Origin of the sequence: Lysinibacillus sp. NPDC056185 (genome assembly GCF_047737915.1) — a bacterium.
Lineage (GTDB): Bacteria > Bacillota > Bacilli > Bacillales_A > Planococcaceae > Lysinibacillus.
The window spans coordinates 1-47,305 of the sequence record NZ_JBLLLQ010000010.1; the positions used below are offsets into that span (position 1 = coordinate 1).

At 37.2% G+C, this 47,305-nt stretch carries 42 protein-coding genes; 32 read left to right on the top strand and 10 right to left on the bottom strand.

Annotated elements, in window-relative coordinates:
• Positions 1-577: 577 nt before the first annotated feature.
• The 7 genes from ACMZ42_RS11875 to dnaA form a co-directional block, all read right to left on the bottom strand.
• Complete coding sequence (locus ACMZ42_RS11875; protein WP_402869868.1) at positions 578-1,660, bottom strand: HD-GYP domain-containing protein; 1,083 nt, start codon at positions 1,658-1,660, stop codon at positions 578-580.
• Positions 1,661-1,806: 146 nt separating this feature from the next.
• On the bottom strand, positions 1,807-4,284 hold the full coding sequence (gene gyrA / locus ACMZ42_RS11880) for a DNA gyrase subunit A (protein WP_370077961.1): 2,478 nt from the start codon (positions 4,282-4,284) through the stop codon (positions 1,807-1,809).
• Between the two features lie 25 nt (positions 4,285-4,309).
• Positions 4,310-6,244, bottom strand: coding sequence for a DNA topoisomerase (ATP-hydrolyzing) subunit B (gene gyrB, locus ACMZ42_RS11885; protein ID WP_370077959.1), 1,935 nt, complete (start codon positions 6,242-6,244; stop codon positions 4,310-4,312).
• Positions 6,245-6,335: 91 nt separating this feature from the next.
• Positions 6,336-7,451, bottom strand: coding sequence for a DNA replication/repair protein RecF (recF, locus tag ACMZ42_RS11890; protein ID WP_402869872.1), 1,116 nt, complete (start codon positions 7,449-7,451; stop codon positions 6,336-6,338).
• 3 nt (positions 7,452-7,454) lie between these two features.
• Positions 7,455-7,679: a S4 domain-containing protein YaaA gene (gene yaaA, locus ACMZ42_RS11895; protein ID WP_370077955.1), complete on the bottom strand. Its 225-nt coding sequence runs from the start codon at positions 7,677-7,679 to the stop codon at positions 7,455-7,457.
• Between the two features lie 212 nt (positions 7,680-7,891).
• Positions 7,892-9,028 carry a DNA polymerase III subunit beta gene (dnaN, locus tag ACMZ42_RS11900; protein ID WP_370077953.1) on the bottom strand — a complete coding sequence of 379 codons (1,137 nt, stop codon included), beginning with the start codon at positions 9,026-9,028 and terminating at the stop codon, positions 7,892-7,894.
• Positions 9,029-9,197: 169 nt separating this feature from the next.
• Positions 9,198-10,547 (bottom strand): chromosomal replication initiator protein DnaA, encoded by a 1,350-nt coding sequence (gene dnaA / locus ACMZ42_RS11905; RefSeq protein WP_142510017.1) that lies wholly within the window; start codon positions 10,545-10,547, stop codon positions 9,198-9,200.
• Positions 10,548-11,102: 555 nt separating this feature from the next.
• On the opposite strand from dnaA, the gene rpmH reads away from it, so the two are divergent.
• From rpmH to ACMZ42_RS11965, 12 genes are all read left to right on the top strand, one after another.
• Positions 11,103-11,237: a 50S ribosomal protein L34 gene (gene rpmH, locus ACMZ42_RS11910; protein WP_004233310.1), complete on the top strand. Its 135-nt coding sequence runs from the start codon at positions 11,103-11,105 to the stop codon at positions 11,235-11,237.
• Between the two features lie 101 nt (positions 11,238-11,338).
• The gene (rnpA, locus tag ACMZ42_RS11915) at positions 11,339-11,683 is read left to right on the top strand and encodes a ribonuclease P protein component (protein WP_370077951.1); all 345 of its coding nucleotides are present in this window, start codon (positions 11,339-11,341) and stop codon (positions 11,681-11,683) included.
• A gap of 295 nt (positions 11,684-11,978) precedes the next feature.
• Positions 11,979-12,749, top strand: coding sequence for a membrane protein insertase YidC (yidC, locus tag ACMZ42_RS11920; protein ID WP_402869875.1), 771 nt, complete (start codon positions 11,979-11,981; stop codon positions 12,747-12,749).
• A complete protein-coding gene (gene jag / locus ACMZ42_RS11925; RefSeq protein WP_402869877.1) occupies positions 12,746-13,555 on the top strand; it encodes an RNA-binding cell elongation regulator Jag/EloR in 810 nt (269 codons plus the stop codon). Before yidC ends, jag begins: the two co-directional genes overlap by 4 nt.
• An 844-nt stretch (positions 13,556-14,399) precedes the next feature.
• A complete protein-coding gene (gene mnmE / locus ACMZ42_RS11930; protein WP_370077945.1) occupies positions 14,400-15,785 on the top strand; it encodes a tRNA uridine-5-carboxymethylaminomethyl(34) synthesis GTPase MnmE in 1,386 nt (461 codons plus the stop codon).
• 28 nt (positions 15,786-15,813) lie between these two features.
• A complete protein-coding gene (gene mnmG, locus ACMZ42_RS11935) occupies positions 15,814-17,709 on the top strand; it encodes a tRNA uridine-5-carboxymethylaminomethyl(34) synthesis enzyme MnmG (protein WP_370077943.1) in 1,896 nt (631 codons plus the stop codon).
• Positions 17,710-17,875: 166 nt separating this feature from the next.
• Positions 17,876-18,592: a 16S rRNA (guanine(527)-N(7))-methyltransferase RsmG gene (gene rsmG / locus ACMZ42_RS11940; RefSeq protein ID WP_402869879.1), complete on the top strand. Its 717-nt coding sequence runs from the start codon at positions 17,876-17,878 to the stop codon at positions 18,590-18,592.
• 179 nt (positions 18,593-18,771) lie between these two features.
• On the top strand, positions 18,772-19,671 hold the full coding sequence (noc, locus tag ACMZ42_RS11945) for a nucleoid occlusion protein (protein ID WP_415731617.1): 900 nt from the start codon (positions 18,772-18,774) through the stop codon (positions 19,669-19,671).
• Between the two features lie 114 nt (positions 19,672-19,785).
• On the top strand, positions 19,786-19,929 hold the full coding sequence (locus tag ACMZ42_RS11950; RefSeq protein WP_415731618.1) for a hypothetical protein: 144 nt from the start codon (positions 19,786-19,788) through the stop codon (positions 19,927-19,929).
• 660 nt (positions 19,930-20,589) lie between these two features.
• Entirely contained in the window at positions 20,590-21,351 is a 762-nt protein-coding gene (locus ACMZ42_RS11955) for a ParA family protein (protein ID WP_142510024.1), read from the top strand.
• Positions 21,344-22,198 (top strand): ParB/RepB/Spo0J family partition protein, encoded by an 855-nt coding sequence (locus tag ACMZ42_RS11960; RefSeq protein ID WP_402869883.1) that lies wholly within the window; start codon positions 21,344-21,346, stop codon positions 22,196-22,198. The genes ACMZ42_RS11955 and ACMZ42_RS11960 overlap by 8 nt, the downstream gene beginning before the upstream one ends.
• 78 nt (positions 22,199-22,276) lie before the next feature.
• A complete protein-coding gene (locus ACMZ42_RS11965) occupies positions 22,277-22,993 on the top strand; it encodes a DUF554 domain-containing protein (RefSeq protein WP_415731619.1) in 717 nt (238 codons plus the stop codon).
• On the opposite strand, the gene yyaC is transcribed toward ACMZ42_RS11965, so the two are convergent.
• A complete protein-coding gene (gene yyaC, locus ACMZ42_RS11970; protein WP_370077931.1) occupies positions 22,910-23,542 on the bottom strand; it encodes a spore protease YyaC in 633 nt (210 codons plus the stop codon). The genes ACMZ42_RS11965 and yyaC overlap by 84 nt on opposite strands.
• Before the next feature lie 93 nt (positions 23,543-23,635).
• Here yyaC and ACMZ42_RS11975 point away from each other — a divergent pair, with 93 nt between their 5' ends.
• The 4 genes from ACMZ42_RS11975 to ACMZ42_RS11990 all read left to right on the top strand — a co-directional run bounded on the left by ACMZ42_RS11975 (position 23,636) and on the right by ACMZ42_RS11990 (position 27,176).
• On the top strand, positions 23,636-24,520 hold the full coding sequence (locus ACMZ42_RS11975; protein WP_370077929.1) for a mechanosensitive ion channel family protein: 885 nt from the start codon (positions 23,636-23,638) through the stop codon (positions 24,518-24,520).
• A 1-nt stretch (position 24,521) separates the two neighbouring features.
• A complete protein-coding gene (locus ACMZ42_RS11980) occupies positions 24,522-24,722 on the top strand; it encodes a DUF951 domain-containing protein (RefSeq protein WP_370077973.1) in 201 nt (66 codons plus the stop codon).
• A gap of 228 nt (positions 24,723-24,950) precedes the next feature.
• Positions 24,951-26,051: a redox-regulated ATPase YchF gene (gene ychF, locus ACMZ42_RS11985; protein ID WP_402869887.1), complete on the top strand. Its 1,101-nt coding sequence runs from the start codon at positions 24,951-24,953 to the stop codon at positions 26,049-26,051.
• Between the two features lie 84 nt (positions 26,052-26,135).
• Entirely contained in the window at positions 26,136-27,176 is a 1,041-nt protein-coding gene (locus ACMZ42_RS11990; RefSeq protein ID WP_415731620.1) for an acyl-CoA dehydrogenase, read from the top strand.
• 65 nt (positions 27,177-27,241) lie between these two features.
• Here ACMZ42_RS11990 and ACMZ42_RS11995 read toward each other — a convergent pair whose 3' ends face one another.
• The gene (locus tag ACMZ42_RS11995) at positions 27,242-27,802 is read right to left on the bottom strand and encodes a DUF3267 domain-containing protein (RefSeq protein WP_402869890.1); all 561 of its coding nucleotides are present in this window, start codon (positions 27,800-27,802) and stop codon (positions 27,242-27,244) included.
• 172 nt (positions 27,803-27,974) lie between these two features.
• On the opposite strand from ACMZ42_RS11995, the gene rpsF reads away from it, so the two are divergent.
• From rpsF to ACMZ42_RS12035, 8 genes are all read left to right on the top strand, one after another.
• A complete protein-coding gene (gene rpsF, locus ACMZ42_RS12000) occupies positions 27,975-28,262 on the top strand; it encodes a 30S ribosomal protein S6 (RefSeq protein WP_053482932.1) in 288 nt (95 codons plus the stop codon).
• Between the two features lie 40 nt (positions 28,263-28,302).
• Positions 28,303-28,875 carry a single-stranded DNA-binding protein gene (ssb, locus tag ACMZ42_RS12005; RefSeq protein WP_079563368.1) on the top strand — a complete coding sequence of 191 codons (573 nt, stop codon included), beginning with the start codon at positions 28,303-28,305 and terminating at the stop codon, positions 28,873-28,875.
• Between the two features lie 38 nt (positions 28,876-28,913).
• Entirely contained in the window at positions 28,914-29,150 is a 237-nt protein-coding gene (gene rpsR / locus ACMZ42_RS12010) for a 30S ribosomal protein S18 (RefSeq protein ID WP_004233359.1), read from the top strand.
• Between the two features lie 937 nt (positions 29,151-30,087).
• A complete protein-coding gene (locus ACMZ42_RS12015; RefSeq protein ID WP_370077920.1) occupies positions 30,088-31,029 on the top strand; it encodes a YybS family protein in 942 nt (313 codons plus the stop codon).
• Positions 31,030-31,041: 12 nt separating this feature from the next.
• The gene (locus tag ACMZ42_RS12020) at positions 31,042-33,015 is read left to right on the top strand and encodes a DHH family phosphoesterase (protein WP_402869893.1); all 1,974 of its coding nucleotides are present in this window, start codon (positions 31,042-31,044) and stop codon (positions 33,013-33,015) included.
• Positions 33,012-33,458: a 50S ribosomal protein L9 gene (rplI, locus tag ACMZ42_RS12025; RefSeq protein WP_053482928.1), complete on the top strand. Its 447-nt coding sequence runs from the start codon at positions 33,012-33,014 to the stop codon at positions 33,456-33,458. The genes ACMZ42_RS12020 and rplI overlap by 4 nt, the downstream gene beginning before the upstream one ends.
• A gap of 13 nt (positions 33,459-33,471) precedes the next feature.
• A complete protein-coding gene (gene dnaB / locus ACMZ42_RS12030; protein WP_370077916.1) occupies positions 33,472-34,833 on the top strand; it encodes a replicative DNA helicase in 1,362 nt (453 codons plus the stop codon).
• A gap of 251 nt (positions 34,834-35,084) precedes the next feature.
• A complete protein-coding gene (locus tag ACMZ42_RS12035) occupies positions 35,085-36,377 on the top strand; it encodes an adenylosuccinate synthase (RefSeq protein WP_370077914.1) in 1,293 nt (430 codons plus the stop codon).
• 537 nt (positions 36,378-36,914) lie between these two features.
• On the opposite strand, the gene ACMZ42_RS12040 is transcribed toward ACMZ42_RS12035, so the two are convergent.
• Positions 36,915-37,835, bottom strand: coding sequence for a YitT family protein (locus ACMZ42_RS12040; RefSeq protein ID WP_370077912.1), 921 nt, complete (start codon positions 37,833-37,835; stop codon positions 36,915-36,917).
• Between the two features lie 965 nt (positions 37,836-38,800).
• Between ACMZ42_RS12040 and yycF the strand changes: the two genes are divergently transcribed.
• From yycF to rlmH, 8 genes are all read left to right on the top strand, one after another.
• Complete coding sequence (yycF, locus tag ACMZ42_RS12045) at positions 38,801-39,514, top strand: response regulator YycF (protein WP_049662630.1); 714 nt, start codon at positions 38,801-38,803, stop codon at positions 39,512-39,514.
• Positions 39,515-39,520: 6 nt separating this feature from the next.
• Entirely contained in the window at positions 39,521-41,386 is a 1,866-nt protein-coding gene (gene walK, locus ACMZ42_RS12050) for a cell wall metabolism sensor histidine kinase WalK (protein WP_370077909.1), read from the top strand.
• Positions 41,383-42,702 (top strand): YycH family regulatory protein, encoded by a 1,320-nt coding sequence (locus ACMZ42_RS12055; RefSeq protein WP_415731621.1) that lies wholly within the window; start codon positions 41,383-41,385, stop codon positions 42,700-42,702. The genes walK and ACMZ42_RS12055 overlap by 4 nt, the downstream gene beginning before the upstream one ends.
• Positions 42,689-43,516, top strand: a complete 828-nt coding sequence (locus tag ACMZ42_RS12060; protein ID WP_370077905.1) for a two-component system regulatory protein YycI — start codon at positions 42,689-42,691, stop codon at positions 43,514-43,516. The genes ACMZ42_RS12055 and ACMZ42_RS12060 overlap by 14 nt, the downstream gene beginning before the upstream one ends.
• The gene (locus ACMZ42_RS12065) at positions 43,516-44,304 is read left to right on the top strand and encodes an MBL fold metallo-hydrolase (RefSeq protein ID WP_100542654.1); all 789 of its coding nucleotides are present in this window, start codon (positions 43,516-43,518) and stop codon (positions 44,302-44,304) included. The genes ACMZ42_RS12060 and ACMZ42_RS12065 overlap by 1 nt, the downstream gene beginning before the upstream one ends.
• 178 nt (positions 44,305-44,482) lie before the next feature.
• Positions 44,483-45,790, top strand: coding sequence for a S1C family serine protease (locus ACMZ42_RS12070; RefSeq protein ID WP_370077903.1), 1,308 nt, complete (start codon positions 44,483-44,485; stop codon positions 45,788-45,790).
• Positions 45,791-46,381: 591 nt separating this feature from the next.
• Positions 46,382-46,546, top strand: coding sequence for a CxxH/CxxC protein (locus ACMZ42_RS12075; protein ID WP_415731622.1), 165 nt, complete (start codon positions 46,382-46,384; stop codon positions 46,544-46,546).
• Positions 46,547-46,636: 90 nt separating this feature from the next.
• The gene (rlmH, locus tag ACMZ42_RS12080; RefSeq protein ID WP_370077901.1) at positions 46,637-47,116 is read left to right on the top strand and encodes a 23S rRNA (pseudouridine(1915)-N(3))-methyltransferase RlmH; all 480 of its coding nucleotides are present in this window, start codon (positions 46,637-46,639) and stop codon (positions 47,114-47,116) included.
• The last annotated feature ends 189 nt before the right edge of the window (positions 47,117-47,305 follow it).

Consider the following 47,305-nt stretch of genomic DNA (forward strand, 5'->3'; position numbering starts at 1 on the left):
TCAAACTCTCCATAAAAAGAAATTTGATTAGCTCAAATTGTTTTGCTGGCATCATGTTTGATGTCCAAAATTTTGTTTCGTTCACCAACTCAAGGTTAGCTACTAAAAACTTTATTGATTACGTTTTGCTTGTTCAGTTTTCAAGGTTCATTAATCTTTGTTTTAAGTGTCACCTCTTGGCGACTCACTAATAATATCAAGAATCTAAAACTATGTCAACACTTTCTCGAAAAAAATTAAAAGTCTTTTAAAATCTATTATTCTTCTTCTAAACCACTTTGTTCAGAAGATTAGTTAGCCTTAAATCAGCATTCATCTCACCACCTATAGAGGTAGGAGACTTCTGTAGCTGACGCTTTGCTTTCGCTACAAAAGACACTTGTAGCTGCCGTTTCACTTACCTTACATAAAACATTTGCTGAAAGAAGTGAAATCATTTCAAAGATATCAATTTTCTCGTACTTAGCTAGAGGTTGAAATCTTTGTTGATACTTTGGTTTTATCACCTAAATAATTTATCAATCGAATTAAAAATAAAAAAGGCGAACACCAATGTTAATGGGTTGCCTTTCAACTATTATAAATTTGTTATAATACGTGAAATATAGAAGGTACGATTTTTTCCTAAATCAAATATCTCCCCTGTGTGGCTTAATTTGATAAGTGGTCGAGTTGGTGCAAATTTATTTACAAACATCACTTCGCCTTGTTCCAGATTAGATAGTTCAACTATTGTTCCTAGAGGAAGGTCGGCAACAATATCTATTAGTGCACGAACTACTTTAATATCAAACTTCCCAAATTCAGATTCATTAATCATCTCTATGACTTTAAAGGAAGATTGCTTAGCTCTATACACTCGCTCACAAGTCATTGCATGGAATACATCTGCAACCGCGATAATTTGAGCAAAAGTAGAAATATTAGCGATTTTTTCCCCTTTCGGATAGCCACTACCGTTTAAACGCTCATGGTGCTGGAAAATAGCCTCTTTCATTGTATCCTTTAAGATTGTTAAATCTTTGACCATATCGTAGCTATAAGTTGGATGCTTATAAATTTCATCAAACTCCTGCTCTGTTAAGGTTGTTTTTTTATCACGGATACGTGGATGAATTTTTGCCATTCCACAATCAGCTAATAACCCTCCAATTGCAACTTGAATTGTAATTCCTTTGTCATAGCCTAATTTTTGTGCAATCACCGAAGAAATCAATGCTGTTGCTACACAATGATGGTACAAATAGTCTTTTGGATTTGAATACTCATTTAATTCAAAAATGATGGTACGATCTTCTAAAACCATTTCTAATAATGGCAAAATAATTTTACGTGCTTTCGTAATATCTACCTTTGCACCAGCTTCCCAATTTTTAAATTCCTTTTTGAATTGCTCAATAGAATTGTCATAAATCTTTTTAAATGTTGGAATAGCCTCTATCGGAACAACTAATTCTGTTTCTTTTATCTCCGATCGAGCCTCTATACCATCTTTATAAACTGGGACTCTCGAAATATTAAAAGCGAAAAAAACCGGTAAATGTTCATGGGAAATTATCGTGTTTTTAAAAATTATTGGATATTGTGTATTAGCAAAAATATCTTCAGAAATTACTTTTCCAACGCGTAACTCTGAAATAGGGATATGTATAGTTTCCACGCAATTAACTCCTCTTCACTATTTCACTTGCTTAAATATAAGGTTAATTTTATTTTATCATGGAATTCAAAATAATTACTTATTTTTCATGATTTATACTAAAAAACCGATGAACGGCAACATTAGCTGTCGTCATCGGTCTTTTATTATTCTTCTACTTGATCATTTTCTTCATTAGATTCTTCGTTAGATTCTTCTTCTTTTTCAACCTTCGCTACAGTTGCAACAAGCTCTTCATCGCTTAAACGAATTAAACGAACTCCCTGTGTACTACGACCAATTAATGAGATATCATTCACATCCATACGGATTAGCATACCGTTAATTGTGATCAGCATTAAATCTTCCGAGCCATCAACAGTTTTTACAGCTACCATTGGACCGTTTTTATCAGTGATTTGAATTGTTTTTAATCCAACACCACCACGGCTCTGTAAACGATATTCCTCTTCAGAAGTACGTTTACCGTAACCTTTTGCTGTAACAACTAAAATTTCCTGCCCTGGTTCAACGATTTCCATACCAACTACTTCGTCACCATCACGTAGTTTAATACCTCGTACACCACCTGCAGTACGGCCCATTGAACGAATATCATCCTCTTGGAAACGTACAAGCATTCCATCACGAGTACCGATAATCACTTGTTTCTCGCCATCTGTTAAACGAACAGAAATAAGATCATCATCTTCTCGTAAACTTATAGCTATTAAGCCGTTTGTTCGGATATTAGCAAATTGAGATACTGGTGTACGCTTTGTAATACCTGTTTTAGTTGTGAAGATAAAGTATGCATCTTCATCAAATGAACCAACACGGATCATTGCTGTTACTTTCTCACCTTTATCAATATTGAGTAAGTTAACAATCGGTAATCCTTTCGCTGTACGGCCAAATTCCGGAATCTCATAACCTTTTGCTCTAAATACTTTCCCTTTAGAAGTGAAGAACAAAATTGTATCGTGTGTAGATGTATTCATAAGATGCTCTACAAAATCATCTTCATTTGTGCCCATACCTTGTACACCACGACCGCCACGTTTTTGACTGCGATATGTATTCGCAGCTAAACGTTTGACATAACCATTGTGCGTTAAAGTTACAACTGAATTTTCGACTGGGATTAAATCCTCGTCCTCAATCATTTCTAAACCGCCAGAAGTAATTTCAGTACGACGTTTATCGTTAAAGCGTTCTTTTAGTTCTACTATTTCAGTACGAATAATATCAACAATTTTAGCCTCATCCGCTAAAATTGCTTTTAATTCAGCAATTAAAATTTGAAGTTCTTGATATTCTGCTTCAATTTTTTCACGCTCTAATCCACTTAAACGAACTAAACGCATATCTAAAATTGCCTGCGCTTGACGTTCAGATAAATCAAATCGTTCCATTAATTGAGGTTTCGCTTCATCACCACTACGTGAACCACGAATAATAGCAATAATTTCATCGATATGATCAAGGGCAATACGTAAGCCCTCTAAAATATGTGCACGATCTTCCGCTTTTCTTAATTCAAATTCCGTACGACGACGAATAATAACCTTTTGGTGCTCTAAATAATGATACAGCATTTCTTTTAAGCCCATTACTTTAGGTTGACCATTTACTAATGACAGCATATTAATACCGAAGCTCGACTGCATGGCTGTTTGTTTATATAAATTATTTAAAACTACATTAGCATTTGCATCTTTACGAACTTCAATGACTACTCGCATACCACGTCGGTCAGATTCATCACGTAGGTTTGTAATACCATCAATTTTTTTATCGCGTACAAGCTCTGCTATTTTTTCAATAAGCTTAGCTTTATTTACTTGGTATGGTAATTCATGAATAAGAATTGTTTCTCTACCATTTGATTTTTGTTCAATCTCTACCTTTGCGCGAATAATGATCGAGCCACGACCTGTTTCGTAAGCACGGCGAATACCGCTACGACCTAAAATTAATCCACCAGTTGGGAAATCAGGTCCTGGGATGATTTCCATCAATTCTTCTGTTGTGATAGCTGGATTTTCTGAAAGTGCGATCACAGCATCTATCGTTTCACCAAGTTGATGTGGCGGAATATTTGTCGCCATACCAACCGCAATTCCTGCCGCTCCATTTACTAATAAGTTTGGATAGCGACTCGGAAGGACAATAGGTTCCTTTTCTGAACCATCATAGTTATCTGTATAGTCAATTGTGTCTTTATTAATATCACGAAGCATTTCCATCGCTATACGAGACATACGTGATTCCGTATAACGCATCGCTGCCGCTCCGTCGCCATCGACAGATCCGAAGTTACCATGACCATCGACTAGCATGTAACGATAGCTGAAATCTTGCGCCATACGTACCATTGCATCATAGATGGATGAGTCACCATGTGGGTGGTATTTACCCATTACGTCCCCAACGATACGTGCTGATTTTTTGTACGCTTTATCTGCTGTATTCCCTAGCTCTTGCATGCCATATAAAATACGGCGATGTACAGGCTTTAATCCATCTCGTACGTCTGGTAATGCACGAGAAACGATTACACTCATCGCATAATCGAGGAAGGATGTTTCAATTTCTTTTGTTATATTAACTCCTTTAACACCGGAGCGTTCTTGTTCTGACAAAGTGTAGACCTCCTCTCAAGAAAAATTAAATATCTAAATTAGCGTATACTGCATTTTCTTCGATAAATTGACGACGAGGTTCAACTTCATCGCCCATCAAACGCTCAAATGCTTGGTTTGCTTTAATTGCATCATCTAATTCTACTTGTAACAATGTGCGGTGCTCAGGATCCATTGTAGTTTCCCAAAGCTGCTCTGCATTCATTTCCCCAAGACCTTTGTAGCGTTGCACATTTGGTTTTGGCATTTTTGGTAATCGTTCTAAAATTTCTTTTAATGTTTCTTCATCATAGCAATATTCAACATGCTTACCTTGCTTTACTTGATAAAGAGGTGGCTGTGCAATATAAATATAACCTGCCTCTACGAGTGGTCGAAGGAAACGGAAGAAGAATGTTAGTAGTAATGTGCGAATGTGGGCACCATCGACATCGGCATCTGTCATAATAACAATTTTATGATAACGAGCCTTTTCTAAAGTAAACTCTTCACCAATACCTGTGCCGAATGCTGTAATCATCGCACGAATTTCTGCGTTCGATAAAATTTTATCTAAACGCGCTTTTTCGACGTTTAGTATTTTACCACGTAATGGTAAAATCGCTTGGAAGTGTCGATCACGTCCAGATTTCGCAGATCCTCCGGCAGAGTCACCCTCAACGATATAAATTTCACATTCAGCTGGATTTGTTGATGAACAGTCAGCTAATTTACCTGGTAAACTTGATACTTCAAGTGCACTTTTACGACGTGTAAATTCACGTGCTTTTTTAGCAGCGACACGTGCACGAGCAGCCATTAAACCTTTTTCAACAACTTTACGAGCGACAGTTGGATTTTCTAACATAAATCGTTCAAAACCATCTGAGAATAAGGAGTTAGTAATTTGGCTAACTTCAGAGTTACCAAGCTTTGTTTTTGTTTGTCCTTCAAATTGTGGATCAGGGTGCTTAACTGAAACAATAGCTGTTAACCCTTCACGAACATCCTCACCAGTAAGGTTTGTATCTGATTCTTTTAATAGGCCATTTTTTCGTGCGTAATCATTAATAACACGTGTCAGAGCTGTTTTAAAACCAGACTCATGTGTACCGCCTTCATACGTATTAATGTTATTAGCAAATGAAAAGATATTTGAAGAGAATCCAGCATTATATTGCATAGCAATTTCAACTGAAATACCATCTTTTTCTCCAAGAACATCTATTGGATCATGGATTGGTTCTTTAGATTGATTCAAATGCTCAACATAAGAACGAATACCACCTTCATAATGATACGTAGTAGAACGTTCCTCGCCTTCGCGTTCATCAGCAATTGTAATCTTGATACCACGATTTAAATAAGCTAATTCACGAATACGATGTGCTAAAATATCATATTCATAAACAGTCGTTTCTTTAAATATTTCAGGGTCTGCTTTAAAACGTGTAGTTGTTCCATTATGATCTGAATCACCGATAACCGTTAGCTCTTGCGCAGTTCTCCCACGTTCAAATTTAATTTCATGAATATGACCCTCACGATGAACTTGAACGATCGTCTCAACTGATAGAGCATTTACAACAGATGCACCTACACCATGAAGACCGCCTGATACTTTGTATCCTCCACCGCCGAACTTACCGCCAGCATGGAGCACTGTCATAATAACCTCAACAGCAGGCTTACCCATTTTCTCTTGAATACTTACCGGAATACCACGACCATTGTCTTCTACACGAATCCAATTGTCTTTTTCTATTGTTACTTTTATATCTGTACAAAATCCTGCAAGAGCTTCATCAATACTATTATCAACAATTTCCCATACTAAATGGTGAAGCCCTTTAGAGCTTGTTGAACCGATATACATCCCTGGTCTTTTACGTACAGCTTCTAAACCTTCTAATACCTGTATCTGATCGGCTTCATAAGCTTGATTTTGTAAACCTTCATTCTCTATAGCCACGGCTTTCATCTACTCCTTCATAACATCATTGTGTGTAAATGAATGAACAGTCAACCGAGCTGACTATTACCATTCTTTTGTAATCTAAAAAACTCCCGGGCTAACTTTCTTCAATCGCTCCTTGTTTCACGTGAAACAGCTGTGCATGCTCCATCGTTTCATGGTGAATTCCATCAACACTTGTAGTCGTAACAAAGGTTTGAACTTCACCTTGAATGGTATTTAATAAATGCGATTGGCGATAATCGTCGAGTTCCGACAATACATCATCTAAAAGTAGTATGGGTGTTTCATTTGTTTCTTGTTTAATTAATTCGATTTCAGCAAGTTTTAATGAAAGAGCGGTTGTACGTTGCTGTCCTTGTGAACCATATGTCTGAACATCATAGTCATTTACTAAAAACTGCAAATCATCTCGATGTGGACCAACTAGTGTTACACCTCGATCAAATTCACGCGGCTTAGCTTCTATTAGCTTTTTATGCAAGAAGTTTTCAATTTCACTGGAAGTATGCTCTTTTTCAATACCAGCTACTGTGCGGTATTTAATAGCTAACGTTTCCTTCCCTTGTGAAATACCTGCGTGAATTGGCTCTGCCCACTCCTGCAATAAATCCATAAATTGAAATCTTTTTCGAATAATTTGGGTAGCTGCGTGAATATATTGTTCATTATAAACCTCGTACATCACGTCATCTGGCATAGCTTTACCTTGATTCATCTTTAAAAAGTGGTTACGTTGCTTTAAAACTTTTTGAAAGGTTAATAAATCATGTAAATAGACAGGCGAAATCTGCCCAATCTCCATATCAATAAAACGTCGTCGTATTTGCGGACTTCCCTTTACGACATTTAAATCTTCGGGTGCAAACATCACGACATTCATTTGGCCAATATAATGACTTAGGCGACTTTGTTCTATGTGATTTATCTTACCTTTTTTGCCTTTTTTCGTAATCGTAAGTTCAATTGGTAAAATACCATGCCTTTTTTGAATGGCCCCTTCTATTTTACCATAGTCTGAATCCCAACGTATTAATTCTTTATCGTTCGTTGTGCGGTGGGATTTAGCCATCGCCAATACGTAAATAGATTCCATAACATTAGTTTTCCCTTGAGCATTTTCACCAATGAAAACATTAATTTTTGGAGAGAAGTTTAAAGCTAAGGCATCATAGTTACGATAATTTGTAAGTTTTAATTGCTCTATATGCATAATCTACTGTCCAGCGGCACCAACGATACGAAATCGACCACATCCAGGAATATTTACAATGTCACCGTCACGTAATTTACGACCGCGGCGATCATCTATTTCTCCATTTACATATACATCATTTTCGTGTAAAAACCACTTGGCCATGCCACCAGAGCTAATGGCATCGGTTATTTTTAAAAGTTGCCCTAATGTGACAAACTCTACATCAATTTCAATGTCCTTCATAGCTGAGTTCCCCTCCAAATACAGATCGTCTATCTCTCTATCATACCTAAAAATTCGCCATAAGTAAAAAAAGATAGCCGCGATTAGCGACTATCAGTACATTTTTCAAAGTCCTTTGAGTTTGAAATTATGGAGTTTATTCTCTCCAACAAAAATTGTTTACTTCTTTCAACTGATTCCGGGCACAATTTGCCTTCGGTTTAATTGATTTTTTAATACGTACGTACAGGTAAAATCAATTGTAAAATAGCATCGTCATGAACAGAACGTAAAATAAATGGTCTCATTGCCCCTGTGAATTGAACGACTACCTCTTGACCATCAATTGCTTTTAATGCTTCCATCATGTATTTCGCACTGAAAGAAATTTTTAAGTTCTCCCCTTCTAATGACTCAACAGGAATTTCCTCTTGTACTTTACCGATTTCCGGAGAATTGGAAGAAACTTCAACAGCTTGATTATCTAAAATCTCAAAACGTACAACATTGTTACGATCGCCACGAGCAACAAGAGATGCACGATCGATTGCTTGTAATAATGATTTACCATTAATCGTTAGATTTGTTTGGTACTCTTCTGGAATTAAACGTGATGTATCTGGGTAGTTACCTTCAAGTAAACGAGAGAAGAATAAAACCTCTCCAGTTTTAAACAACACTTGCTGACTTGTTATAACAATTTGTACAAGATTTGTAGAATCCTCTAAAACTTTATTTAACTCATTTAAGCTTTTACCAGGAATTACAACACTATGTTCAACCTCAGGTAAATTTTCCAGTTGAACTTTACGTCTTGCCAAACGGTGGCTATCTGTTGCAACACAGATTAATGTTTCATTTTTTATCTGCCAGTTTACACCTGTCAACACTGGTCTACTTTCTGAAGTGGCAACAGCGAATACTGTTTCACGGATAATTGACTTTAATAGATCTGCAGGAATAGTAAATTTTTGATCCTCTGTTAATTCGGGTAGTAAAGGATATTCAGCAGCATCTGAGCCAATTAAGTGGAATTCAGATTTACCTGAACGAATATGAGTTTGGAAACCAATTGTTACTTGAATTTCAACCTCATTTGTTGGTAACTTACGTACAATTTCATTGAACATACGTGCTTGTACAACTATTGATCCTGTTTCTGTAATATGAATTATTTGTTGGCCATCTTCTTCAACTGGAATAAATGTTTGAATTGTAATATCAGCATCACTACCTGTTAAGCGAATACCCTCATCTGTTACATCAATTTTTATCCCCGTTAAAATTGGAATAGTCGTTTTTGAACTTACGGCTTTCATGACATCATTTAAACCCTCTAATAAACGGTCACGTAAAATATCAAATTTCATTCGTTTTCCCTCACATATTTATATTATTTATTTATATAAAATAAAAAAGATATAGTAATAGGCCCTGTGGATTTGTGGATAAGTACTTTCAAGTGAATAAAATCAGTCTATCCACATGTAGATAGACTGTGTATAAGTTTGTGTTTAAATGTTTGTGTTGTCCACAGTATTATTTTCCTAGCATGCTTCGAATTTGTTTAATATCTTGCTGTAGCTGAACGTCATTTTTCAACATAGAAGATATTTTTTCGTGCGCATGGATAACAGTAGTATGGTCACGTCCACCAAATTCTTCGCCAATTTTCGGCAGCGAAAAATCTGTTAATTCGCGAGATAAAAACATGGCGACTTGACGTGGGAAGGCAATTAACTTTGTACGTTTTTTAGCGACAAAATCCTCTAAACGAATGTTAAAATGCTCTCCTACTGCATTTTGAATGTCTAATATCGTGACAGTCCGTGGCTTTGAATTAGGGATAATATCCTTTAATGCTTCAGCAGCCAAAGTTGCATTAATATCCTTGTTAACAAGTGATGAATAGGCAACGACGCGAATAAGCGCACCTTCAAGCTCCCGAATATTGGAGTCAATCTGGTTCGCAATATAGAGCATGACTTCATTTGGCACTTCTAGGCCATCAGCCTTTGCTTTTTTTCGAAGAATGGCGATACGAGTTTCCAAATCAGGGGGCGCAATATCTGTAATTAGTCCCCATTCGAATCGAGAACGTAAACGATCTTCCAATGTCGGTATTTCCTTAGGAGGACGGTCACTGGAAATAACAATTTGTTTCGATTCTTCATGCAATGTATTAAAAGTATGGAAAAATTCTTCTTGAGTTGATTCTTTTCCAGCTAGAAATTGAATATCATCAATTAGCAGTACATCTACATTGCGATATTTATTGCGGAAATCAAGTGCCTTATTATCTCGAATTGAGTTAATAAATTCATTTGTAAATTTTTCAGATGATAAATATACCACCTTTGCATTTGGATTATGTTCAAGTACATAATGACCAATCGCATGCATTAAGTGTGTTTTGCCAAGCCCTACTCCCCCATAGATAAAAAATGGGTTATAAGCCTTCGCAGGCGCTTCTGCGACAGCTAGCGAGGCAGCATGTGCAAAGCGGTTACCAGAGCCAATAACAAACGTATCAAAAGTATATTTCGGGTTTAACATACCTGGTGAAATATCATGATGATCGTCATTTTTTGCTTGGATAATCGGCGCTGGTAAATCGAAATCGTCCGAATCCTGGTTTTTTTGAACAACAAACTTAATAAGCAAGTCTTCGCCTGTAAGCTCCGTTAATATACCTGTAATCAAATGAATATAATGATTTTCAAGCCAGTCTCGAGCAAACGAATTTGGCGCAGCAATTGTCACAGTAGAACCACTACCATTGTAGGAAAGTAGTTTAGTAGACTTTAGCCACGTTTCGAAGCTTGGTTTAGAAATTTTTTGTTCAACTTGAGCCAGGACATTATTCCATAGTTCTTCTAAATGTTCCAAGCTGCTAATCTCCTTTTCAGTTCAATACAATTAAAAGCGCATTTATAGAAACGGTAAATACGTTCATTTTACAACTAATCCACAAACTCACAAGTTGTGGATAAAAGTTAACCAAAGGCTGTGATAAAAATTATCCACAGCATATCAACAGTTGTGGATAAAATAAAAGTTCATTTCAGTTTTCAACAAAGTGAAGCACAGATATCGTATCAGAAAAACAAAGCTATTTCAATAGTTTGCGAAACTTATCCACATACCTTCTATTTATGCACTACCTAGTTGTCCACAAGGTCTGCTTATGTGAAAAAGCTGTAGATAAATGTTGTGGATAAAAAAATATGCAAAAAATACTATACACAACTCTGTGTAAAAAAAACAAGTATTCTGTGGATAATTTATTTTTATTCAGTAGAAGATGATCGAAGTGAAATATAGACATAGATTTGCGTAAATATAGAAATTTATAAAATTCATTGACAAAATAACTAGTTACTTTATATAATATTCAAGTCTGTATGTTGAAAAATTCAACTCATCCAGGAGGTGTCTATATAAATGAAACGTACTTACCAACCAAAAAAACGTAAGCACAGCAAAGTTCACGGTTTCCGCGCACGTATGAGCACGAAAAACGGTCGCAAAGTTCTTGCTGCTCGCCGTCGTAAAGGAAGAAAAGTATTATCAGCATAAAATAAGTCCACTGAGACACATCAGTGGTCTTTTTTTTCTTTATTTTTGGTAAACCTAAAAATGAGGATCAAAGGATAATTATCGAGTAGCAGGTGAAAGTAATGAAAAAACGCCAACGAGTGAAGAAAAACGATGATTTTCAAAAGGTGTTTAAAAAGGGTAAATCTTTCGCTAATCGTCAGTTTGTCGTATATTTTTTAGAAAAAGAGGGACAAACGGAATTTCGTATAGGATTATCGGTTAGTAAAAAGCTTGGGAATGCAGTAACACGCAACCAGATCAAACGCTATATTCGACAAAGTATTCATGAATTAAAGGATGAACTAAAGCCGAATATGGACTATGTTATTATCGCCAGACAGCCGGCGGCCACAATGGATTTTCATGAAGTAAAACAAAGTTTGCAGCATGTACTACGAATCGCAAAAGTATTGAAGAAAGCCTAATATGGATGGCAACCAAAGTGGTGAAATAGAATAGTTTAGTTTCTGCGCGAAAGTGAATTCATTGAAAATACGCTTAGGGGTATTTTAGAAATGGATTTTCACTGCAATATATGAATTATTAGTAACATTACTTAGCAAATATGTGCCCATTGTTAGAATATTTAGTAGAGTGAAACGATATATGCATGATAAAATAACTGATAACTTTATTCAGTTGCAGGAAACTGTAAATGTATAAAGAAGAGAATGCATATAGTTTTAGAAAAAGTGAATAGTATTTGTAGGGGGAAAAAGGTTGAAGAAACAACTTTGGGTAATTTTGTCGCTAGCATCAGTAGCATTACTACTATCTGGTTGTACAGAATTTAAAGAACCAATCTCCAAAGAAAGCACAGGCTTCTGGAATGAATTCATTGTTTGGCCTTTAGTGTCAGCGATAAAATACTTTGCTGATTTGCTCGGTTCATATGCATGGGGGATCATTGTTGTAACGATTATTATTCGTTTAGCCGTTCTTCCATTGATGATTAAACAAACAAAGAGCTCTAAAAAAATGCAAGAAATTCAGCCGAAATTGAAGGAATTGCAAAAGAAGTATGCTTCTAAGGATGCACAGACACAGCAACAGTATCAAAAAGAGATGATGCAGCTTATGAGTGAGTCTGGTGTCAATCCAGTTGCTGGATGTTTACCTGTATTCATTCAAATGCCAATTTTAATTGGTTTCTACCATGCGATTAGTCGTATGAATGCTACACCTGCTTTTGATTTAGGGAATTTCTTTATTTTCCCATTAGCAGAAACAGCACCGGCATTAGCAATTACTGCTGGTTTAATGCAATTCCTAGTTTTACGTACGGGCCCAGCGATGGATAACCCTCAAATGAAAATAATGATGTACATTATGCCATTTATGATTATTGCTTTCGGTATGGCATTACCAGCAGCATTATCATTATACTGGGTAGTCGGTAACATTATTTCGATTGCTCAAAACCTGTTTATTTACAAACCTTGGGAGAAAAATAAAACACAACCTGCTCAAAATGGAGGGGCTAAAAAGTGAAACAACTTACGCAAATAGGCGCAACAACACAAAAAGCGATCTCATTGGCGTTACAGAAACTTGGCAAAACCCGTGAACAAGTAGATGTTGAAGTTTTACAAGAAGGTAGAAAAGGATTTTTAGGTTTTGGGGCACGATCTGCAGAAGTTCGTGTAACAGTAAAGGAAGTACAGGTTCGACCGATAATTGAAGATGAAAAAGCTGAACAGCAAAATACGACTCAATTTGTCGAACCAACAGTAATAGATGATGTTGAAACAATAAGTTCACAAGTTTCTGAACAACTAAGTGATATCGAAGCTGTTCAACAAGTCGTAGAGGTACAAAAAGAGGAAGAAGAATCCTCGGTAAACCCAATTGAAGATGCAAAGACTTATTTAGTAAATATTGCTGAACAATTGGATATTCATGATCTTGAAATTGAAACGACACGTGAAGGGAAATATGTCATATTTCAACTGAAAAGCGAGAAAGCTGCACTGCTTATAGGAAAACGTGGTCAAACATTAAATTCTTTGCAGCAATTAATACAACTTGTATTAAATAAAAGTGCCAAGCAGTTCTTAATGGTGAAATTAGACGTAGAAAACTATCGTGAACGTCGTCAAGTAGCTTTGGAGTTACTAGCAGATCGTATGGCGGATAAAGCACTTCGCTTAAATCAGCGTGTGACATTTGAGCCAATGCAGTCGTACGAGAGAAAAATTATTCATAATCAATTGGCAAATCGCCTTGATATTGAAACATACTCAGAAGGAACGGAGCCTAATCGTTATTTAGTCATTGAACCTGTAAAGAACGGCTAAACTTCGTAAAAAACATACAGACAAAAATAAAAAGTCATTTTATCTTCATGATAAAATGACTTTTTTATGTTGTTGAAATAATAAGATGGTCAAGGGAATCATTGTGAATGTTGTGGTTACTTCAGATGAGGGTGATTTCCGTTCCAGGCTACTCGCTTCCTCCGCTGGCGTTGCTGTCGCTTCGCTTTCGCACGGAAAACATCCGCTACATGCAGGGTCTCGCCTGTCTCGCTTTCCCACGGGAGTCGAATAGCCTTCCACTCCAATCAGCGATAGTGTAGAACTTTTATAAGTATCATTCAATTCAAAAGTGAACACTTACCATAAATAGAAAAGAAAAGACTTATAACAGTGACACAATTGTACACCAGTTATTGCTACCACTTCGCTTTCGCACAGACAAAAATAGCTGAAGTTTTTGTTTTATCACTATAAATTTTGAGTGACATGCCAGAAGATATATGCCAAGTAGTTGATTGGAGTGGAGACTGAGCGACTCCTTGGGGATCAGCGTCACAGATGAGACCCTGGAGCGAGCAACGCGAGTGAAGCGGCTCATCGGACGCCCCCAGGAAAGCGCTCAGTCGGAACGGAAATCAACCCCCCGTTTGCCGAAGAGCATACTTTATTCATTGGCAAAATAGTTTTTTTATGATCTAGAAAGAACGTTCTAGCATTCGCAGTTTTTGTCGAAATACGTGCTATAATGTAGAGCTTTCTGATTATCCACAATTGGAAATTATCCTTACTTTAGATTTTGCAAAAAATATGTTAGTCTAAGGTGTTAGTAAGTATTGGTCGGTTTTATTTATCCACATGTGGATAACGTTAAGGAGGTCATTAAATGGAGTTCGATACAATTGCTGCGATATCCACACCTATGGGTGAAGGAGCTATTGCTATTGTTCGTTTAAGTGGGGACGAAGCAGTCGCGATTGCAGATAAAATATTCAGATCGCCTGGTGGTAAAAGTTTAGCAACGAAGGCTTCACATACAATTCATTATGGACATTTGGTCGATCCAAAAACAAATGAGGTTGTAGAGGAAGTAATGCTGTCATTAATGCGCGGACCTAAAACATTCACTCGTGAGGATGTAATAGAAATTAACTGTCACGGGGGACTAGTTTCGGTGAACCGTGTATTAAAGCTAGCATTAACAAATGGAGCAAGACTCGCAGAGCCAGGTGAATTTACAAAACGCGCATTCTTAAATGGACGTATCGATTTATCACAGGCTGAGGCAGTCATGGATTTAATAAGAGCAAAAACTGATAGAGCGATGAATGTTGCGTTGGGACAAATGGATGGCAAATTATCGCGTTTAATTGGTGACTTACGCCAAGCATTACTAGAGACATTAGCACAAGTAGAGGTTAATATAGATTATCCGGAGTATGATGATGTAGAAGAGATGACAGTTCCCGTATTAGTAGAAAAATGTACATGGGTACGAAATGAAATTATTAAACTTTTGCAAACATCTTCTCAAGGGAAAATATTACGAGAGGGTCTATCAACTGTTATTTTAGGCCGCCCAAACGTTGGGAAATCTTCTCTTTTAAATAGCTTAGTACAGGAGAATAAGGCTATTGTGACAGATATAGCAGGTACAACTCGTGATATTATAGAAGAGTATGTGAATGTACGTGGTGTTCCGCTTCGTTTAGTCGATACAGCTGGTATTCGAGAGACAGAGGATATCGTCGAACGAATTGGTGTTGAACGTTCACGTGAGGCGTTACGTGGCGCAGATTTAATTTTATTTGTTTTAAACTACGCAGAGGAATTGACTGTCGAAGATGAGCGTCTATTCGAAACAATTCAAGCGATGGATTACATCGTTATTGTCAATAAAACAGATCTACCGCAAAAAATTGATGTAGCTCGTGTCAAAGAGCTAGCAGGCAATCATCGCGTTGTGACAACTTCTCTTTTACAGGAAGAGGGCATCGCAGAGCTAGAGGAAGCGATTGCTGCGCTATTCTTTGAAGGGCAAATTGAAGCGGGCGATTTAACATATGTTTCAAATGCAAGACATATTGCATTACTTCATCAAGCACAAGCAACGGTCGAGGATGCATTAGCTGGAGCACAAGCTGGTGTACCTGTTGATATGGTGCAAATAGATGTTACTAGAACTTGGGAAATACTTGGGGAAATTATTGGCGACACAGTACAAGAAAGCCTAATCAATCAGTTATTTTCACAGTTCTGTTTAGGAAAATAATTTTACTAAAGAAAGGAAGATACGAGCTATGCCAACAAATTATGAGGCAGGCACGTTTGATGTTATCGTAATTGGCGCAGGTCACGCAGGTTCTGAAGCTGCACACGCTGCTGCCAAAATGGGTGCTAACACACTGATGTTAACAATCAATTTAGATATGATTGCATTTATGCCATGCAATCCTTCCATTGGTGGTCCTGCCAAAGGAATTGTAGTACGAGAAATTGACGCATTAGGTGGCGTCATGGGGAAAGTTATTGATAAAACGCATATTCAAATGCGGATGTTAAATACAGGGAAAGGTCCTGCTGTGCGTGCATTACGTGCACAAGCGGACAAAGTTTTATACCAACAAGAAATGAAACGTGTGTTGGAGGAAACTGAGAATTTGACAATTCAGCAAGGAATGGTGGAAGAGCTAATAATTGAAGACGGGGAAGTACAAGGTGTTATTACACAAATTGGTGCTATTTACCGCGCTAAAACAGTTGTTATCACAACAGGTACATTCCTTCGTGGTGAAATCATTATTGGTGACGTAAAATATTCAAGTGGTCCTAATAACCAACAACCGTCAATTCGTTTAGCTGATAACTTAAAAGAGCTTGGTTTTGACCTTGTGCGTTTTAAAACAGGTACACCACCACGAGTGAATAACCGTACGATTGATTATGATAAAACAGAGATTCAACCAGGAGATGATGTTCCACGTGCATTCAGCTTTGAAACAACTGAATTCATCACGGATCAGCTTCCTTGTTGGTTAACTTATACAAGCCTAGAAACACATGAAATTATCGAGGCAAACTTACATCTTTCACCGATGTACTCAGGGATGATTAAAGGTACGGGTCCACGTTATTGCCCTTCTATTGAAGACAAGGTTGTGCGATTTAACGATAAACCGCGCCACCAAATTTTCTTAGAGCCAGAAGGTCGCAATACACGTGAAGTATATGTACAAGGTTTATCGACTAGTTTACCAGAGCATGTACAAACACGTTTACTAAAATCAATTCCAGGCTTAGAAAAAGCAGAAATGATGCGTGCTGGCTATGCTATTGAATACGATGCAATCGTGCCAACACAATTGTGGCCAACTTTAGAAACAAAACGTATTAAAGGGTTGTATACTGCTGGTCAAATCAACGGAACATCAGGTTACGAGGAAGCGGCTGCTCAAGGCTTAATGGCTGGGATAAATGCTGCTGCTAATGTGCTTGAAAAACAAGAATTAATTTTAAGTCGTTCAGATGCTTATATTGGCGTATTAATTGATGATTTAGTAACAAAAGGAACAAATGAACCGTATCGCTTACTAACATCTCGTGCAGAATATCGTTTACTACTTCGTCATGATAACGCTGACTTACGTTTGGTAGAGCTAGGTTATAATATGGGAATGATTACTGAAGAAAGATATGCAACATTCAATGAGAAAAAAGAGCTGATTGAAAACGAAATTGCACGTCTCCGTGAAGTGATTATTAAACCAAATGAAGCAACACAAGCTACTATTCGCTCTGTAGGTGGTAGTGAGCTAAAAGATGGTATCCGTGGAGCAGATTTATTAAAACGTACAGAAATGCATTATGAGTTAGTTTCTTCGTTAATTCCAGCAGACATAGAGTTTTCGGATGAAGTGAAGGAACAAATTGAAATTCAGCTTAAGTATGAAGGTTATATTGAAAAAGCATTGCAACAAGTTGAGAAGCTTCATAAAATGGAAAATAAAAAAATTCCTGAAAATATCGATTATGACGCTATTTCAGGTCTAGCAACAGAAGCTCGACAAAAATTAAAACAAGTTACACCACTTTCCATTGCCCAAGCATCGCGAATCTCTGGTGTAAACCCAGCAGATATTTCAATATTACTTGTTTATATTGAGCAAGGTAAAATTGCCCGCGTCAGCGGCGAATAATGAACAACAGTAAAGTGAATAAGAGGCGGGCATACCTTTGTGCCCGCTTCCTATTTTTAAGGCTAATCTTATTTTTATATAGTAGTTGATTTGTAAATGTGAACGAATACATGCTTACAAATCAATAATAGGGATAGTAAAGCCAGTTAGAAAAAGGAGACTTTACATGAACGAACAACAATTTATCGAGGCTCTGAAGAAAAAGGGCATTGAACTTTCTGAAAAGCAGATTGCTCAATTTAAAAAATACTTTGAGTTACTTGTTGAGTGGAATGAAAAGATGAACTTAACTGCTATTACGGATTTAGAAGGTGTTTATTTAAAGCATTTTTATGATTCGATTAGTGCCTCTTTCTATTTTGATTTTTCAAAAGTGACGACAGTTTGTGATGTTGGAGCAGGTGCTGGTTTTCCAAGTATTCCAATTAAAATCTGTTTCCCACATTTACATGTAACAATTGTCGATTCTTTAAATAAAAGAATTACATTTTTAAATCATTTAAGTGATGAGTTACAATTAGATAATATGAATTTCGTACATGCCCGTGCAGAGGAATTTGCACAAAATGCGAAATATCGTGAACAGTTTGATGTTGTAACAGCTCGTGCAGTAGCCCGATTATCGGTCTTATCGGAGTTATGTGTACCACTAGCAAAGCAAGGTGGCTATTTTGTTGCTTTAAAAGCAGCAGCTGGTGCGGAAGAATTAAAAGATGCAAAAAAAGCATTGGCCACATTAGGGGTTACGCTAAAAGAAGAATTTTCTTTCCTACTACCTGTTGAAGAAAGTGACCGCATGTTATATATCTTTGATAAAATAAAAGGAACACCGAAAAAATATCCGCGTAAACCAGGTGTACCAAATAAAACACCAATTCAATAATTAGTGTTTCATGTGAAACTTCTCAAAGTAGAAAATATTTTTTCTATTTTGAGCATACATACTAGTTATGGATGGTTCACGCAAATGACATCTACGAACTATATACATTTTAAGAAATATAATAAATAATAATAGAATGAAACAGAGCAAGATAGTTACTTAAAGGTGGTGCCACTTGGATGAAAAGTCCTTTTTCACGTTTTTTTGGAGGCGGAAATAAAACTGAGCCTATTGTGAAAAATGAAGTAGAACAAGCAGAGACGGTTCATGCAGCAGAAGAAGTTATAAAGCTGCCTATTGATCAAATTGTGCCTAACCGTTTTCAGCCACGTACTATTTTTGATGATGAAAAAATTGAAGAATTATCAAGAACCATTCATACACATGGTGTAATTCAGCCAATTGTTGTACGTAAAACAGCAGAAAATCAATATGAAATCATTGCTGGTGAGCGTCGCTATCGAGCAATGAAAAAGCTACAATGGACAGAAGTCCCGGCAATTATAAGAAATTTATCTGATAAGGAAACAGCCTCTATCGCGTTAATCGAGAACCTACAGCGTGAGGAGTTAACAGCAATTGAAGAAGCTGTTGCCTATCAAAAATTATTAGAGCTTCATGAGCTGACACAAGAAGCTCTTGCCCAACGACTTGGAAAAGGACAATCCACGGTAGCCAATAAATTACGTTTACTAAAGCTGCCTGAAGAAGTGCAGCAAGCTATTTTGAAGCGTGAAATCTCTGAACGACATGCACGTGCATTAATTGCAATTAAAGATCGGTCGTTACAGCTAGAAGTTTTACAACAAACGATTGAAAATGATTGGAATGTTCGTCAGTTAGAAGAACAAATTTATTCTTTATTACATCCGGAGGCAGAAGTTCAAGAAGAAGCGGAGCCAAAGAAAGTAAAGCCGAAACGTAAGGCCATTAGTAAAGACGTACGCATTGCCTTAAATACGATTAAACAATCGTTATCTATGGTAACAAAGAGCGGTATAACAGTTAAGACTGAAGAAGAAGACACAGAGGAATATTATCAAATTACAGTGAAAATACCTAAAAAGAAAAAGTCTTAAGTCGTAATTGAAATTATATTAGAAAAATAAAGAATTGACTTTCATAACATCATCAAAGTTGAGGATGACATTTGTATAACGTATACCAGGTATATAAGTTGATAGGAGCGGGAGTTGGAAGGCCCAGGAAGCTTTGCTCTACGCGAAAGCAAAGCGACAGCAACAAATGTTTACTGTGCGAAAGCGAAGCGACAGCAACAAAGCGCCCAGCCGGAACGGAAATCAACGTTACGTTATGATGATGAGCCACTTTTATAGCTCTTTACTATGGAGGCATCTCAGTAATATTTCTGAGATGTCTCCTTTTTTGCATATATTCTTAATATTTTATACAACTATTTTCTGTTTTTTTGATAGAATGAAAGTAAGATAGAGATATTTAACTTCTTTCAGTAAGTGTTTTTTGTACCGAAAGCGTAGCGACAGGTACAGAAGTCTCTCACCTCTATAAGTGGTAATATGAATGCGGGTTTAAGTTACTTTTCAGCAGGTGTCCAAACATCCGCTGAAATAGGGGAACTCAGTCTAAGAACGCCACGTCCTGTGGCAATTTATCTGTGCGAAAGCGAAGCGACAGCAACACGGTTTTATCTGTGCGAAAGCGAAGCGACAGCAACAACACACGACTGAGTAACCAACTTCGTGCTGCTGACGCTACGTTAGCACTACGCTTTCGCGCAAAAAACATCTGTTGGCCTAAAGCCTCCGGCGGCGGATGTCACGGATTCGGAAAGGAGTGCTTAGAGGATGTTAGCCTAAAACCATCGCATCCATGCGATAACGGCTAACTGACCTGCATCGTGCAGGCCTAAGCACAAAGCCGAATCCGGACACAATTATGCCGAGGCATAATTGATCAGTGATTTTACAAATGATTTATCAAAGTGAACTTTGATAGATGAAAGCAGGTGCTTTTAAATGGGTAGAATTATAGCAATCGCCAATCAAAAGGGTGGCGTAGGAAAAACAACGACATCGGTCAATTTGAGCGCTTGTCTAGCATACTTAGGGAAGAAAGTGCTCTTAATCGATACTGATCCACAAGGAAATACAACAAGTGGACTTGGTGTTAATAAAGGAGAACTTCAAGGCTGCATTTATGATGTATTAATTGATGATGAAAACGTTGAAAATGTCATTCAACAAACAAATGTCGAAAACTTAGCAATCGTTCCAGCAACCATTTCACTAGCAGGAGCAGAAATTGAATTAGTTTCAACAATTTCCAGAGAAGTACGTTTAAAGCACGCACTTCAAGATGTAAAAGAAAACTATGATTATATTATTATTGATTGCCCGCCTTCGTTAGGGCTACTAACAATTAATGCTTTAACTGCTTCGGATGCGCTTATTATTCCTGTACAATGCGAATATTACGCATTAGAGGGGTTAAGTCAGTTGTTATCAACTGTCCGTTTAGTGCAAAAACATTTAAATCAGCAATTATACATTGACGGTGTATTGTTGACGATGCTTGATGCTAGAACAAACCTAGGCTTACAAGTTATTGATGAGGTGAAAAAGTATTTCCAGGATAAAGTATACAAAACAATTATTCCTCGTAATGTGCGATTAAGTGAGGCTCCAAGTCATGGGCAGCCGATTATCATTTATGATGCAAAATCAAGAGGTGCAGAAGTGTATTTAGAGATGGCGAGGGAAGTGATTAAAAATGGCTAAAGGTTTAGGAAGAGGCATAGGCGCATTATTTCCTGGAGAGTCTATAGAACAAAGTGGGCAAGTGGAAGAAATACAATTAGAGCTTATCGCCGCGAACCCATTTCAGCCTCGTAAAATTTTTGATGAAGAAACTTTACAAGAATTAGCTGACTCTATACAGGAACATGGTATTTTACAGCCGATTGCTGTACGTAAAAAAGGACGTAAATATGAAATCGTTGCTGGAGAACGCCGTTATAGAGCGACTCAATTAGCAGGTTTAGAGGTTATTCCAGCTATTATAAAAGAGCTATCAGATGCGCAAATGATGGAACTAGCTATTTTAGAAAATTTACAGCGTGAAGATTTGACAGTTATTGAAGAGGCTGAAGCATATCAAAGCTTAATGGAAAGCTTACATTTAACACAAGAGGAGCTATCCAAAAGATTAGGGAAAAGTAGACCGCATATTGCCAATCATGTTCGTTTACTTGCATTACCAGAGGATGTTCGTGAGTTTATGAATGATGGAACACTATCGATGGGGCAAGGACGAGCGTTACTTGGATTGAAAAATAAAAGAAGAATATCAGAAGTGGCAAATAAGGTCATTAAACAAGGGTTAAACGTACGGCAAGTTGAAATGTTAGTACACAATTTGAATGAAGAAGTTTCACGTGAAACAACTCAAATAAAGAAAAAAGATATATTCGTGGCAGCAAAGGAATCACAGTTACGTGATTACTTTGGAACAAATGTACAAATTAGGAAAGCTAATAATAAAGGGAAAATTGAAATTGAATTTTACTCTGAAGATGATTTAGAACGTATTTTAGAAATATTAAATTTACAGGAAGAGGAAGAATAAGAGAAATATCGATAACGTGATCAGAGCGCCGAACTACAAGGCGCTCTCTATTTTTCTAGAGAGAAGGAAGGTTGGGACGTGGTATTACTAGGGGCATTAATTAACGCTTTGCTTATTATGGTAGGTGCATTAGTAGGACGTATCTTCAAAAATATTCCTGAATCGATGAAATCTACTGTATTATCGATTATTGGTTTAGCAGTTGCACTTTTAGGGATTAAAATGGGCTTTGAAAGTGATAATTTTATTATTTTAATGATTAGTTTAGTGGTAGGTACAGTAATTGGTGAGTGGTTAGATTTAGATAAGCAAATGAATAGACTTGGAAAATGGGTAGAATCTTTATTTAGTAAAAATCGCACTGATAATAATCAAATTGGCATAGCAGAAGGTTTTGTAACGGCATCTTTAATATTTGTAGTTGGCTCCATGGGCGTCATTGGTGCACTCGATAGTGGTCTGCGTAACGATCATAATATACTTATTACGAAAGGATTAATCGATGGATTTATATCGATAATCTTAACATCTACATTAGGTATTGGAGTGCTATTATCTGCAGTACCTGTATTCGTCTATCAAGGATTAATTGCACTTTTTGCAGGTGTTATCAGCTCTTTTATACCAGATGCTGCACTACAAATGTTTATTCAAGAAATGACTGCTGTAGGTGGTGTTATGATTTTTGCCATTGGTTTAAATATAGCAGGCTTAACTAAGATCAAGGCTGCTAACTTGTTGCCAGGTCTCATCATTGTCGGCATTGTGGTTGCTATCTTCTATATTTTTCAGTGAGTAACGATGTGCAGCGAGCAACAGAGCTCTTGAAAGTTTTTCCGCCATTGCATAAGAAATATGAAGTCTTGTATTTTGTAAAACAAGCATTTCCATAAAGCCTCCAACATTGACTATTCCTTTAATGGAAATATCGCCGATGGGAGGTAATTCTTTTTTTACAGCTTTTCCCGGAAAAATAGGTCCATTCTGTACAGAAATATGTCCAACATTTTGTTCACTTCCAAGACATGCATCAATCGCAATAATGAATGGTTTTATAGTATGATTGTGTAGCTGTTGCATAGTAGTGTCTAAATTAAGAGCATGCAAAGGATTGTCTAAAGAGCCTACAATTTCATATGGAAAACTAACAGACTTTTTTAAGAAGCTACCTGTTAATGGCCCAAGTGTATCACCTGTACAACGGTCACTTCCAATACAACAGAAAATAAGGCGTTCATGATGAAAGGGTATATGTTCTAAAAATAATGTACTCAACTGCCAAACGATATTTTTACTTTCATGATGAAGAGAATAAGGGAGTAACAATTTTGGTATAGTATTCATAAAAAAACTCACTTTCCTTTTTATTTGTAAGAAGTGCTCGATTTTTATGCAGTATACGCAAATTTTTAGCAAGTTATTCAAGAGGTGGTAATAATGGATTGGTTTAACGAAAGGGTAATAAAAAACGGTTGGGACAAGCTGATGTCAGAGGATCTTTGGATAAATATAACAAAAGTTTCGGTTAAGATTACTATTATCTTGATTGCATCGTGGCTAGCTGTACGATTAGGAAAAAAGTTTATTAAAAAAGTGTTTTTAATGCGTATGCGTTCACCTTTAGACCATTCAGAACGTCGACAAACAACAATTTCAAGATTATTACAAAGTGTCATTTCCTATGTTGTTTATTTTTCAGCAATCGTTGCTATTCTCTCTATCTTGGAGATTAAGATAGCGGGGTTATTGGCTGGAGCAGGGATTGTCGGTTTAGCCATTGGTTTTGGTGCGCAAAGTTTAGTGAAGGATGTCATTACTGGATTCTTTATTATTTTTGAAGACCAATTTGGTGTTGGTGATTATATAAAAATAAATTCAGCTGAAGGAACTGTTGTAGAAATCGGTTTACGTACGACAAAGGTTAATGGTTCTACAGGGGAGCAGTTTATTATTCCGAATGGTTCGATTGGTGATGTTGTCAATTACTCTGTCAACAACTCTAAAATTTATATAGATTTACAAATGACGACCGATGCCAAGTTTGAAAAAGCTGAGGCTATTATTAAAAAGTATTTAGATACTTTACCTGAAATTCATAAGGAACTTGTAGCAGTACCTGTCTTTTTAGGTGTACAAAATGTTAAGGGTACAGAGGTAACGATTCGTATAGCCGCAGAAACATTACCACAACAACAATACGGGGTGGCTCGTACTATTCGTCGCGATGTTACAAAACTCTTTGAAGAAAATAATATACCAATGGCTCATCCGAAAATGATGTTCTATGGTGTAAATGGAAATGAAGAGGGGAGAAATGAGTAATATGGAAGCGAAGAAATTTGGTTTAAACGATATTGTTGAAATGAAAAAGCAGCATCCATGTGGCACTAATATGTGGAAAATTATTCGGATGGGTGCGGATGTCCGCATTAAATGTGAAGGCTGTCAGCATAGTGTCATGATTCCGCGCCGCGAATTTGAGAAAAAAATGAAAAAGGTTTTAATTTCCGCTAGTGAAGAATAGTTTGTATCTTTAATCAGTATGTGTTTTGACACCCACTGATTGAAGATAAAACCTATGCAATTACGCCAATGCGAAATTGATGTATATTAGACTTTTTATGAGTGAATCAATATAATAGATAGGGTTATACAGTGATTAATCAGTGAGGACTTCTGTAACCTCACAGTATCCGTTAGTACGGGAGATAAGAGCAAATTTGAACAGATCATAGAAAGGTTGTGTCCATACATGGCATTAACAGCTGGAATCGTTGGTTTACCTAACGTTGGAAAATCAACATTATTTAACGCAATTACAAAAGCGGGCGCATTGGCTGCAAACTATCCATTCGCAACAATCGATCCAAACGTCGGTATTGTTGAAGTACCAGATGCACGTTTAGATAAATTAACAGAATTAGTAATACCTAAAAAAACAGTACCAACAGCATTTGAGTTCACAGATATTGCTGGGATCGTAAAAGGTGCTTCAAAGGGTGAAGGTTTAGGGAACAAATTCCTTGCTCATATTCGTGAAGTAGATGCAATTTGCCAGGTAGTACGTTGCTTTGTAGATGAAAATATTACACACGTATCAGGTGCAGTTGATCCGATTGACGATATTGAAGTTATTAATTTAGAGCTTGCACTTGCAGATTTAGAATCTGTTGATAAGCGATTACAACGTGTTAGCAAAATGGCAAAGCAAAAAGACAAAGAAGCAATGATTGAAGAACCAGTTCTTATGAAAATTAAAGAACAATTAGAAAACGGCCGACCAGCGCGCGCTGCAGAGCTTTCAGAAGACGAGTTAAAGGTTATTAAAGGGCTTCATCTTTTAACAATTAAACCTATGCTTTATGTGGCGAATGTTTCAGAAGATGAAGTAGCCGACGCAGATAATAATGAATACGTGCAAAAGGTACGTGAGTATGCAGCTGCTGAAGGTGCTCAAGTTATCACAATTTGTGCAAAAATCGAGGAAGAAATTTCTGAGCTTGATGATGAAGAAAAAGCAATGTTCTTAGAAGAACTAGGCATTAAAGAATCTGGTTTAGACCAATTAATCCGTACTTCATATGATTTACTAGGACTAGCAACTTATTTCACTGCTGGTGTACAAGAGGTACGTGCATGGACGTTCCGTAAAGGTATGAAGGCACCACAATGTGCAGGAGTCATTCATACAGACTTTGAACGTGGATTTATTCGTGCAGAAACAGTTGCTTTCGATGATTTAGTAGAAGCTGGTTCTCAACCTGCTGCTAAAGAAGCTGGTAAAGTACGTCTTGAAGGTAAAGAATATGTAGTACAAGACGGCGATATTATGTTATTCCGTTTCAATGTGTAAAATACAAACAGGGGCAATCTTTCAATGGATTGCCTTTTTTGTTTATATACTTATCTGAATTTTCAATCCTATGGGAGGTTAGGTATGGACATATTACAAATAAAAGAACGTGGTTTAGAAATTGAACAGCTAGGAAGATTACCAGAAGATATACTAGAGCTTATTTATGAGCATCAATTGTTTAAGCTATTCACTGTAAAGGAATTAGGCGGTAAAGATTTAGATCTACTAGAGGGCATTAAAGTATTCCAGCAGATGTCTACACTTGATGGCAACTTTGGCTGGCTTGTCACAATAGGGACAGGGGGTAACGCGTTTATTCCAGCATTAAATAAAGAAGTTTGTGAAAAAATATTTTCACCAAGAAATGGAGTCGTAGCAGGTAGTGGCTATCCTACGGGTACAGCAGTAAAAATAGATGATGGTTATAGAGTAACAGGTCAATGGAAGTATTGTAGTGGAGCAGATTATGCTACAACTTTTACGATGAATTGCTTTGTCGAGAATGAGGGTATTAGAACAGATGAAATAATTAGTTGTTCAATAAATAGTGATCATGTAGAGGTTCTTGATGATTGGCGAGCAATGGGCTTAAAAGCGACAGCTAGTCATACGATTCGTGTGCAAAATGTTTGGGTACCACAAGAGGAAACATTCCAATTAGGCACAATTAAAAACAAGTATGGAAGTGCGGTACATAGTTTTCCGTTTGGTGCATTTGCAGAAGCCTCTTTTATAAGCGTTTGTCTTGGGATAACAGAAAATTTCTTAGAAGAGGCGTCTATTTTAGTAAAGCAAAGAAAGCATGATCCAAGCGGTACTGAACGTATGGGCGCAATACAATTTCTATTGATGCAGCAACAGAAGAACTTTAGACAGCTTGAAGAGAAATTTTACTCAAGGTTGAATGAACACTGGCAAAAACATAAAGAAGGTCATAAGTTGACTGAAGAAGAACTACAACAATTTTCACGAATAAGTAAAGATACTGCAGCGGCTTGTATAGACATTGCCAATAACTTAATACGCAGGCTTGGTATGGATGCAATTACGGAGACATCTTCAATTAATCGTATTTGGAGAAATTTATATACAGCTGCCCAGCATGGTTTTTTAACACAATAGCAGTCACAAATAGAATCTACTTATAGCCAAGCAGATTCTATTTGTAACGTGACTTGCATGAAAGTTTATTTCTTTTCCTCAGGCATATATACGTAAAGCTTTGGTAAGTGAGGATCATCCTCTATTAATGCATTTTTTGGATATTTGCGCAGTTCTTTATACATGGAAAAATCACCTACTGCCCCAGCTATTAAAAAAGCTCCGACTAATACTAAAACAGTACTGTTAAAATAAAAACCAGCAATTGTCGGGAGGACGCCAGTTGTCCAAAATGGAAGTAATAAAGCTTTTTTCATTGCATGATTCGGTAACGGTTGTTCAGTTGTTGCGTACGCTACGCCCAGCTCTAAATTCAGGCCATATTTTAATGATTTAAAGGGTACGCCTCCAAAGACCATAAAGCCAATTAAATGAAAGGCTTCATGTAAGACAATGAAAACAATATACAGAATAACGAAAAGGATAGATCCAATCATCATAGTCCAAAATGAAAAATCAAAATCTTTAAAGCAAATATATTGAATAGCTACAAACAATATGACGAGACCACTTGTGACAACAATATTGTCCATCATTAGTTTTTTTATATCCAACTCTATTACGATAGGTTCTTTATCTGGTTGCATGAAGATCCTCCGTTCATTCATGAATTAAGTTCATTATATAGAAAGAATTGTTTGGTTGCGACTTGAAAGACATGTATATATATGTTACAATTCATTGATGTGAGTAATAATTATTACTTGCTCCTTGCTCCCTTTTATAGGAGAGCCTAAGTCCATAAGGAGGTGTAAACAGATGAGAAAATACGAATTAATGTACATCGTACGTCCGAACATTGAAGACGAAGCGAAGAAAGCTTTAGTTGAACGTTTCAACGAAATCTTAACTTCTAACGGTGCAGAAGTCATCGAATCAAAAGAGTGGGGCAAACGCCGCTTAGCTTATGAAATTCAAGACTTCCGCGAAGGTTTCTACCAAATCGTGAAAGTAAACGCTACTTCAGAAGCAATTAACGAATACACACGTCTTGCTAACATTAGCGAAGATATCATTCGTCACATTGCGGTTCGCCAAGAAGCATAATCATTTAACAAAATGCTGAAAAAAGGAGGTTGCATTTCTGATGATAAACCGTGTCGTATTAGTTGGAAGACTAACAAAAGATCCTGAGCTACGCTATACGCCTAATGGTGTTGCGTCTACAAGATTTACAGTTGCTGTAAATCGAACATTCTCAAACCAACAAGGTGACCGCGAAGCTGATTTCATTAGCTGTGTTGCTTGGCGCAAACAGGCCGAAAACCTAGCGAACTTCATGCGAAAAGGAAGTTTAATTGGAGTGGAAGGTCGCATTCAAACAGGCAGTTACGAAGGACAAGATGGTAAGCGAGTATACACAACAGATGTAGTGGCCGATAGCGTACAGTTTTTAGAACCTCGTAATGGTGGTGGTGCTCCTGCATCTCCTCAATACGGTGGTGGACAGACTTACGGTAATAACCAACCGTCATATGGCGGTGGTCAACCACAACAACAGTTTGGTGGTGCTATGCCAGGGCAGGGTTCATTTGGCGGCGATGCTTATCAGCAAAATCAACCACCTGTGAATCAGCCGAATTATACACGTGTAGATGAGGATCCATTTGCTAATAGCAAAGGACCGATAGAAGTATCTGAGGATGACTTACCGTTCTAATACTTCTAAAATAAAAAATGATAAGGAGGAGACACACTATGGCACCACGTCGCGGAGGCCGCAAACGCCGTAAAGTTTGCTACTTCACTTCAAACAATATTACGCACATCGACTACAAAGATGTAGATTTATTAAAAAAATTCATCTCTGAGCGCGGTAAAATTTTACCACGTCGCGTAACTGGCACAAGTGCAAAGTACCAACGTAAATTAACTTCAGCTATCAAAGTATCTCGTATCATGGGATTACTTCCATTCGTAGCAGAAGATAAATAAGATATAAATAAAGGCACAACAAGGTTTAATCGCTTTGATTGTGCTTTTTTTATTTGTGAAAATGGAGTTGCTAATCTTGTAACCGCCAGTATAGAAATTTTAGAAGGTTAACATGTGAATAATCACATAGGGTAGGGAAATCGAGAATGAATATCCCGATTCTGGTAATATCGTTTATTTTATAGCACATCACCAAAAGATGAGGATGGTTAAAATGTATGTCATGTTGATTGGAGTGGAGACCGGGCGACTCCTTGGGGATCAGCGATAGAGGAACGAAGGCTAAAACCATCACATCCTGTGATAACGCCTTCGTGACCAACATCGTGTTGGCCCGAGACCCTGCAGCGAAGCGAAGCGGCTCATCGGACGCCCCCAGGAAGCTTTGCTCTGTGCGAAAGCGAAGCGTCAGCAATTGTTTTATCTGTGCGAAAGCGTAGCGACAGTAACAACAAAGCGCCCGGTCGGAACGGAAATCAACTCCCACGCTATGGCGACGATCTTAGTTGATCTCAGTAATTGCTCTATATATTACCATTTGCTATTATCATAAGAATTTATTACACTCTTAGTAGACATGAATAAAGAAAAGATGAAATTTTAGAGATTGAGAAACAATCGACTAAGTAACATTTTTTAAAACAAAACGGCTTATAATCATTTCGATTAAAAGCCTTTTTTCATGTATTAGTAACTGTCGTAAGTTGCTTTTTTTATTGTTGAAAAAATTTGAGAAACACATATATATAATCAATGAATGAATTTGTTCTTTTTCGGTAAAAAATCTTCTATATAGCTATGTATTTCACGCTTTAGTCATTGGTTCTACAAAATTAATGGCAAAGCAATCAGTTGTTCTTAGCGTTTTTTGTTCAATAACCTGAAAAAATGGTACAATAAAGGTCAGTAAGTTTAGCTGAAAAAAGGAAGGTTTTCAATGCCGAATAATCAAACGAAGGCGCTTGTACAAGGTGCTGCAATGGTGGCAATTTTCACCTTGATGATGATACTATCTGCGTATATTCCATTTGCTCTCATGTTAGTATTTTTATTTGCACCGCTACCGTTTTCTTGGTATAGCGCAAAATATAAGCGTTCCACATCAATATTTATAGCAATTGTCGGTTGTATCCTAACGTTTTTAACAAGTGGATTAATCATGCTTCCATTCGCGTTTATTTTCGCGATTGTCGGAATAATTATAGGCGATGCAATACGCCGACAAAAAAGTAAATTATATTTATTTATGTCATCAGGACTTGCCATATTGTTATCAACTGCAGTTGTATTTTTAGCATATGTGCGTTTAGCAGGCATTAATATGATTGAGATTGGTATAGAAGAAGCAAGAAAAAATTATGAACAAACTACAGCACTATCTCAAAATATTCCTGGACAATCAGCTGTGACTCCTGAACAGATAGAAGCAGTAACAAAGATGATGGAATCTACTGTTCCATCAACAGTAACTTTGGGCGCATTTTTAGTTGCATTTGTATTAGTGACAGTGAATTTATCTGTATTAAAGAGATTAGGTTTGAATGTACCAAAATTTGCACCGTTCCAACATATGCGTCTACCACGATCTATTTTATGGTATTACATGATTATTTTATGCATTAATTTATTTATGCGTCCAGAATCTGGATCTACATTAGATATTATTATTTTAAATTTTTCTTATATATTATGGGTGTTATTACTCCTGCAGGGGATTTCCTTTATACATTATTTTATTTCTAAAAAGGGAATGCCGAATGTTGTAAAATGGATAGCAACTTTGTTAGCCTTACCACTAGCATCCTTTATGATATTGCTAGGCATCGTAGATTTAGGTTTCGACGTACGTTCACTTGTGAAAGGGAAAACTAAAGAATAAGGGGCTGATGTAATGGGGACTTTTAGAAAACGACCAATCCGCTATCCGCTTTTTGTTCTTTCCATTTTTGGCATTGTGACGTTCATGCTTCTATGTATTTGGAATATCGGGATAGGTATCGGTTATGGAGTAGGTTTTGTTCTATTAATGGCCTATACGTGGAAGGTAGAAAAGATTACCTTTGATGAAACAGAAAAGCATATTGAATCTATCTCTTTCCGCATGAAAAAAGTTGGGGAAGAGGCATTGCTTGAAATGCCAATCGGGATTTTACTTGTCAATGATCAATATGAAATAGAATGGTCGAATCCATATATGCAAGGCGTTTTAAATATGGAGAATTTAGTAGGTGAAGGTATCGTTAATATATCTGACGATATTTACGTGCTAATGAAGAGCGAAGAGACAAACGAAGATACGATTACGCTCCGTGATCGTAAATATCGAGTTTATTATAAAAAAGAAGAGAATTTACTATATTTCTTTGATATCACTGAGCAGATAGCTATTGAAAAGCAATACTATGCAGATCGTACAGTTATTGCGATTTTATTTGTTGATAACTATGACGAAATTACGCAAGCAATGGATGACCAACCACGTAGTTTAACGAATACGATGGTGACATCCATTGTTAATGATTGGGCGGCTGAACAAGGGATATTTGTCAAAAGAATATCATCCGATCGTTTTTTAGCTGTATTAAACGAATCCATTTTAATGGAGCTTGAGAAGAAAAAATTTGCCATTCTAGATACAATTCGAGAAAAAACAGCGCAAAAAAATATGTCATTAACATTAAGTATTGGAGTTGGTGCAGGATCATCTTCATTAGTAGAGCTTGGTGAACTAGCACAATCAAGTTTAGATCTTGTTTTAGGCCGTGGTGGTGATCAGGTTGCTATCAAGCAACCTACAGGAAAACTAAAATTCTATGGCGGGAAAACGAACCCTGTTGAGAAACGTACGCGCGTTAGAGCACGTGTTATTTCCCATGCACTACGTGATTTAATTCAGGATAGTGACCAAGTATTTGTTATGGGACATAAAAACCCTGATATGGACTCTATTGGTGCCTCTGTTGGTGTACGTAAAATGGCACAAATGAATGATGTGAAGGGCTATGTGATCGTAAATTTTGAGGAATTAAACGGAAGTGTAACACGTTTAATGAATGAAATAGAGAGTAAATCGGATTTCTATGAAAGTTTCCTAACGCCAGAGGAAGCTGCATCAAGAATGACAGAGAAATCTTTGCTCGTTATAGTCGATACGCATAAACCGGATTTAGTCATCGAATCACAGCTATTGAAGCTGGCTGAAAAAGTTGTGGTGATTGATCATCATCGTCGAAGTGAGGATTTTATAGAAAATCCAACGCTTGTTTATATGGAGCCATATGCATCATCTACAGCAGAGCTTATAACAGAGTTACTCGAGTATCAACCAAAACGTGCAAAGATTAATATGTTAGAGGCTACGGCATTGCTGGCGGGAATTATTGTTGATACGAAGAGTTTTACATTGCGTACAGGAGCCCGTACGTTCGAAGCGGCTTCTTATTTACGGACAAATGGTGCCGATACAGTGCTAGTACAGCGATTATTAAAAGAAGACGTCGATACGTATATCGAGCGTTCTAAAATAGTGCAAACAGTTAAGTTCGTGAAGCCGGGTATTGCTATTGCTGTAGGTGAGGAAGCGAAAGTGTATGATTCTGTACTAATTGCGCAAACAGCAGACATTTTACTAACAATGAAGGATGTTGGTGCTTCCTTTGTCATTGCGCATCGTTCAGATGGCAAAATCGGCATAAGTGCAAGATCACTTGGCGAAGTAAACGTGCAGCTTGTTATGGAAAAGCTAGGCGGCGGCGGACATTTAACGAATGCTGCTTGCCAAGTCGAAGCAAATTCCATTGCTGGAGTAAGAAAATATTTAGAAGAGGCCATAAATGAGGTACTCGAAGGGAGTTCGGAATCATGAAAGTAGTATTTTTAAAAGACGTTAAAGGAAAAGGGAAAAAAGGGGAAGTTAAAAATGTAGCAGACGGCTACGCACAAAACTTCTTAATTAAAAATGGCTATGCTGCTGAAGCAAATGCACAAGCATTAAGCCAATTAGAAGGTCAAAAGAATTTAGAAGCTAAAAATGCTGCTGCAGAATTAGCTGAAGCGAAAGCATTAAAAGAAAAATTAGAAGCTTTAACAGTAGAATTAAAAGCAAAATCAGGTGAAGGTGGTCGCCTATTTGGCTCAGTATCTACAAAGCAAATTGCTGATGCACTTCAAAAAACGCATGGCATAAAAATTGATAAACGTAAAATGACTTTAAGCGATGGAATTCGTGCGCTAGGCTTTACAAATGTACCTGTAAAACTACATCATGAAGTATCTGCAGCATTAAAAGTTCATGTAACGGAAGAATAAGGGGCGACGATCCATGAACGAACCGATGATGGATCGCGTTCCACCGCATAACCGGGAAGCAGAGCAATCGGTTATCGGTGCAATTTTCCTCGATCCTCAATCGTTAATCACTGCATCTGAAATTTTGCTAGCAGATGATTTTTATCATAATGCACATAAGACAATTTTTGAAACGATGCTACGTTTAAGTGATCAAGGAAAAGCGATAGATGTTGTAACAGTTACTGAAGAATTATCAGCTAAAAAAGAAATTGAGGATGTTGGCGGGCTATCGTATTTACTAGAGCTCGCCAATGCTGTCCCTACGGCTGCTAACGTCGCACACTATGCGAAAATTGTCGAAGAAAAGGCTCTATTACGTCGTTTAATTCGTGTAGCTACTAAAATAGTAGAAGATGGCTATACTCGTGAGGATGAGGTAGAGGCATTACTAGGCGAAGCAGAGAAGAAAATGATGGAGGTAGCCAATCGTAAAAATGCGGGTGACTTTAAGCATGTCAAAGACGTATTGGTGGAAACCTTTGATAACATCGAAAAGATGCAATCACAAAAAGGTGATGTTACAGGTATCCCGACAGGCTTCCGTGATTTAGACCATATAACAGCTGGCTTCCAGCGCAACGATTTAATTATTGTAGCGGCACGTCCTTCTGTAGGTAAAACAGCCTTTGCATTGAATGTTGCGCAAAGTGTTGCCGTTCAAGCACGTGAAAATGTTGCAATTTTCTCCTTAGAGATGGGTGCTGAGCAGCTAGTTATGCGTATGCTTTGTGCGGAGGGAAATATAGATGCACAAGTTTTACGTACAGGTGCTTTAACAACGGAAGATTGGGGTAAACTAACTATGGCAATGGGGAGTTTATCGAATTCTGGAATTTTTATTGATGATACACCAGGTGTACGTATCAATGAAATTCGAGCAAAATGTCGACGTTTAGCACAGGAGCATGGTCTCGGTATGATTTTGATCGATTATTTACAGCTCATTCAAGGTAGTGGTAAGCCAGGGGAGAACCGTCAGCAAGAGGTATCTGAGATTTCGCGTTCTTTAAAAGGTCTAGCGCGTGAATTAAAGGTTCCGGTCATTGCATTATCACAGCTATCTCGTGGCGTTGAGCAACGTCAAGATAAACGACCTATGATGAGTGACTTACGTGAATCGGGAAGTATTGAGCAAGATGCTGATATTGTTGCCTTCTTATATCGTGATGATTATTACGATAAAGAGTCTGAGAGTAAAAATATGATTGAAATTATTATTGCTAAACAGCGTAACGGTCCAACGGGTACAGTTACACTTGCTTTTAAAAAGGAATTCAATAAATTCATTAATGTGGATTGGTCGCAAATGCCGCCACCACCTCCACGTGATTAAAAATTTATCTTCATTCATAAGAACCTTCTTTTAGAAGAACTCAACGTTGGAGATTACGCAAATACGGAATTAATCTGAATGTTAGATAATATTCATATCATTCTGTTATTAAACACGAACGTTGAATCATATTTTTTGATTTTACGTTCGTGTTTTTAAGTATTTTTGTTGACTAGGCGTTTCTATCATTGTTACAATAATTAACGGCTTAAAAATTGAGATACAAATCGTATCTAACGGAGGTGCTGACTATGACATCAGTTGTAGTTGTAGGAACACAGTGGGGAGACGAAGGAAAAGGTAAAATTACGGATTTCCTTTCACAAAAAGCCGATGCAATCGCTCGTTTTGCAGGCGGTGATAATGCAGGACATACTATTAAATTTGATGGTGAAACTTATAAGTTACATTTAATTCCATCAGGGATTTTCTATAAAGAAAAAACTTCAGTAATCGGAAATGGTCTGGTTGTTAATCCAAAGTCATTAGTTACTGAGCTTAGAGGCTTACAAGAGCGTGGCGTTGATACAGATAATTTACGAATTTCTAATCGTGCGCATGTTATTTTGCCATATCATATAAAGCAAGATATCGCTGATGAGGAAAGCCGTGGCGATAATAAAATTGGTACGACTTGTAAAGGGATTGGACCATGTTATCAGGATAAAGTAGCACGTATCGGTATCCGTATGGCTGATTTACTAGACAAGGATGTATTTGAAGAAAAACTACGTCAAAATTTAGCAATTAAGAATAAGTTATTTGAGAAATTTTACGAAGTTGAAGGCGTAACATTCGAAGAAATTTTCGAGGAATATTACAACTATGGACAAGAAATCGCAAAATATGTAACAGACACATCGAAAATCTTAAATGATGTACTAGATGAAGGCGGCAAAGTGTTATTTGAAGGAGCACAAGGTATTTTACTTGATGTCGATCAAGGTACGTACCCATTTGTAACATCTTCAAATCCTGTTGCAGGCGGAGTAGCAATCGGTGCTGGCGTTGGTCCATCACGAGTTACAAGTGTTATTGGTGTATCTAAAGCCTATACATCTCGTGTTGGCGATGGACCGTTCCCAACTGAATTATTTGATGAAGTAGGTCAACAAATTCGTGAAGTTGGTCGTGAATACGGTACAACAACTGGCCGCCCACGTCGTGTAGGTTGGTTCGATACGGTAGTTGTACGCCACTCACGCCGAGTAAGTGGTATTACGCATCTTGCGCTTAACTCAATCGATGTTTTATCTGGTTTAGAAACAGTTAAAATTTGTACTGCGTATAAATATAAAGATGAAACGATTACTGAGTATCCAGCAAATCTTCATATTATTGAACAATGTGAACCAATTTATGAAGAGCTTCCAGGCTGGTCAGAAGATGTTACAGGCTGCAAAACATTAGAAGAGCTACCTGAGAATGCACGACGCTATGTAGAACGCGTGAGTGAATTAACTGGTATTGAAATTGCTACTTTCTCTGTTGGTCCTGCACGTGAACAAACGAACGTTTTAGTGGACGTTTGGGAAGCAAAATAATTATAAATCATAAAAGGGCGTACCATATGCGGTACGTCCTTTTTTATACCTCTTTACTTACACTAATTTGAGATGAGGTGAGAATTATTGTCCGTTAATGCAGGATATATCAAAAATAAGTATGACTCTTCTGCAAAACGAGGGGTTGATTTCCGTTCCGACTGAGCGCTTTGTTGCTGACGCTTCGCTTTCGCACAGAGCAAAGCTTCCTGGGGGCGTCCGATGAGCCGCTTCACTCGCGCCGCTCGCTCCAGGGTCTCGGGCCAACACGAGGTTGGTCACGAAGGCGTTATCACAGGATGTGATGGTTTTAGCCTTCGTTCCTCTATCGCTGATCCCCAAGGAGTCGCTCAGTCTCCACTCCAATCAACCAATTCACATAGCATGTATCTTCTGGCATATTACTCTAATTTATAGTGATGATATGCGAAAATATAGTGGCAGCAACATATGCTTATTGCAAAGTGTTCACTTCCATAGATGTTTTTCAAACAATATTAAAAAGGACGTACCATATACGGTACTTCCTTTTTGCTATTAGTGAATATCTCTCTTCTTGAAACGGCCACCTCTAACCTCTGCAATATTACCAATTGCTAGGAATGCATTATCATCAATTTCAGAGACGATTGATTTAAGCTTGGATTCCTCTAATCGTGTAATGACAGTAAAAATAACTTTTTTATCGTTACCTGTATAAGCCCCCTCACCATGAAGGAAGGTTACACCTCGACCTAGTCGGTCCATAATCGTCTGCCCTATTTCATCAATGTCGTCACTTATGATATAAACAGATTTTGATTCCTCCATCCCTTGAATGACGATGTCGATCATTTTATAGGCGATATAGTATGCCAGGATAGAGTACATGGCTTGTTCCCATGTGAACACAAATCCCGCTACCGCAAAGATGAGTAAATTGCAGAACATAATAATTTCACCAACGGAGAACGGTGTTTTACTATTAAATAAAATAGCTAAAATTTCTGTCCCATCTAATGAACCACCATAACGAATGACGATGCCGACACCAATACCTAAAATCATGCCTCCAAAAACTGTGGCCAATAGCGTATCTTGAGTAAACGGGTTTAGATTATGTAAGAAGAGTGTTGTTAATGAGAGTACAGTAATTCCGAGCCCTGTGGAAAGTGCAAAGGTTTTACCGATTTGTTTATAGCCTAAAAAGATGAAAGGTAAGTTTAAAATGAAGATGAAAATACCAAGAGGTAAATTTAATAAATGAGAAGTGATAATGGAAACACCTACGATTCCACCATCCATAATGTGGTTTGGTACTAAAAATAGCTCAAGCCCCAGTGCCATAATGAATGCACCTAATGCCACCATAATGGTCCTAATTATAAGTTTACGAACGGGATTCTTACTTTGGGGCTTCCTTACTTTAGGGGTTATTCCAGAGGTTTGTAAAACATTCAAATTAATCGCTCCATTCAACTAGTGTATCTTATTGCTATTTTATCAGAATATTTAAAAAGCAAAAAGGGGTAAGTCTAAAATTATACTAAAAATAAATGGAATACTACCGCTGTATTTAAAGAACTTAACCAATCGCTTGGAGTAGAGGTTGAGCGGCTTAGGGTCTAGATACCTCATGGAAAGCACTATACTGGAATAAAAATCCATTTTTAAAACTATATTTATTAATAGTTATAAAAATAGGAATGATGTAACAATTAGTAGAGAATTAATACATTTACATTACAAAAAGATGAAAACAGTTAAACTGTATTTTCTTTATGGTACAGTATATTGGTGCAAAAATTATTTGTGGGTAATTAATACTGCTATAGAAAAGTTAGAAGGTGCTTTACGGACACCTATCATCAATAAAAGTGCAAGTTAGGACAAGTAAGTAGTAGGAAAAAGTTCTGTTATGGGAAATATAGGATCTGCTAGAAACCCAACAGGTACATATCTACACATCTACACTTTTGAAGTTAAGAAAAAGGGTTTGTTAGAAAACCCATTATCATATGTAGGGCGTTAATCAATTCGAATAGGAGGCAGTCCAAAATAGGGCTGTCTTTTTATATACCTTGTATATAAATCTATGTTATTTCCCGAGAAATATTTGTCGAAATGTAGTTTAAAATAATATCGTAAAGTGTCTTAGGATTTAGAATAATGCATAGAAGCTAAAAGCATGGTAGAGTTAGAGTAGTGACTTTAACTTCTTTCAGCAAAAGTCTCCCATCCTTTTAGGTGGTGAGTTAATGCGAGTTGAAGTTATTTTTCAGTGGATGTCCGCTGAAATAAGTTAAAGCCTCCGGCGGATGTCATGGATTCGGAAAGGAGTTCTTTGTGCAAGCACAAAGCCGAATCCAGACGCAATTATGCCGAGGCATAATTGATAAATACAATCGTTTAAAAATAGATAAATAGCGAAAGGGAGAAAAAATATGGACAAGACCATTTTAGTTGTTGACGATGAAAAACCAATCGCAGATATTTTACAGTTTAATTTAATAAAAGAAGGCTACAAAGTTATTTGTGCTTATGATGGAGATGAAGCACTAGAGAAGGTTGAGGAAGAGCAACCAGATTTAATGCTTTTAGATATAATGTTACCTAAGCGTGATGGAATGGAAGTTTGTCGAGAAGTACGAAAAAAATATGATTTCCCTATCATTATGCTAACTGCAAAAGGGTCAGAGATTGATAAAGTATTAGGACTAGAAATGGGCGCAGATGATTATGTGACAAAGCCATTTAGTACACGTGAGCTTATTGCGCGTGTAAAGGCAAATATGCGTCGTTTACAGGTAGTAGCCCCTACTGCCGAAGAGGTTGAAGAAGAATCCAATGAAATTGTAGTAGGCTCTCTTGTTATTCAGCCAGATGCTTACTTAGTATTGAAACGTGATGAGGCAATTGAACTAACACACAGAGAGTTTGAACTATTACATTACTTAGGGAAGCATATCGGTCAAGTAATGACGCGTGAACATTTGCTACAAACTGTGTGGGGCTATGACTATTTCGGTGATGTACGAACAGTAGACGTAACAATTCGTCGTTTACGAGAAAAAATAGAGGACAATCCTAGTCATCCAGCATGGATTGTAACACGCCGTGGTGTAGGTTATTATCTACGAAATCCTGAACAGGAGTAAAAAGGAATGCAGAAAGTAAGCTTCTTTAAATCAATTCATGTCAAACTGGTATTAATTTACATTTTGTTGATACTTCTTGCTTTGCAAATAATAGGAATTTATTTTGCGCGTGAATTAGAGCAAAATTTAAAAGAAAATTTCCGACAATCTATTTTTCAACGTGTTGATTTGATGCAATATAGCATTCGTGAAGAAATGTTAAAAGAACGCGATGAGAGTATGCCATCTCTTGAAGAAGGCTTGGAAACGATTGTAATGGAGTTTTCCACGGGGCTGAAAGAAGTTTCTAATGGAGATATTTTAGAAATCCGTGTCATCGATAATAGACAGCGTATTCGTGCCACATCTGAGGTAGACAATCAAAGTTTGATAGGACAGCGTTCGAATAATGATCTCGTACGCCGTGCTATCTCTGCAGAAACATTATTTGAAAACATTAAACTTGATAATAAAACAAGAAATCGAGTGTGGGTGTTAGCTTCGCCAATTCGAGATGGTGTAGGTCCTGATGATGAAATCGTAGGGGTACTCTACATTGAAGCTAATATTGAATCTGTTTTTGAACAAGTGAATGACATTAACCGTATTTTCCTTGGTGGTACAGCAGTGTCCTTAGTGATTACTATCTTTTTAGGAATCTTAGTGGCACGAACAATTACACAGCCGATTTCAGATATGCGTAAGCAAGCACAGGCGATGGCAAAGGGGAACTATTCTCGAAAAGTACGGGTTTATGGTACAGATGAGATAGGGCAGCTGGCTATAACCTTTAATCATTTAACAAATCGCTTGCAGGAGGCGCAATCTACTACTGAGGCAGAGCGGCGAAAGCTCGATTCGGTCCTTAGTAATATGACGGATGGTGTTATTGCAACAGATCGAAAAGGACGCATCATTCTTATTAATGACCCCGCACTAGAGCTGCTGCATATTTCAAGAGATATTACATTAGGCCGTCCGATTGCATCTGTTTTAGGTATTGATCAAGAGTATAGTTTTGAGGATTTAATTCACATGAATGATGCGGTGAATTTAAATTTCAGTACAGCAGACGCACCGTATATTTTACGTGCGAATTTCTCTGTTATTCAAAAAGAAACGGGCTTTATTAATGGTCTAATTACCGTACTGCACGATATTACGGAACAGGAAAAAATAGAGATGGATCGCAGGGAATTTGTATCAAATGTGTCACATGAATTAAGGACACCATTAACGACGATGCGGAGTTATTTAGAGGCGTTAGCAGATGGTGCATGGAAAGATGAAAATATTGCTCCAACATTTTTGAATGTCACACAAACAGAGACAGAGCGTATGATCCGCTTAGTGAATGACTTATTGCAGTTATCACGAATGGATAGTTCAGATTATGAACTGAATCAAGACATTGTTCTATTTAATTCATTCTTTAACCGTATTATCGATCGTTTTGAAATGTCTAAGTCAGATAAAGTGATGTTTGAACGTTTATTCCCAGAGGCATCTTATTATGTAGAAATCGATACGGATAAGGTGACACAAGTTATCGATAATATCATTTCTAATGCTATTAAGTATTCACCCGATGGAGGTAATATTCGCTTTGGCTTTACAGCGCAAGGAGATATGCTAAAGGTTATGATTTCCGATGATGGTATGGGAATTCCTAAGGAAAATGTAGGACGTATTTTTGAGCGTTTCTATCGAGTAGATCGGGCTCGAGCTCGTTCTATGGGAGGCACTGGTCTAGGGCTAGCTATTGCGAGGGAAATGATTGAAGCTCATGGCGGTAAAATATGGGCTGAAAGTGAAGAAGGGCATGGAACAACGGTTTTCTTCACTTTACCACTTAATTTAGATGATTTTGATGAGGCAGGTGAGTGGGAATGAAATATATAGAACCAGTTAAATCAGTTGTTCTATTCCTACTCGTTATGCTAAGTGTAGTTTTAACCTTTATGATTTGGACATACACGCCAGATTATAAAGTTATTGAACAGACTGAAGGAAAAGAAATTCTAATCGGACCACAAAAAAAAATGGATGATGTAATTCGTCCTTATAAAGCTATTTACCGTTTTGATAAGGAATTTACCGGAACTGTATCTAATGGTGCAATGATAGATATTATGGACGCATTTCGGGGATGGAATGTCCTAGATTTAACGCCCATTGACAATAATCTTAAGGCGGACTCTGTAAACGATATGATTCGTTCTAACAATTATATGACCGTCTTTTTTCCTGGTGAGATTCCTTACTCTGCCTTTAACACGATTTTTCAGTTCGCTGATAAGGATCTACCTGAAACAACCTTCAATCGTATGATTATAGATTGGGGCAATTATAATAACAAAGTGTTACAGGTATTTTTCATTAGTGGCAACAATGAATTATTGATGGGTTCACGTGTAAGTCTAGAAAATGCTAATCAATTTGTAAGAAGTATTATTGAACCAGCGAAAACATACGGCACTTTTAAAGAAGTGGAGCGAGATGGCTTTACCTCACTATATATTGCAAATGATAAAATTGAATCTGCAAAATATACGTATTTAATCGAAGAGAAACCTGAATTATTTAAAAATGTGGTATTTACAAATCTAAACAATGTCGTGCGCACTGATGAAAGTGCAACTACTGAAAAATATCACGATGGAATGTCACGGATGGTGATTGATTCGAAAGTGAAATCATTAACCTATGTATATCCAGCTGCAGAAAGTAGTGTAAGAATAGAGCCTTCCAAGCTCTTTACGGATAGCTTTGAATTTATCAATGAACACGGCGGTTTTACAGATGATTATCGCTTAGCCTCAACAAGTACAAGCAATAATCAATTAGATTATCAGCTTTATTTACATGGACTACCGATTTATAGTGATCAGGCTATAAACCGAATTACAACCATTTGGGGAGATAATCGTATTTTCCGCTACAAACGTCCATACTTTTCTTTTGAGAAAGATATTCCATCCGAAAAAGAGATGAAGGAACTTCCGTCAGGATCTGAAATCGTTGAAAAGATTAAAAAGCTAAATAACATTGCTTTATCAGATATAGATGATATTGTTGTGGGTTTCTATTTAACCTATGACCAAAGTACAATAGTGACATTAGAGCCATGCTGGTTTGTTATTCGTAACGGTATATCGACGAAACTGACGCCTGACATATTAGGGGGTGTCATAAATGGATTGGAATAGAACAAAATCTATTTTTATATTCGTTTTTTTAATCTTAAATATCTTCTTGTATTGGTTGTATTTAAATCGCTATAATGAAGCGCAGAGCGTTGAAATACTAGGTGAAAAAACAATAGAAGCCCGTTTAAAAGATGATAATATAACGTATGGACCACTGCCGAATAGTAATGAATCTGCTACTTACATTACAGGCAAAGTGCATAATTTTAAAAATATTGTTAACGATGACAATCAGCGAGTAAGTTTCACTGATGAGACACATGCACATATACGTGTTAATTTTATTAACCCTGTGAAATTACGAAATATTAGCGATGATACAAGCTTTACTGATTTTGTCCATACAAACGTTAAAGATGGAGATTCTTATGCACTATGGAAGGTAGATCATGAGGAAAGAGTCGCAGTCTTCTTCCAGAAGAAAAATAATCGAATGTTCTATTACAATGATAGTGCCGTATTAAAAGTACAGTGGAATTTAGATAACGAAGTGGTAATGTATGAGCAGACAATGATTGATAATATCGAAGAGATGGAGGAACAAGAAACGGTCATACCACCACTTCAAATTTTCCAGACACTTTATAATAAAGGGCTATTAAAATCAGAATCGCGTATTAAGCAAGTGAAGCTAGGTTACTCAACATTTAGTAATTTAACACAAACGCAAGTGTTGATACCAACATGGGAAGTACAAGTGGAATTACCGGACGGAGAAATAGATGAGTACTTCGTTGATGCTATTGATGGGAAAATTATTGAAATCCAAGGAGACAAGCAAAAGGCTGAAGAGGAAGACTGGGGAGTTGAATAATGCGATTTAGTGTTTTAGCAAGTGGTAGTACAGGAAATTCGATTTATGTAGAGAATGATGATCATGCATTTATTGTCGATGCGGGTCTTAGTGGCAAAAAGATGGAGCAACTATTTACAAAAGTCGACCGCAATATGAAACAGCTAAGTGGCATTTTCGTTACACATGAGCATAGTGATCATATTAAAGGAATAGGTGTATTGGCACGAAAATATAATGTACCTGTTTATGCTAACGCCAAAACGTGGCAGGCGATGGACGGGCTAGTCGGTGATATACCTTTAGAGCAACGTTTTGAATTTGAAATGGATACTGTAAAGCATTTTGGTTCATTGGCTGTTGAATCTTTTGCTGTATCCCATGATGCAGCAGATCCAATGTTTTATAGCTTTCATGAAGATGGGCGCAAGCTTGTTGTTATTACGGATACAGGTTATGTCAGTGACCGTATGAAAGGGATTATTCGTGGTGCTGATTCCTTTGTATTTGAAAGTAACCACGATGTAAATATGCTGCAAATGGGGCGTTATCCATGGTCTATAAAACGTCGTATTTTAAGTGATGTAGGGCACGTTTCAAATGAGGATGCAGCTATCGCAATGAGTGACGTAGTATTTGAAAAACCAACAAATATATATTTATCACATTTAAGTAAAGATAATAATATGAAAGAGCTTGCACGCATGAGTGTTACACAAACGTTGCAATCTTGCGGCATTATTGTCGGGGAGTATTTAAATTTACTTGATACAGATGCAGAAGAGCCGACGAAATTAGTAACCGTTTAATGATTAGTAAACAATAAAAAAAGAAGCTTTAATGAGGCTGTTCAATCACATTTTATAGAAAATGTATTGAACAGCCATTTTTATGTCCATTTTATTTATTTTTCATCTGATTTTAATGTTTGAATTGTAATATTAGGGTAACAACTAGCAAATACTAATAAGGGAAAGGATGAGGAAAATGGGCTATTTTCAAGATGATGATAAAAATAATGATTTATTAAAAAATGATGAAATACAGAAGTCACCTCTTCAGGAGCGACTCGAACAAGAGGAGCGAGAAACGCAAGAGAAACGTCATAAAAAGAAAGGCGGTGGCGGAGGTAAAGGTGGTTATTTATTTACCGGTTTTATCGGCGTCATCATTGGGGCTTTACTCGTTTGGCTCATGATGCCTGGACTTGTTAATCAAATGCCTGGTACAACAACAAGTAGCGCAGGTAATGGTAATAAAAATGAAACAACCATTAATCAAGTTGCAACAGAAGTGACAACTGATGTTACGAAAGCAGTTGATAAGGCTTCGGGGGCCGTTGTAGGGATTACAAATATTCAAGAAGTGAAAAGTGGAGGATTCTGGAACCCGACAACCACGTCAGAAGAGGCTGCAGGGAGTGGTTCAGGTGTTATTTACAAAGTTCAAGGCGATAAAGCATTTATCGTGACAAATAACCATGTTATTGAAGGTGCAAAGCAGTTAGAAGTAACAATGCCAGATGGTTCGAAAGAAGTGGCACAATTAGTTGGTCGCGATGTTTGGACAGACTTAGCAGTCATTTCAATCAGCTCTAAAGATGTTAAGACAGTAGCGACATTTGGTAACTCTGATGTATTAAAACAAGGTGAAACAGTAATTGCGATTGGTAACCCACTGGGCTTAGAATTCTATGGTTCTGTTACTACAGGTGTTGTTTCTGGTAAGGATCGTTCTGTACCAGTTGACATAAACAATGATGGCACTATAGATTGGCAACAAGAAGTATTACAAACAGACGCAGCAATCAATCCTGGTAATAGTGGTGGTGCACTTGTAAACATTGCTGGTGAATTAGTCGGCATTAATTCCATGAAAATTGCACAATCCTCTGTTGAGGGTTTAGGCTTCTCCATTCCGATTAACTCAGCAATTCCTATTATCGAGGAATTAGAGAAAAATGGTGAAATGAAACGTCCAACAATGGGTATTAAAATATTAGCAGACTTAACGGATATTCCGTCATTCTATCAACAAAATTTAAAATTGCCAAATGATGTTACAAAAGGTGTTGTTATTGATAATGTTGTGCCTAACTCTCCAGCTGCAAAAGCAGGCATTCAACAATACGATGTAATAGTTGAAATGGATGGCGAAAAAATCGAAACATCAATCGATTTGCGCAAGCATTTATATATTAACAAAAAAATTGGTGATAAATTGACGATGAAAGTATACCGCCAAGGTAAATTAGTGGATCTATCACTAACATTAACAAATAGCGATTCATTGTAAATTAGAAATCAGTGGAGATTATAAGATCTCCACTGATTTTTTTTTGTGAATTTAAAGATATTATTTATCATCAAAAGTTGATACTAATATTTGTTATCATGTATGCCATTTTTATAAGTTGATTGGAGTGGAGGCTGGGTGACTCCTTGGGGATCAGCAATAGAGGAACGAAGGCTAAAGCCATCACGTCCTGTGATAACGCCTTCGTGACCAACCTCGGTGCTGTCGCTTCGTTGCACTACGCTTTCGCGCAAAAAACATCTGTTGGCCCGAGGCCCTGGAGCGAGCATCGCGAGTGAAGCAGCTCATAGGACGCCCGTAGGAAAGCACCCATCCGGAACGGGAAATCAATCCCACATTATTAATGATGCGTTAAAAATATTCGAAGGCATCGAATGAATTATTAATGATGATTTAGAAAATATTGTGGATAACTAGAAAATTGTGAATAATAACATATACACTGCGAGTGGCGGTAGAAAGCCTATTCTTCCATACTCGCCTGACCTTTGTTACAATAGATTGTGGATAACATAGACTGAATTGTGAATAAGTTTGTGGAAATTTCGGAAAATAAGAAGAGGTGCAAAAATGGAAAAATACAGCTGTGAAAACCATATAGAACACGCTTTAGACATGTTTGTGGCTGAGCAAAAAGAGTTCCCAATTATGGATAAAATCGAAGAGGGTAAAAAGTTATCCACAAAATGTAGCTACTGTGAACGACCTGCAGAATATCTTGTATCAAGTAAATAACTTTACACAAGATATAGGAATCGCTTGTGGATATGTTGATAACTTTTGTGGATAATTTGTTTGTAAATGAAATGTAAAGGTGGATAACGTGTGAATATAACGATTGTATCAGTCGGAAAACTAAAAGAAAAGTACTTAAAAATGGGAATAGATGAATACGTAAAACGTCTCGGTGGCTACGCAAAAATGGATTTAATTGAAGTACCAGATGAAAAAGCACCCGAGCAGCTAAGCGAAGCAGAGATGGAAATTGTAAAGAAAAAAGAGGGTGAACGTATTCTATCTAAAATCAGCCCAGATACATACGTTATCGCCCTAGCCATTAACGGCAAAATGAAAACCTCTGAACAAATGTCGGCAGATCTCGAATCCCTCATGACCTACGGCAAAAGTAAAATCGCGTTCGTCATTGGCGGCTCCCTTGGTTTACATGATGATGTGTTGAAACGTGCTGATGAACAACAATCCTTTGGAAAAATGACATTACCGCATCAGCTAATGAAGCTTGTTTTGGTGGAGCAGATTTATAGAAGTTTTAGGATTATGAAGGGAGAACCGTATCATAAGTAAGTTCGGTTTTATTATGCATCTAGTAGGAGATAATCTTTTTAAAGGGATTGCTTTATAATAAATACCAAAAAGAGAAATTGCGCTGTGCAATTTCTCTTTTTGCTTGAACTGAAATTAAATTATAACTCGGTAATTTCATTATGACCGTTGCCGTTGCCATTACCATTACCATTACCATTACCATTGCCA

Coding starts and splice junctions, on each gene's coding strand:
- ACMZ42_RS11990 (WP_415731620.1), top strand. CDS start 26,136: ATGGACATATTACAAATAAAAGAACGTGGTTTAGAAATTGAACAGCTA.
- recF (WP_402869872.1), bottom strand. CDS start 7,451: ATGCATATAGAGCAATTAAAACTTACAAATTATCGTAACTATGATGCC.
- ACMZ42_RS12060 (WP_370077905.1), top strand. CDS start 42,689: ATGGATTGGAATAGAACAAAATCTATTTTTATATTCGTTTTTTTAATC.
- rplI (WP_053482928.1), top strand. CDS start 33,012: ATGAAAGTAGTATTTTTAAAAGACGTTAAAGGAAAAGGGAAAAAAGGG.
- rpsF (WP_053482932.1), top strand. CDS start 27,975: ATGAGAAAATACGAATTAATGTACATCGTACGTCCGAACATTGAAGAC.
- rpmH (WP_004233310.1), top strand. CDS start 11,103: ATGAAACGTACTTACCAACCAAAAAAACGTAAGCACAGCAAAGTTCAC.
- mnmG (WP_370077943.1), top strand. CDS start 15,814: ATGCCAACAAATTATGAGGCAGGCACGTTTGATGTTATCGTAATTGGC.
- noc (WP_415731617.1), top strand. CDS start 18,772: ATGAAAAGTCCTTTTTCACGTTTTTTTGGAGGCGGAAATAAAACTGAG.
- rpsR (WP_004233359.1), top strand. CDS start 28,914: ATGGCACCACGTCGCGGAGGCCGCAAACGCCGTAAAGTTTGCTACTTC.
- yaaA (WP_370077955.1), bottom strand. CDS start 7,679: ATGAAGGACATTGAAATTGATGTAGAGTTTGTCACATTAGGGCAACTT.
- dnaB (WP_370077916.1), top strand. CDS start 33,472: ATGAACGAACCGATGATGGATCGCGTTCCACCGCATAACCGGGAAGCA.
- walK (WP_370077909.1), top strand. CDS start 39,521: ATGCAGAAAGTAAGCTTCTTTAAATCAATTCATGTCAAACTGGTATTA.
- gyrB (WP_370077959.1), bottom strand. CDS start 6,244: ATGAAAGCCGTGGCTATAGAGAATGAAGGTTTACAAAATCAAGCTTAT.
- ACMZ42_RS12075 (WP_415731622.1), top strand. CDS start 46,382: ATGGAAAAATACAGCTGTGAAAACCATATAGAACACGCTTTAGACATG.
- ACMZ42_RS12055 (WP_415731621.1), top strand. CDS start 41,383: ATGAAATATATAGAACCAGTTAAATCAGTTGTTCTATTCCTACTCGTT.
- yyaC (WP_370077931.1), bottom strand. CDS start 23,542: ATGAATACTATACCAAAATTGTTACTCCCTTATTCTCTTCATCATGAA.
- ACMZ42_RS12020 (WP_402869893.1), top strand. CDS start 31,042: ATGGGGACTTTTAGAAAACGACCAATCCGCTATCCGCTTTTTGTTCTT.
- rnpA (WP_370077951.1), top strand. CDS start 11,339: ATGAAAAAACGCCAACGAGTGAAGAAAAACGATGATTTTCAAAAGGTG.
- dnaN (WP_370077953.1), bottom strand. CDS start 9,028: ATGAAATTTGATATTTTACGTGACCGTTTATTAGAGGGTTTAAATGAT.
- yycF (WP_049662630.1), top strand. CDS start 38,801: ATGGACAAGACCATTTTAGTTGTTGACGATGAAAAACCAATCGCAGAT.
- ychF (WP_402869887.1), top strand. CDS start 24,951: ATGGCATTAACAGCTGGAATCGTTGGTTTACCTAACGTTGGAAAATCA.
- ACMZ42_RS12065 (WP_100542654.1), top strand. CDS start 43,516: ATGCGATTTAGTGTTTTAGCAAGTGGTAGTACAGGAAATTCGATTTAT.
- ACMZ42_RS12035 (WP_370077914.1), top strand. CDS start 35,085: ATGACATCAGTTGTAGTTGTAGGAACACAGTGGGGAGACGAAGGAAAA.
- ACMZ42_RS12015 (WP_370077920.1), top strand. CDS start 30,088: ATGCCGAATAATCAAACGAAGGCGCTTGTACAAGGTGCTGCAATGGTG.
- ACMZ42_RS11955 (WP_142510024.1), top strand. CDS start 20,590: ATGGGTAGAATTATAGCAATCGCCAATCAAAAGGGTGGCGTAGGAAAA.
- ACMZ42_RS11975 (WP_370077929.1), top strand. CDS start 23,636: ATGGATTGGTTTAACGAAAGGGTAATAAAAAACGGTTGGGACAAGCTG.
- ACMZ42_RS12070 (WP_370077903.1), top strand. CDS start 44,483: ATGGGCTATTTTCAAGATGATGATAAAAATAATGATTTATTAAAAAAT.
- ssb (WP_079563368.1), top strand. CDS start 28,303: ATGATAAACCGTGTCGTATTAGTTGGAAGACTAACAAAAGATCCTGAG.
- rsmG (WP_402869879.1), top strand. CDS start 17,876: ATGAACGAACAACAATTTATCGAGGCTCTGAAGAAAAAGGGCATTGAA.
- ACMZ42_RS11960 (WP_402869883.1), top strand. CDS start 21,344: ATGGCTAAAGGTTTAGGAAGAGGCATAGGCGCATTATTTCCTGGAGAG.
- ACMZ42_RS11995 (WP_402869890.1), bottom strand. CDS start 27,802: ATGCAACCAGATAAAGAACCTATCGTAATAGAGTTGGATATAAAAAAA.
- ACMZ42_RS11980 (WP_370077973.1), top strand. CDS start 24,522: ATGGAAGCGAAGAAATTTGGTTTAAACGATATTGTTGAAATGAAAAAG.
- mnmE (WP_370077945.1), top strand. CDS start 14,400: ATGGAGTTCGATACAATTGCTGCGATATCCACACCTATGGGTGAAGGA.